The 57,671-nt window shown below is 63.5% G+C and carries 47 protein-coding genes, 1 tRNA gene and 1 pseudogene (1 of these 49 running past the window's edge); 24 read left to right on the top strand and 25 right to left on the bottom strand.

What is annotated here, in order from left to right; genetic code table 11:
- The 3 genes from AC629_RS18345 to AC629_RS18355 form a co-directional block, all read right to left on the bottom strand.
- On the bottom strand, positions 1-369 hold a 369-nt coding region (locus AC629_RS18345; RefSeq protein ID WP_143199230.1), incomplete at its 3' end, for an ATP-binding cassette domain-containing protein.
- Between the two features lie 4 nt (positions 370-373).
- Positions 374-1,216 carry an ABC transporter permease gene (locus AC629_RS18350; protein WP_084806444.1) on the bottom strand — a complete coding sequence of 281 codons (843 nt, stop codon included), beginning with the start codon at positions 1,214-1,216 and terminating at the stop codon, positions 374-376.
- Positions 1,217-1,461: 245 nt separating this feature from the next.
- Positions 1,462-2,433: an aliphatic sulfonate ABC transporter substrate-binding protein gene (locus AC629_RS18355; protein WP_084806445.1), complete on the bottom strand. Its 972-nt coding sequence runs from the start codon at positions 2,431-2,433 to the stop codon at positions 1,462-1,464.
- Positions 2,434-2,621: 188 nt separating this feature from the next.
- Between AC629_RS18355 and AC629_RS18360 the strand changes: the two genes are divergently transcribed.
- On the top strand, positions 2,622-5,411 hold the full coding sequence (locus AC629_RS18360; protein WP_084806446.1) for a [protein-PII] uridylyltransferase: 2,790 nt from the start codon (positions 2,622-2,624) through the stop codon (positions 5,409-5,411).
- Between the two features lie 138 nt (positions 5,412-5,549).
- On the opposite strand, the gene AC629_RS18365 is transcribed toward AC629_RS18360, so the two are convergent.
- Positions 5,550-6,080, bottom strand: a complete 531-nt coding sequence (locus AC629_RS18365; protein WP_084806447.1) for a methylated-DNA--[protein]-cysteine S-methyltransferase — start codon at positions 6,078-6,080, stop codon at positions 5,550-5,552.
- 98 nt (positions 6,081-6,178) lie between these two features.
- On the opposite strand from AC629_RS18365, the gene AC629_RS18370 reads away from it, so the two are divergent.
- The 3 genes from AC629_RS18370 (at position 6,179) to AC629_RS18380 (ending at position 9,328) form a co-directional block, all read left to right on the top strand.
- The gene (locus AC629_RS18370; protein ID WP_210419065.1) at positions 6,179-6,535 is read left to right on the top strand and encodes a DUF1304 domain-containing protein; all 357 of its coding nucleotides are present in this window, start codon (positions 6,179-6,181) and stop codon (positions 6,533-6,535) included.
- 162 nt (positions 6,536-6,697) lie between these two features.
- Positions 6,698-7,924, top strand: coding sequence for an ABC transporter substrate-binding protein (locus AC629_RS18375; RefSeq protein ID WP_084806492.1), 1,227 nt, complete (start codon positions 6,698-6,700; stop codon positions 7,922-7,924).
- Positions 7,925-8,101: 177 nt separating this feature from the next.
- Positions 8,102-9,328, top strand: coding sequence for an ABC transporter substrate-binding protein (locus AC629_RS18380; protein ID WP_084806448.1), 1,227 nt, complete (start codon positions 8,102-8,104; stop codon positions 9,326-9,328).
- 275 nt (positions 9,329-9,603) lie between these two features.
- Here the strand turns inward: AC629_RS18380 and AC629_RS18385 are convergent, their stop codons facing one another.
- Positions 9,604-10,029, bottom strand: coding sequence for a DUF1330 domain-containing protein (locus AC629_RS18385; protein ID WP_084806449.1), 426 nt, complete (start codon positions 10,027-10,029; stop codon positions 9,604-9,606).
- A gap of 180 nt (positions 10,030-10,209) precedes the next feature.
- On the opposite strand from AC629_RS18385, the gene AC629_RS18390 reads away from it, so the two are divergent.
- On the top strand, positions 10,210-12,417 hold the full coding sequence (locus AC629_RS18390; RefSeq protein ID WP_084806450.1) for a transglycosylase domain-containing protein: 2,208 nt from the start codon (positions 10,210-10,212) through the stop codon (positions 12,415-12,417).
- Between the two features lie 363 nt (positions 12,418-12,780).
- Here the strand turns inward: AC629_RS18390 and AC629_RS18395 are convergent, their stop codons facing one another.
- The 4 genes from AC629_RS18395 to AC629_RS18410 all read right to left on the bottom strand — a co-directional run bounded on the left by AC629_RS18395 (position 12,781) and on the right by AC629_RS18410 (position 17,255).
- Positions 12,781-13,620, bottom strand: coding sequence for a M48 family metallopeptidase (locus AC629_RS18395; RefSeq protein WP_084806451.1), 840 nt, complete (start codon positions 13,618-13,620; stop codon positions 12,781-12,783).
- Between the two features lie 321 nt (positions 13,621-13,941).
- Positions 13,942-15,270, bottom strand: a complete 1,329-nt coding sequence (locus AC629_RS18400) for a polyhydroxyalkanoate depolymerase (RefSeq protein ID WP_084806452.1) — start codon at positions 15,268-15,270, stop codon at positions 13,942-13,944.
- Between the two features lie 121 nt (positions 15,271-15,391).
- Positions 15,392-16,210: an ABC transporter permease gene (locus AC629_RS18405; RefSeq protein WP_084806453.1), complete on the bottom strand. Its 819-nt coding sequence runs from the start codon at positions 16,208-16,210 to the stop codon at positions 15,392-15,394.
- Positions 16,211-16,448: 238 nt separating this feature from the next.
- Entirely contained in the window at positions 16,449-17,255 is an 807-nt protein-coding gene (locus AC629_RS18410; RefSeq protein ID WP_084806454.1) for an ABC transporter ATP-binding protein, read from the bottom strand.
- A 99-nt stretch (positions 17,256-17,354) separates the two neighbouring features.
- On the opposite strand from AC629_RS18410, the gene AC629_RS18415 reads away from it, so the two are divergent.
- A complete protein-coding gene (locus AC629_RS18415) occupies positions 17,355-18,686 on the top strand; it encodes an ActS/PrrB/RegB family redox-sensitive histidine kinase (RefSeq protein ID WP_084806455.1) in 1,332 nt (443 codons plus the stop codon).
- A 103-nt stretch (positions 18,687-18,789) separates the two neighbouring features.
- On the top strand, positions 18,790-19,344 hold the full coding sequence (locus tag AC629_RS18420; protein WP_074122131.1) for an ActR/PrrA/RegA family redox response regulator transcription factor: 555 nt from the start codon (positions 18,790-18,792) through the stop codon (positions 19,342-19,344).
- A 260-nt stretch (positions 19,345-19,604) separates the two neighbouring features.
- Here AC629_RS18420 and AC629_RS18425 read toward each other — a convergent pair whose 3' ends face one another.
- Together AC629_RS18425 and AC629_RS18430 are read right to left on the bottom strand one after the other, a co-directional pair.
- Positions 19,605-20,096, bottom strand: coding sequence for an MmcB family DNA repair protein (locus AC629_RS18425; protein ID WP_084806456.1), 492 nt, complete (start codon positions 20,094-20,096; stop codon positions 19,605-19,607).
- 188 nt (positions 20,097-20,284) lie between these two features.
- Positions 20,285-21,886: an alpha-amylase family glycosyl hydrolase gene (locus tag AC629_RS18430; protein ID WP_084806457.1), complete on the bottom strand. Its 1,602-nt coding sequence runs from the start codon at positions 21,884-21,886 to the stop codon at positions 20,285-20,287.
- A 172-nt stretch (positions 21,887-22,058) separates the two neighbouring features.
- On the opposite strand from AC629_RS18430, the gene AC629_RS18435 reads away from it, so the two are divergent.
- Positions 22,059-22,739 (top strand): MBL fold metallo-hydrolase, encoded by a 681-nt coding sequence (locus AC629_RS18435; protein ID WP_084806458.1) that lies wholly within the window; start codon positions 22,059-22,061, stop codon positions 22,737-22,739.
- Between the two features lie 89 nt (positions 22,740-22,828).
- Here the strand turns inward: AC629_RS18435 and AC629_RS18440 are convergent, their stop codons facing one another.
- Positions 22,829-23,197: a winged helix-turn-helix transcriptional regulator gene (locus AC629_RS18440; protein WP_074122094.1), complete on the bottom strand. Its 369-nt coding sequence runs from the start codon at positions 23,195-23,197 to the stop codon at positions 22,829-22,831.
- Positions 23,198-23,270: 73 nt separating this feature from the next.
- On the opposite strand from AC629_RS18440, the gene AC629_RS18445 reads away from it, so the two are divergent.
- On the top strand, positions 23,271-23,630 hold the full coding sequence (locus AC629_RS18445; RefSeq protein WP_245331911.1) for a hypothetical protein: 360 nt from the start codon (positions 23,271-23,273) through the stop codon (positions 23,628-23,630).
- A gap of 87 nt (positions 23,631-23,717) precedes the next feature.
- Here AC629_RS18445 and AC629_RS18450 read toward each other — a convergent pair whose 3' ends face one another.
- The gene (locus AC629_RS18450; RefSeq protein ID WP_084806493.1) at positions 23,718-24,890 is read right to left on the bottom strand and encodes an extracellular catalytic domain type 1 short-chain-length polyhydroxyalkanoate depolymerase; all 1,173 of its coding nucleotides are present in this window, start codon (positions 24,888-24,890) and stop codon (positions 23,718-23,720) included.
- 140 nt (positions 24,891-25,030) lie between these two features.
- Positions 25,031-26,443, bottom strand: a complete 1,413-nt coding sequence (locus tag AC629_RS18455) for an MFS transporter (RefSeq protein WP_084806459.1) — start codon at positions 26,441-26,443, stop codon at positions 25,031-25,033.
- 235 nt (positions 26,444-26,678) lie between these two features.
- On the opposite strand from AC629_RS18455, the gene AC629_RS18460 reads away from it, so the two are divergent.
- Positions 26,679-27,917, top strand: coding sequence for an LLM class flavin-dependent oxidoreductase (locus tag AC629_RS18460; protein ID WP_084806460.1), 1,239 nt, complete (start codon positions 26,679-26,681; stop codon positions 27,915-27,917).
- A gap of 93 nt (positions 27,918-28,010) precedes the next feature.
- Complete coding sequence (locus AC629_RS18465; RefSeq protein WP_084806461.1) at positions 28,011-29,387, top strand: cytochrome P450; 1,377 nt, start codon at positions 28,011-28,013, stop codon at positions 29,385-29,387.
- A gap of 298 nt (positions 29,388-29,685) precedes the next feature.
- On the opposite strand, the gene AC629_RS18470 is transcribed toward AC629_RS18465, so the two are convergent.
- A complete protein-coding gene (locus AC629_RS18470; protein WP_084806462.1) occupies positions 29,686-30,525 on the bottom strand; it encodes an SDR family NAD(P)-dependent oxidoreductase in 840 nt (279 codons plus the stop codon).
- A 179-nt stretch (positions 30,526-30,704) separates the two neighbouring features.
- Between AC629_RS18470 and AC629_RS18475 the strand changes: the two genes are divergently transcribed.
- From AC629_RS18475 to AC629_RS18525, 10 genes are all read left to right on the top strand, one after another.
- The gene (locus tag AC629_RS18475; RefSeq protein ID WP_084806463.1) at positions 30,705-31,670 is read left to right on the top strand and encodes a sensor histidine kinase; all 966 of its coding nucleotides are present in this window, start codon (positions 30,705-30,707) and stop codon (positions 31,668-31,670) included.
- A 237-nt stretch (positions 31,671-31,907) separates the two neighbouring features.
- On the top strand, positions 31,908-33,653 hold the full coding sequence (locus AC629_RS18480; protein ID WP_084806464.1) for a putative bifunctional diguanylate cyclase/phosphodiesterase: 1,746 nt from the start codon (positions 31,908-31,910) through the stop codon (positions 33,651-33,653).
- Positions 33,654-33,947: 294 nt separating this feature from the next.
- Complete coding sequence (locus AC629_RS18485; RefSeq protein ID WP_084806465.1) at positions 33,948-35,390, top strand: sigma-54 interaction domain-containing protein; 1,443 nt, start codon at positions 33,948-33,950, stop codon at positions 35,388-35,390.
- 386 nt (positions 35,391-35,776) lie between these two features.
- Entirely contained in the window at positions 35,777-36,961 is a 1,185-nt protein-coding gene (locus AC629_RS18490; protein WP_084806494.1) for a substrate-binding domain-containing protein, read from the top strand.
- Positions 36,962-37,025: 64 nt separating this feature from the next.
- Entirely contained in the window at positions 37,026-37,790 is a 765-nt protein-coding gene (locus AC629_RS18495) for an ABC transporter ATP-binding protein (RefSeq protein WP_084806466.1), read from the top strand.
- Positions 37,787-38,509: an ABC transporter ATP-binding protein gene (locus AC629_RS18500; RefSeq protein WP_084806467.1), complete on the top strand. Its 723-nt coding sequence runs from the start codon at positions 37,787-37,789 to the stop codon at positions 38,507-38,509. Before AC629_RS18495 ends, AC629_RS18500 begins: the two co-directional genes overlap by 4 nt.
- Entirely contained in the window at positions 38,506-39,516 is a 1,011-nt protein-coding gene (locus AC629_RS18505; RefSeq protein WP_084806468.1) for a branched-chain amino acid ABC transporter permease, read from the top strand. Before AC629_RS18500 ends, AC629_RS18505 begins: the two co-directional genes overlap by 4 nt.
- Complete coding sequence (locus tag AC629_RS18510) at positions 39,513-40,598, top strand: branched-chain amino acid ABC transporter permease (RefSeq protein WP_210419063.1); 1,086 nt, start codon at positions 39,513-39,515, stop codon at positions 40,596-40,598. The genes AC629_RS18505 and AC629_RS18510 overlap by 4 nt, the downstream gene beginning before the upstream one ends.
- 215 nt (positions 40,599-40,813) lie before the next feature.
- On the top strand, positions 40,814-43,891 hold the full coding sequence (locus AC629_RS18515) for a bifunctional diguanylate cyclase/phosphodiesterase (protein ID WP_168195521.1): 3,078 nt from the start codon (positions 40,814-40,816) through the stop codon (positions 43,889-43,891).
- A gap of 349 nt (positions 43,892-44,240) precedes the next feature.
- Positions 44,241-44,317 (top strand) — tRNA-Arg (locus tag AC629_RS18525).
- 32 nt (positions 44,318-44,349) lie between these two features.
- On the opposite strand, the gene AC629_RS18530 is transcribed toward AC629_RS18525, so the two are convergent.
- Positions 44,350-45,258 carry a LysR family transcriptional regulator gene (locus tag AC629_RS18530; RefSeq protein ID WP_084806471.1) on the bottom strand — a complete coding sequence of 303 codons (909 nt, stop codon included), beginning with the start codon at positions 45,256-45,258 and terminating at the stop codon, positions 44,350-44,352.
- Positions 45,259-45,485: 227 nt separating this feature from the next.
- Here AC629_RS18530 and ampC point away from each other — a divergent pair.
- Positions 45,486-46,626: pseudogene (gene ampC / locus AC629_RS18535) on the top strand (class C beta-lactamase).
- 200 nt (positions 46,627-46,826) lie between these two features.
- Here the strand turns inward: ampC and AC629_RS18540 are convergent.
- From AC629_RS18540 to AC629_RS18575, 8 genes are all read right to left on the bottom strand, one after another.
- Entirely contained in the window at positions 46,827-47,543 is a 717-nt protein-coding gene (locus AC629_RS18540) for a glycosyltransferase family 2 protein (RefSeq protein ID WP_084806472.1), read from the bottom strand.
- The gene (locus tag AC629_RS18545) at positions 47,540-48,619 is read right to left on the bottom strand and encodes a radical SAM/SPASM domain-containing protein (RefSeq protein WP_084806473.1); all 1,080 of its coding nucleotides are present in this window, start codon (positions 48,617-48,619) and stop codon (positions 47,540-47,542) included. The genes AC629_RS18540 and AC629_RS18545 overlap by 4 nt, the downstream gene beginning before the upstream one ends.
- Positions 48,616-49,977, bottom strand: coding sequence for an MptA/MptB family glycosyltransferase (locus tag AC629_RS18550; protein ID WP_502693028.1), 1,362 nt, complete (start codon positions 49,975-49,977; stop codon positions 48,616-48,618). The genes AC629_RS18545 and AC629_RS18550 overlap by 4 nt, the downstream gene beginning before the upstream one ends.
- 4 nt (positions 49,978-49,981) lie before the next feature.
- Positions 49,982-50,686: a TIGR04282 family arsenosugar biosynthesis glycosyltransferase gene (locus AC629_RS18555; RefSeq protein WP_168195522.1), complete on the bottom strand. Its 705-nt coding sequence runs from the start codon at positions 50,684-50,686 to the stop codon at positions 49,982-49,984.
- Positions 50,683-51,492: a nucleoside phosphorylase gene (locus tag AC629_RS18560; RefSeq protein ID WP_084806476.1), complete on the bottom strand. Its 810-nt coding sequence runs from the start codon at positions 51,490-51,492 to the stop codon at positions 50,683-50,685. Before AC629_RS18560 ends, AC629_RS18555 begins: the two co-directional genes overlap by 4 nt.
- A gap of 276 nt (positions 51,493-51,768) precedes the next feature.
- Complete coding sequence (locus AC629_RS18565) at positions 51,769-52,425, bottom strand: hypothetical protein (protein WP_084806477.1); 657 nt, start codon at positions 52,423-52,425, stop codon at positions 51,769-51,771.
- 140 nt (positions 52,426-52,565) lie between these two features.
- On the bottom strand, positions 52,566-53,324 hold the full coding sequence (locus AC629_RS18570) for a hypothetical protein (RefSeq protein ID WP_210419064.1): 759 nt from the start codon (positions 53,322-53,324) through the stop codon (positions 52,566-52,568).
- Positions 53,325-55,072: 1,748 nt separating this feature from the next.
- The gene (locus AC629_RS18575) at positions 55,073-55,258 is read right to left on the bottom strand and encodes a hypothetical protein (protein WP_084806479.1); all 186 of its coding nucleotides are present in this window, start codon (positions 55,256-55,258) and stop codon (positions 55,073-55,075) included.
- 338 nt (positions 55,259-55,596) lie between these two features.
- On the opposite strand from AC629_RS18575, the gene AC629_RS18580 reads away from it, so the two are divergent.
- The gene (locus AC629_RS18580) at positions 55,597-55,977 is read left to right on the top strand and encodes a hypothetical protein (protein WP_143199235.1); all 381 of its coding nucleotides are present in this window, start codon (positions 55,597-55,599) and stop codon (positions 55,975-55,977) included.
- On the opposite strand, the gene AC629_RS18585 is transcribed toward AC629_RS18580, so the two are convergent.
- On the bottom strand, positions 55,964-57,181 hold the full coding sequence (locus AC629_RS18585) for a benzoate/H(+) symporter BenE family transporter (protein WP_084806481.1): 1,218 nt from the start codon (positions 57,179-57,181) through the stop codon (positions 55,964-55,966). The two genes, AC629_RS18580 and AC629_RS18585, sit on opposite strands and share 14 nt — an antisense overlap.
- A 112-nt stretch (positions 57,182-57,293) precedes the next feature.
- Here AC629_RS18585 and pdxR point away from each other — a divergent pair, with 112 nt between their 5' ends.
- Positions 57,294-57,671, top strand: the beginning of a protein-coding gene (pdxR, locus tag AC629_RS18590; protein ID WP_084806482.1) for a MocR-like pyridoxine biosynthesis transcription factor PdxR. It continues 1,113 nt past the right edge of the window; only the first 378 of its 1,491 coding nucleotides appear in the window; it begins with the start codon at positions 57,294-57,296; its stop codon lies beyond the right edge, outside the window.

Genomic DNA, 57,671 nt, shown 5'->3' on the forward strand with positions numbered 1-57,671 from the left:
GGCCTGTGCCTTGTCGGCGAGCCCGACGCGCTCGAGCGCGCGCGCAACCTTCTCGCGCCGCTCAGTCGCAGGCAAATCGGCAAGGCCGAAGCCGATATTGTCGGCGACGCTGAGCCAGGGCAGCAGCCGCGGCTCCTGGAAGATGATGCCGATCTTGGCGTGCGGCGAGGCGATCGCCTCGCTGTCGAGCGTCACGGTGCCCGAGCTGGCGCGATCGAGGCCGGCGATGGCGCGCAGCAGCGTGGACTTGCCGCAGCCGGAGCCGCCGATGATGGCGATAATCTCGCCCTGCCTGATCTCTGCGGAGAAGCGCGCCAGCGCCTGCACGCCGTTGGGATAGGTCTTGCTGACCCGGTCGAGTGCGAGCATCGCGCTATGCTCCCTTCGCGCGCCCGAAGGCGTCCTGCCAGCGCAGGAAGGGCGCAGCCGCGACCTCGATCAGCCAGTCCGTGAGCTTGCCGAGGATGGCGAAGATCACGATCGCGGCAAGGATCTGCGCGGGCTTGCCGAGCTGCTGGCCGTCGAGCAGGAGATAGCCGAGGCCTTCGGAGGCGCCGATCAGCTCGGCCGCGACCACGAACATCCAGCCAAGGCCGAGACCAACACGCAAGGACACGACATAGGCCGGCAGCACCGCGGGCAGCAGGATGCGGCGGATCATGGCGACCCCGGAGAGGCGGAAGACGCGACCGACTTCGACGACCTTGCGGTCCACCGAGAGGATCGCGCCCATCACGCCGAGATAGACCGGGAAGAACACGCCGACCGCGATCAGCGCGATCTTCGAGGTCTCGAAGATGCCGAGCCAGAGGATGAACAGCGGCACCCAGGCGAGCGAGGGGATCGCGCGCAGCGCCTGCACGGTTGGATCGAGCAGCCGGCGCGCCAGCGACCAATAGCCGGAGATCGCGCCTAACAGCGTGCCCGCGATGACGCCGAACGCGAAGCCGAGGCCGACCCGCCACAGCGTCGCGGCGATGTGGCGGACCAGCTCGCCGGAACGGGCGAGCTCGGTGATGGTGGCAAAGACGCGCGAGGGCGGCGGCACCAACCGGCCGTTGGACCAGCCGAGCCAGACCACGAGCTCCCAGCCCAGCGCGAGCGTGACCGGCAGCAACAGCCCCAGCGTCGGCCCCGCATAACGGGACAGCCGCGAGGGCGCCACGCTTTCGGCCGGTTCCGAGGATTGTTGCAAGGCGGGCGCGTCGGAGATCATGGCTTTAGCAAGCGCGTCTGGCGAGGGAATGCAACACTACTATTGCTGCGCGCTCGGCTGTCGTCCCGGACAAGCGAGCGGAGCGAGCGCAGATCCGGACCCATAACCACAGGGAGACATGGTTACGGGGACTCGGAGTTACCGCCTTCGTGCCAAACCACTCCCTGTGTCTATGGGTCCCGGGCTCGCTTCGCGCCCCGGGACGACGGCGGAGTTTGCTGCGGCGGCGTGCGACCACCACCCCATCAATTCGTCGGCAGCGGGACCTGGTCGTCGATCAGGGCGTCGAGCGTCGCCTTCACGTCGACCTTGGCGTCGACGACGCCGGCCTGCTGCAGGGCGAGACCCGCGGCGAGGATCGACTCGCGCTGGGGCGCGCCGATGCGGCTGTGGGTGAGCTCGGTCCGCTCCTTGAGCTGCTTGTCGACGACGGCTTCAGGCAGCTTGGTCACGGCAATGAAGGTCTTCTTCAGCTCGTCGTAGTTCGCCAGCGAATATTTGCGCGCCTCTTCATACACCGCGAGCACGCGGCGGGCGGCGTCCGGATAGTCCTTCAAAAACTGCTCGCGCACATTGAGGACACCCCAGGTGTTGGCGTCGGCTTTGCGGTAGAACAGTTTCGCGCCTTCCTCGACCTCAGCCTGCGCCATCATCGGATCGAGGCCGGCCCAGGCATCGACGTCGCCGCGGATCAGCGCGGTCTTGCCGTCGGCATGCTGGAGCAGCACCGGCGTTATGTCCTTTTCGGTCAGGCCGGCGCTGAGCAACGCGCGCACCAGGAAGATGTGCGGATCGGTGCCACGTGTCACCGCGACGCGCTTGCCCTTGAGATCCGCAACGCTCGCAATCTTGGAGTCCTTGCCCGTCACCAGCGCGGTCCATTCCGGACGCGAATAGACATAGATCGACTTGATCGGGTTGCCGTTGATGCGGGCGACCAGCGCCGCCGAGCCCGCGGTCGAACCGAAATCAATCGAGCCGGCGTTGAGGAATTCGAGCGCCTTGTTGGAGCCGGCTGACTGCACCCAGGTGATGCTGATGCCGTCCTTGGCAAACTCCTTCTCAAGAAGCCCCTTCTGCTTCAGGACCATCGACACCGGATTGTAGGTCGCCCAGTCGATGCGGATTTCCTTGAGCGGATCCGCCGCCTGTGCCGCGGGGGTTATCGCGAGCGCCACCGCTCCCGCCAGCAGAATGCGTCGTGTAATCCTGATCATGCCCAGCCCCTTTAAAAATTTCATTGTTTTTCAATGAGTTATATCTAGAGGTCAACAAGAAAATCCGACCCTTGAAAGCGCTCCGGCTGAGAACAAACTTGCCCGAAACCGCCCCTTTCCAGCATGGAACGACTATTGCCTGAGAATGGCGGGTGACAGGGCCTGTCACCTCTTATATCCGGTGGGACATGGACAGCGTCGCGACTGAGCACAAGGCCGAGGTAGACGATCGCTTCGACACCGCGCGGATTACCGCCGCGATCGACGCGCTTGCCGAGAAGCATGAGGGACGCGAGGACACGTTCCGCACGGCCGTGGCGCAGTTGCTCAAGGCCGAGCTGATCGCGGCCCGCGCCGCGGCACAGGCGATCTTGCTGAAGGACCGCCACGGCCGCCGTTGCGCCGAGCGGCTGTGCCATGTCCAGGACGAGATCATCCGCATCCTGTACTCGGCGGCCACCCGTCATCTCTACCGGTCGCCGATCCCGAGCGGCGCCGAGCGCATGGCGGTGGTGGCGACCGGCGGCTATGGCCGCGGCCTGATGGCCCCCGAGTCCGACATCGATCTCTTGTTCATCCTGCCCTACAAGCAGACTGCCTGGGGCGAGCAGGTCGCCGAAGCGATCCTCTACTGCCTCTGGGACATGGGACTGAAGGTCGGTCACGCCACGCGCTCGGTCGACGAATCGATCCGGCAGGCGCGCGGCGACATGACGATCCGCACCGCGATCCTGGAGACGCGCTTCCTCACCGGCGACCAGCCGCTCTATGACGAGCTGGTCGCACGCTTCGACAAGGAAGTCGTGCAGGGCACCGCGTCCGAATTCGTCACCGCGAAGCTCGCCGAGCGCGAGGAGCGGCACCGCCGCGGCGGCCAGTCGCGCTATCTGGTCGAGCCCAACGTCAAGGACGGCAAGGGCGGCCTCCGCGACCTTCACACGCTGTTCTGGATCGCCAAATACGTCTACCGCGTGCGCGACACCAACGAGCTGGTCGAGCGCGGCGTGTTCGATGCGCAAGAATACCGCACCTTCCGCCGCTGCGCCGATTTCCTCTGGTCGGTGCGCTGCAATCTGCATTTCTACTCTGGCCGCGCCGAGGAGCGCCTCTCCTTCGACCTCCAGCGCGAGATCGCGGTCCGGCTCGGCTACACCTCGCATCCCGGCATGCAGGACGTCGAGCGCTTCATGAAGCACTACTTCCTGGTCGCCAAGGAAGTCGGCAACCTCACCGCCATCCTCTGCGCCAAGCTCGAGGACCAGCAGGCCAAGCCCGCGCCGGTCTTGAGCCGGATGATGGCGCGGCTGCGCCCCACGCCCGTGAAGCGGCGCGTCCCTGACAGCGACGACTTCATCGTCGACAACAACCGCATCAACATCGCCGCGCCGGACGTGTTCAAGCGCGATCCGGTCAACCTGATCCGCATCTTCCGCCTGGCGCAGAAGAACAACCTCGCCTTCCATCCGGACGCGATGCGCGACGTGACGCGTTCGCTCGGCCTGATCAACGCGCAGCTTCGCGAGAACCCCGAAGCCAACCGGCTGTTCATGGAGATCCTGACGTCCGACAACGCGGAGATCGTGCTGCGGCGGATGAACGAGACCGGCGTCCTCGGCCAGTTCATCCGCGCCTTCGGCAAGATCGTCTCGATGATGCAGTTCAACATGTATCATCACTACACCGTCGACGAGCACCTGATCCGCTGCATCGGCTTCCTCCAGGACATCGAACGCGGCGGCATCGAGGAGTTCGCGCTCGCCAGCGACCTCATGCGCAAGACCCGGCCCGAGCACCGCGCGGTGATCTACATCGCGACGTTGTTGCACGATGTCGCCAAGGGCCGGCCCGAGGACCACTCGATCGCGGGCGCCAAGGTCGCGCGCCGGCTCTGTCCGCGGTTCGGCTTCAGCCCGGCCGATACCGAGCTCGTGGCGTGGCTGATCGAGGAACACCTGACCATGTCGACGGTCGCGCAGTCGCGCGACCTCTCCGACCGCAAGACCATCGAGAATTTTGCTGCCGTCGTGCAGTCGGTCGAGCAGATGAAGCTGCTTACGATCCTGACCACCGCCGACATCCGCGGCGTCGGCCCGGGCGTGTGGAACGGCTGGAAGGCGCAGCTGCTGCGCTCTCTCTATTATGAGACCGAGCCGGTGCTGACCGGCGGCTTCTCGGAAGTCGACCGCGGCAAGCGGCTTGCGGCTGCTTATGCCGAATTCCGCATGGCCTTCGCCGAATGGCCGAAGGACGAGCTCGACGCCTATATTGGCCGGCACTATCCGGCCTACTGGCTCAAGGTCGAGCTGCCGCGAAAGATCCGCCACGCCCGCTTCGTCCGCTCCAGCGAGCAGGCCGGCCACAAGCTTGCGATCAATGTCGGCTTCGACGAGGTGCGCGGCGTCACCGAGCTCACGATCTTCGCCGCCGACCATCCCTGGCTGCTCTCGATCATCGCGGGCGCCTGTGCCTCGGCCGGCGCCAACATCGTCGATGCCCAGATCTACACCACGACCGACGGCCGCGCGCTCGACACGATCTCGATCTCGCGGGAATACGACCGCGACGAGGACGAGGGCCGGCGCGCCACGCGCATCGGCGAGATGATCGAGGACGTGCTCGAAGGCAAGCTGCGCCTGCCGGAAGTAGTGGCGCGGCGCACCGTGCGCAGCAAGGCGCGGCCCTTCGTGGTCGAGCCGGAAGTGACCATCAACAACCAATGGTCCGACCGTCACACCGTGATCGAGGTCTCCGGCCTCGATCGCCCCGGCCTGCTCTACGAGCTGACCACGGCGATCTCGAAGCTCAACCTCAACATCGCCTCGGCCCATGTCGCGACCTTCGGCGAGCGCGCGCGCGACGTGTTCTACGTCACCGACCTCCTCGGTGCGCAGATCACCGCCCCGACCCGTCAGTCCGCGATCAAGCGCGCGCTGACCCATGTGATGGCCAGCGACAAGGCGGTTCAGCCGGCGGCGTAAGCGCCGCTCTCTCCCTTCGTCATTCCGGGGCGCGCGGAGCGCGAGCCCGGAATCCATTCATCCACATCGTCGGTGACGCCCGATAGATTCCGGGCTCGCCGCTTGCGCGGCGCCCCGGAATGACGGCGGGAGAGAGGCCTAAACCTCCACCCCCTCATGCCACAGCAGCCAGCGCTTGCGCTCGAGCCCGCCGCCGTACTTCACCAGCGAGCCGTTCGCACCGATCAGGCGGTGGCACGGCAGCACCACGCTGATCGGGTTGGAGCCGTTGGCATGGCCGACGGCGCGCACGGCTTTGGGCATCTCAATCCTTGCGGCGAACGCGCCATAACTCATCGTCGTGCCGGCGGGGATTTTCGCGAGCGCGGTCCAGACCTTTTGCTGGAATGGCGTGCCGGCGATCCGCCATGCGATGGCCGTGAGCTGATCGAGATCGCCTTCGAAATATGCTGACAACGCCGCCCGCATTCCCGCGGGCGCAGGCTGATCACTGAGATCCACCGTGCCGTAATGCAGGCGCAGCAACTCGCGCATGCGGTGCTCGTAGTCTTCCCAGTCGAGCGCGCGCAACGCGCCCTCGGCATCGGTAACGAGCAGGGCGATCCCGATCGGCGTCGCGAGGCGATCGAGGCCGAAGCGTTCGGGCGTATTGGTTGATCGGCTGGCCATTGCGACACCATTGCATCGAGACACGGATCGCTCTTGCCACGCCTGCCGTGCTAACGTCCACCCGAAAGCTGACGCTTTGGGGGGAGCTCAACTTGATCGTGATCGCCAATGTCCTGGTGGCGCTGGTCGCGGCGCTGCACGCCTATTTTCTGGTCCTGGAGATGTTCCTGTGGGACAAGCCGCTGGGCTTGAAGGTCTTTCGCAATACGCCGGAGAAGGCCGAGATCACGAAGGTGCTGGCCGGCAATCAGGGCCTCTATAACGGCTTCCTCGCCGCCGGCCTGATCTGGGGTCTCGTCCACGGCACCCCGGCCTTCGCGTTCCAGATCAAGGCATTCTTCCTGCTCTGCGTGATCGTGGCCGGCGCCTACGGGGCGGCGACCGTCAGCACGCGCATCCTGATCGTCCAGGCCCTGCCGGCGGCGATCGCACTGGTTGCATTGTTCCTGACCTAAGACCCGGACCTAAGACTCCTGGCCTGAGAAGCTACGGTGCAGCGCCGCGATCCTTGCGCGGCGCCTGCCGTTCCTCCACAATCTTCGACAGCGATGGCGACCGTTGCAAACAACGGGAAAAAGACCGTCGACCGAAAATTCCAACAGGAGGAACAACCCAACATGAGCAATCGCAGAGCCTTCATAGCTGCCACGGCGGCGCTCGTCTTCGCGTTCTCCGCCGGTCAAGCCCTCGCCCAGAAGAAATACGACACCGGTGCAAGCGACACCGAAATCAAGATCGGCCAGACCGTTCCATTCTCCGGCGCCTACTCCGTCTACGCCAATATCGGCAAGACCCAAGCCGCTTACTTCAAGATGATCAACGATCAGGGCGGCATCAACGGCCGCAAGATCAATCTGATCCAGTATGATGACGCCTATTCGCCGCCGAAGACCGTCGAGCAGGTGCGCAAGCTCGTCGAAGGCGACGAAGTGCTTTTCACCTTCCAGCTCATCGGCACCGCGGCCAATGCGGCCGTGCAAAAATATCTCAACGGCAAGAAGGTGCCGCAGCTGCTGGCCTCGACCGGCGCGGCGCGTTTCAACGATCCGCAGAACTATCCCTGGACCATCGCCTATAATCCCAACTACGTGTCCGAGGGGCGCATCTACGCCAAATACATTCTCGCCAATCACCCCACCGCCAAGATCGGCGTGCTCTACCAGAACGACGACATGGGCCGCGACTATCTCGCTGGGCTCAAGAACGGCCTCGGCGACAAGGCCGCCAGCATGATCGTCGGCGAGGTGTCCTACGAGGTCACCGATCCGACGGTTGACTCGCAGGTGGTCAAGCTGAAGTCGATGGGCGTCGACCTGTTCTACGATGCCTCGACGCCGAAATTCGCGGCACAGGCGATCAAGAAGCTCGCCGACCTCGGCTGGTCGCCGGTGCACATTCTCGACATCAATGCGAGCCCGATCTCGGCCACGCTGAAGCCGGCCGGCCTCGACATCTCCAAGGGCATCATCTCGACCCAGTATGGCAAGGAGCCCGGCGATCCGCAGTGGAAGGACGATCCCGGCGTTAAGGCATTCTTCGCGTTCATGGACAAGTATTTCCCCGAGGGCGACAAGCTCAACACGGTCAACACCTACGCCTATTCGGTGGCCGAGCTCCTGGTCCAGGTGTTGAAGCAATGCGGTGACGATCTGACGCGCGAGAACGTCATGAGGCAGGTCGCCAACATCAAGGACTTCACCCCGAGCTTCGCGCTGCCCGGCATCAAGATCAACACCGGACCCAACGACTATCGCGTCAACAAGCAGATGCAGATGATGAAGTTCAACGGCGAACGCTGGGAGCTGTTCGGGCCGATCATCGAGGACACAGGATCGTCGGGCTAATCCCACGCACGGAACCAAAGGGTGGGTTACAGAAGCGTAATCCACCCTACGAATTGTGGGCACTTCCCCACCTTGCGTTGCAGCAACGGCTCCTCCACATTCCCGCGCAGCGATGGCGTCGGGCGCGCAACAGCGCGTCCGATAGACCGTCTGCAATAACAACCGAGGAAATTGCGAATGAGGAATGGAATTCTGCATCTGGCCACCGCAACGGCGCTGACCCTGGCGCTGTCGGTCTCTGCGGCCAATGCCCAGAAAAAATATGATCCGGGTGCCAGCGACACCGAGATCAAGGTCGGGCAGACTGTGCCGTTCTCCGGACCGGCATCGGCCTATGCGTCGATCGGCAAGGCCCAGGCCGCCTACTTCAAGATGATCAACGAGCAGGGCGGCATCAACGGCCGCAAGATCAACCTGATCCAGTATGACGACGCCTATTCGCCGCCGAAAGCAGTGGAGCAGGTGCGCAAGCTCGTCGAAAGCGACGAGGTGCTGCTGACCTTCCAGATCATCGGCACGCCCTCGAACGCAGCCGTGCAGAAATATCTCAACTCCAAGAAGGTGCCGCAGCTGTTCGCGGCCACCGGCGCCTCGAGATTCACGGATCCGAAGAACTTCCCGTGGACCATGGGCTACAACCCGAACTACTTCGTCGAGGGCCGCATCTACGGTCAGTACATCCTGAAGGAGCACCCGAACGCGAAGATCGGCGTGCTCTATCAGAACGACGACCTCGGCAAGGACTATCTGAACGGCCTCAAGGCCGGCCTCGGTGACAAGGCCGCCAAGATGATCGTGACCGAAGCGTCCTACGAAGTGTCCGATCCGACCGTCGATTCGCAGATCCTCAAGATCAAGGATGCCGGCGCCGACCTGTTCTTCAGCGCGACCACGCCGAAGCAGGCGGCACAGGCGATCAAGAAGATCGCCGAGCTTGGCTGGCACCCTGTCCAGATCGTCGACATCAACGCCACCTCCGTCGGCGCAGTGATGAAGCCCGCCGGTCTCGAGGCCGCCAAGGGCGTGATCAGTGTCAACTACGGCAAGGATCCGCTCGATCCGACCTGGAAAGACGACGCCGGCATGAAGCGGTATTTCGACTTCATGGCGAAGTACTATCCGGACGGCGACAAGGACTCGAACTTCAACACCTACGGCTACGGCACCGCCCAGCTCCTGGCCCACGTGCTGCAGCAGTGCGGCGACAACCTGACGCGCGAGAACGTCATGAAACACGCCGCCTCGCTGAAGGACGTCGTAGGCGACGTCGGGCTGCCCGGCATCAAGGCCAACACTTCACCAACCGACTACCGCGTCAACAAGCAGCTTCAGATGATGAAGTTCAACGGCGAGCGCTGGGAACTGTTCGGTCCGATCCTGGAAGACGCAAGCCCGGCGGGCTAGGCCTCACAGGCTGATCGTCTCAACGGACAGCACTCGCTCTCTCGCTCCCTCCCCCCTTGCGGGGGAGGGATGGGGAGGGGGGGTGCCACACGACGTGGCCTATCCGTCGCGCCGTGATCGTCGTCTCCTCACATTCGTTGCAACAGCTCGCGTTTTCAAACGCCGACCTCGCCCGAGGCTACCCCCCCTTCCCTAACCCTCCCCCGCAAGGGGGGAGGGAACGCGGTGGAGTGCGTGGCGCGCCGTTACTTCTCGTCAAAACGAGCCTGCTTCTCCTACCCCGGTATCTCCCCAAAATTCTTCCCCACCGGCAGCACGGCGTGGCGGATCAGCCGTGAATCCTCCACGGCCGCCTGCCGGTGCTTCACCGCTTCGCGATAGACGGGATCTCGGATCATCTCGACAAAGGCTGCGACGCTTGGATATTCGGCAATGAAGCAATGGTCCCAGCGCTCCTCTTGCGGGCCGATCAGCATCAGCTCAAACCTGCCCTGCCAGACGATGCGGCCGCCGAGGCGTTCGAACACCGGACCGCTCTCGCGGCCATAGGCCGCATAGGCTTCCGCGCCGCTCGCCTTGCGGCCATCCGGATAGGCCGCCTCTTTGCGCAAGCGCACCAGGTTGAGCATGTGGATCGGACCGGGACGGTCGTTATCCCTGAATTGCGCGAAGATCTCCTTGGTCGGATCGATATGGCCCATGAACGCTCCTTCGTGAGTTCCCTCTTCTTTGTATTCACGATCCTAGCTCCGGCGCCCGATCGGCGGAACTGCGGCAGGCGAATGCCGTATCTCCTAATCGAGCGTTAAGCTTGGGGGTAACCGGGCCTTAAACAGCGACCGCTAGCGTGCGGCGGGACGGGCTGACCGGGCATTTTGCGTATGGCGTGGGGAAAGAAAAAGGGTGGGCGGAAAGAGCCGTTATTCGGCTTGCCCGCGGCGCTCGCCGATCTGCGCCTGACGGCGGCGGATCGCATCCCCAATGCCGAGGACAAGCCGAAAAAGTCCGCGAAATCATCCGCCAAGCGCAAGGCCGACGATTCCGACGACGAGCCGCCGCGCGAGCGGAAGGCACCGGCGAGCCGCAGCGGCGCCAAGCGCCGGTCGAAGTCGCGCGGAGGCTTCAGCCTCGGCCGCCTGCTCTATTGGGGCGCGGTGCTCGGCCTGTGGGGCGTGATCGCCGTGATCGGCGTCGTGATCTACGTCGGCGCCCATCTGCCGCCGATCCAGTCGCTGGAGATTCCAAAGCGGCCGCCGACGATCCAGATCGTCGGCATCGACGGCAGCATGCTGGCGCAGCGCGGCGAGATGGCCGGCGCTAACGTCTCGCTGAAGGACCTGCCGCCCTATCTGCCCAAGGCTTTCATCGCTATCGAGGACCGCCGCTTCTATTCGCATTTCGGCATCGATCCCGTAGGCATCCTGCGCGCGCTCGTCACCAACGTGCTCCATCGCGGCGTGTCGCAGGGCGGCTCGACGCTGTCGCAGCAGCTGGCGAAAAACCTGTTCCTGACCCAGGAGCGCACCATGCAGCGCAAGCTGCAGGAGGCGGAGCTCGCGATCTGGCTGGAGCGCAAGCATTCCAAGAACGAGATCCTGGAGCTCTATCTCAACCGCGTCTATTTCGGCTCCGGCGCTTACGGCGTCGAAGCTGCCGCGCAGAAATATTTCGGCAAGTCGGCCAAGAACGTCACCGTCGCGGAAGCCGCGATGCTGGCCGGTCTCGTCAAATCGCCCTCGCGCCTTGCGCCCAACCGCAACCCCGAAGGCGCGGAAGCGCGCGCGCAGATCGTGCTCGCGGCGATGGCGGATGCAAAGTTCATCACCGAAGGGCAGGCGCAGGCCTCGATCGGCCATCCCTCCTACAATGTGAAGCCGGTCGGCGCCGGCACGGTCAACTACGTCGCCGACTGGATCGGCGAGGTGCTGGATGATCTGGTCGGCCAGATCGACGAGAGCATCAAGGTCGAGACCACAATCGATCCAAAGCTCCAGAGCGTGGCGGAAGCCGCCGTCATCGACGAGCTCGCGGCCAAGAGCGTGAAGTTCAATGTCAGCCAGGGCGCGCTGGTGGCGATGACGCCTGACGGTGCCGTCCGCGCCATGGTCGGGGGACGGAACTATTCCGAGAGCCAGTACAACCGCGCGGTGACCGCCAAGCGCCAGCCGGGCTCCTCGTTCAAGCCGTTCGTGTATCTCACCGCGCTCGAGCAGGGCCTGACGCCGGACACCGTCCGCCAGGACGCCCCGATCGAGGTCAAGGGCTGGAAGCCCGAGAACTACACGCATGAATATTTCGGCCCGGTGACGCTGACACAGGCGCTCGCGATGTCGCTCAACACGGTCGCCATTCGCCTCGGCCTCGAGGTCGGGCCGAAGAACGTGGTGCGCACCGCGCACCGGCTCGGCATCTCCTCCAGGCTCGAGCCCAACGCCTCGATCGCGCTCGGCACCTCCGAGGTCTCGGTCGTCGAGATGGTCGGCGCCTATGCGCCCTTCGCCAATGGCGGCTTCGCGGTGTCGCCGCATGTCGTCACGCGGATCAAGACGCTCGGCGGCAAGCTGCTCTACATGCGTCAGCCCGAGGAGCGCAATCAGGTGATCGACCCGCGCTATGTCGGGATGATGAACGCGATGATGCGAGAGACGCTGATCAACGGCACCGCCAAGAAGGCGGAGATCCCGGGCTGGATGGCGGCCGGCAAGACCGGCACCAGCCAGGATTACCGCGACGCCTGGTTCGTCGGCTACACCGCCAACCTCGTCACCGGCGTCTGGCTCGGCAACGACGACAACTCGCCGACCAAGAAGGCGACCGGCGGCGGCCTGCCGGTGGAGGTGTGGTCGCGCTTCATGCGCGCCGCGCACGAGGGCGTGCCAGTCGCAGCCCTGCCGAATTCGCAAGCCAATTGGGGTCCGTCGAACCTCGCGATAGTGGCCTCGCAAGTTGCGCCGCCGACAGTGCCCCCATCGGCTCCGGTCAATAATGGCGGTTATCGCCCCGCGCCGACGCGCGCCAATGTGCGGCCGGAAGCAGCGCCGGGGCTCGATGGCTGGCTGATGGACCGGCTGTTTGGCGGCAATCGATAGACTCGGCCTGCGGTCCTTGCGAGCTGAAAACAAAAACCGCGAAAACAACCCCATGCACAGTAGCCGGTGACTGCCGGCGTGACGCTGGGTGGATGGTACGAAAGCTTTGATGCGGCGGGGCAAATCAGGCGTGCCGCGCGATCGTCGTTGGGCGAGCGAAAAATCGCGCAAAACGCGCTGACGCCGCCTCATTCTCAACTGTCATTCCCCGCCACCGGGTCTCGCCTTCGGCGAGCCCGATGACAGGCTCCGGCGGGGAATCCAGTACGCCGCGGCTTCTCGGCTTAACAACAACTGCCTCTGGATACTGGGTCGCCCGGTCAAGCGGGGCGACGACAGCGAGTGTTGGGCCGGCAGCGAGGCCTAATCCTCGACCCCGTAGCGGTGCAGATCGTTGCCGTGTGTGTCGAGCCACTTCTTGGCGCGCTCCATCGACGGACAGACCTTCCCGCAGACGCGCCAGAACCGCGCCGAGTGGTTCATCTCGACGAGATGCGCAACCTCGTGCGCGGCGAGGTAGTCGAGCACGAAGGGCGGCGCGAGGATCAGGCGCCAGGAGAACGACAGCGAGCCCGCCGAGGTGCAGGAGCCCCAGCGGCTTGACTGATCGCGGATCGAGAGACGCTTTACCTTGACGCCGAGCTCGGCGGCATAGGCCTCCGCCGAGCGCTGAAGGTCGCGGCGCGCCTCGCGCTTGAGGAAGTCACTGACGCGGCGGTCGACATATTCGACCCCGCCGGCGACGCAGAGAATGCGCTCTCCGGAGTCGCGCACCTCGGTCCACACCGTGCCACGCTGGCCGGCGCGATGAACGATGCGATGGGAAACGCCGCGAAGTGGTATCACTGTGCCAGGTTGAAACGGCGCAGCCTTCGGCAAACGGCCGAGACGTGCCGCGATCCACGCGCCATGACGCTGCGCGAAGTCTTTTGCGTCAACAAGCGTGCCACGCGGCGGCATCGTGAGGATGGCTTCGCGATCGCTCGGATGGATTCTGAGCGTGTAGCGGCGCGCTCGGCGATGTCGGCGCAGGCGAATCGCAAAAAATTGGGATCCGTGGGTGATCAGGAGGGTCCTCGGTTCGTGGGGTCGCCGATAAAGGAGCGCGCGTGTAGCCATGTCTGTCAGTCCGGGGAGCAGGAGTTCGCCCGGATTCTGCCATAACCGCCGCCAGGGAAAGCGCTCGGCGCAAAAACAAATCATTTGCCCAATATACAGGGGTCTGGCGTCCGGGAGACCCTACAGACTGGGGTTGGAACCCCAATTTTTCGCCCCCGCTGGACGCATGCGGGCCCCCCAAGGGGTGACGGGGGACTCACTCCTATAACGCTACCTAAATACCACGAATCCGGCGGGAACCAGGCCCTCCCGGAGCCTCCGGCAGGACCTGAATTTTCGACGGAAAAGCCGAAAATCGCGTCTGGAGCCATTTTCCGTTCCGATGGAATCGGAACGGGGCTCTAGATTCGTGTTTTGGCGCGTTTTCTTTGCGCGAACCGGTCTCCACTTCGCTCGAAAACGCGTCTATTCGGCCGCGAGAGCCTGCAACGAGCTCGGATTCGCTGCCGAGACCATGAAGTCATGAATCCGCGGCACAATTTCCGACTTGAAACGCGAGCCGTTGAACACGCCGTAATGTCCGACGCCCTTCTGGACGTAATGAACGCGGCGATGATCGGGGATCGAACTGCACAATGTGTGCGTTGCTTCGGTCTGGCCGAGCCCGGAGATGTCGTCGTTCTCGCCTTCGACCGTCATCAACGCAACGCGCGTGACCTTGGAGGGGTCGACGCGAGTTCCACGATGGCTCATCTCGCCCTTCGGCAACGAGTGCTTCACGAACACGGTGTCGACCGTCTGCAGATAATACTCCGCAGGGAGATCCATCACCGCCAGATATTCGTCGTAGAAGTCGCGATGCTTGTCGACGAGGTCGCCGTCGCCCTTCACCAGATTGGCGAAGAGGCGCTTGTGGGCGTCCATGTGCCGGTCGAGGTTCATGCTGATGAACCCGTTGAGCTGCAGGAAGCCCGGATAGACGTCGCGCATCATGCCGGGATGCGGGAACGGCACCTTGGTGATGACCGTGTTGCGGAACCAGTCGATGCCGCGCTCCTGGGCAAGATTGTTCACCGCGGTCGGATTGCGGCGCGTGTCGATCGGGCCGCCCATCAGCGTCATCGAGGTAGGCACGAACGGATCGCGCTTCGCTTCCATGATCGAGACGGCGGCAACGACGGGCACGGAGGGCTGGCACACCGCCATGACGTGGGTGTTGCCGCCGAGAACGTGCAGCATCTCGATGACGTAGTCGATGTAGTCGTCGAGATCGAAGCGGCCGTCGCTGAGCGGCACCATGCGGGCATCGGCCCAGTCGGTGATGTAGACCTCATGCGCCGGCAGGAACGCCTCGACCGTGCCGCGGAGCAGCGTCGCATAGTGGCCGGACATCGGCGCGACGATCAGCACGCGCGGCTGCGGGCTGCGCAGCGGACGGGCGAACTTGCGATCGAAGTAAAGCAGGCGGCAGAACGGCTTTTCCCAGACCGAACGGATCTCGACGGGAACGCGGATGCCGTTGACCTCGGTGTCGTTGAGGCCCCATTCCGGCTTGCCGTAACGGCGCGTGGTGCGCTCGAACAACTCGCAGGCCGCGGCGACCGACTTGCCGACCTCGGTGCGCGCCCACGGATTGAGCGGATTCTGGAACAGCAGCTTGGTCGCGTCGGTGACCGCACGCGCCGGATTGAGAGAGGCGTGCGCCATCTCGTACATCCAGTACATCGGCGTCGTCAGGACCGGACTGCCTTCCGCAGCCAGGGGCGGCGCGCCGCCGAACTCACCAATAGGCATCGTTATATTCCTCTTCGCATCGCAACATACTGCCGAATGCGTAATATTGCGTCAATGCATGGTTCCGTACATCTACGTAGCCGGGACGGCCAAAACAGCCTGAATCCACGGGAAAGTGACGCTATTCGCCGCTGGACAGCAGCGAGCCGTGCTTCCTGGCGCTGCGCAGAAGGGCAAGGAATGCCCAAAAAGATGCAATCAGCAGGCCCGTATTGATCGCCAGCGCATCCAGCATCAGGTCGGTGCGGAAGGTGTTCTCGATCAGCAGCGCGCGCATTCCCTCGAACACGTAGGTCGGCGGCAGCGCCCAGGCGACATATTGCAGCCAGGCCGGCAGCACGCTCACGGGATAGTAGATGCAGGCGAGCGGCATGATCGCGAACATCAGCGTCCAGACGATGCTCTCGGCGCCAAGACCGTTTCGCAACACAAGGCCCGAGACAAAGATCCCGACCGACCAGCTCGTGAAGATCAGGTTGCAGAAGAAGGCGATCAACGGCAGGCCGAGGGCGTAGACGTTGAAGTGGAACAGGAACAGCGCAAGCAGCGTCATCGGGATCACACCGATCGCGAGCCGGATCAGGCTCATGACCATCAGCGACAGCAGAAACTCGATCGGCTTGAGCGGGCTCATCATGAGGTTGCCGAGGTTCCGCGCCCACATCTCCTCCAGGAACGAGATGGAGAAGCCGAGCTGCCCGCGGAACAGGATGTCCCAGAGGATGACGGCACCGATCAGCGTGCCGCCCGCCCGCGCGAAGAAGTTCGCATTCTGGGCAATGTAGAGCTGGAGGAAGCCCCAGGTGATGACCTGCAGCGCCGGCCAGTACAAAAGCTCGAGCAGCCGCGGCCAGGACGACATCAGCAGGTACCAGTAGCGCAGGATCATCGCGCCGATGCGCTGCATGGAGATGCCGCGATGGAGGGACATCTCACTCATGGCTGCACCGAGTAGCCCGGATGGAGCCTGTCATCCCGGGGCGCGACATAGTCGCGAGCTATGATGCGCAATTGCGCATCTGAGGATCCATAACCACAAGATTGAATTTGGCGAAGACTCGGGGTTACCAGTCTCGCCCCACAATCGCTGCCTGTGATTATGGATTCCGGGCTCGCGCTCCGCGCGCCCCGGAATGACGGGGCTCCACGCGGGCTACGGCCGAAACATAAGGGCTCGCTCATCGCGCCGCCTCCTGCCTGACGCCGTTCACCCGGCCGCGTGCGACATCCAGAAACACCTCCTCCAGCGTGGTGCGGTTGTAGCGGGCCATGATGGCCTCCGGCGTGTCGTCGTCCTCGATGCGGCCGCGCTTCATGATGATGACGCGGTCGCAGAGCCGCTCGACCTCGAGCATGTTGTGCGAGGCCAGCAGGATGGTGGCGTTGTTCGCCTTGCGATAGCGCTCCAGATGCGCGCGCACCCAGTCGGCGGTATCAGGGTCGAGCGATGCGGTCGGCTCGTCCAGCAATAGCAGCTCGGGCTGGTTGATCAGTGCCTTGGCAAGGGCGACGCGGGTCTTCTGCCCGGCGGAGAGCTTGCCGTTGGCGCGATCGATGAAATCGGTGAGGTCGAGATCGTCGGCCAGCTTGGCGATGCGGTCGGACAGGTTCTTCACCGCATAGAGCTTGCCGAACACTGTGAGGTTCTGCCGCACTGTGAGCCGCATCGGCATGTCGACATACGGGCTCTCGAAATTCATCCGCCCCAGCACGGCCGCGCTTTCCTCGGGCATCCGATGCCCGAGCACCCTGACGCGGCCGGAGGTCGGCAGCACCAGGCCCATGATCATCGCGATGGTCGTGGTCTTGCCGGCGCCGTTGCCGCCCAGAAGTCCGGTGATGCTACCGCGCGGAAGCGAAAAGGAGATATCGTCGACGGCGCGGGTCTGCTTGTAGACCTTGACGAGGTGATCGACCTCGATCGCAGCCAGCGAGCTGCGATCCGCGACAGTCGGCCGACTTGAAGCCTTGTCATTCTCGGTCATGCTGGGCCGTTCTTCTGCTATTGCAGCGGGAAGCGCAAGGCTTGTAATCCCTCTTGGTTCCGCGAGCTCAGCGTTTGTGATCGAGAAGGCACCGCCACATTGACAGATAACACCGAAATTGCCGCTTCCGACTTTCGCCCTGCGCAGCGGCATATCCGGCTGGATACGATCCTGCGTCTGCGCTGGCTCGCGGTGCTGGGCCAGCTCGCCGCGATCTTCATCGTGGCGCAAGGGCTGGAGTTCGACGTCGAGATCGTCCCCTGCGTCAGCATCATCGCCCTGTCGGCGGCACTCAATCTGGGGCTCCAGACCCTGTCCAATCCGCTGCAGCGGCTGGAGCCGATGCAGGCCGCCGGACTGCTTGCGCTCAACATCGTTGAACTGGCCGGGCTGCTGTTCTTCACCGGCGGACTGCAGAACCCGTTCTCGTTCCTGTTCCTCGCGCCCGTGCTGATCTCGGCCACCGCGCTGCCGGCCCGCTTCACCTTCGGCCTCGGCCTGCTGGCGGTGGCGTGCGCCTCGATCCTGTTCTTCTTCCATCTGCCGCTGCCCTGGGATTCCGACGATCCCCTGGTGCTGCCGCCGATCTATCTCGTCGGCGTCTGGCTCTCGATCGTGCTCGCGATCGGCGTCACCAGCCTCTACTCGTTTCAGGTGACCGAGGAGGCGCGCAAGCTGGCGGACGCGCTGGCTGCGACCGAGCTGGTGCTGACACGCGAGCAGCATCTGACCCAACTCGACGGGCTTGCCGCAGCGGCCGCGCACGAGCTCGGCACGCCGCTCGCCACCATCTTCCTGATCTCGCGCGAGCTCGAAAAGACGGTGAAGGATCCGGGCTTTGCCGCCGACCTGAAAACCCTGCGCGAGCAGACGCAGCGCTGCCGCGACATCCTAAGCAAGATCACCCAGCTCTCCTCCACCGGCGCGCCGTTCGACCGCATGAAGCTGTCGGAGCTGATCGAGGAGGTGGTGGCGCCGCACCGCGATTTCGGCGTCGATATCAAGGTGCGGATCGCGGTGGCCGTCGTCGCCGAGCCGGTTGGCTCACGCAACCCGGCGATCCTCTACGGCGTCGGCAACATCGTCGAGAACGCAGTCGACTTCGCCCGCACCACCGTCGAGGTGAATGCCTGGTGGAACAAGGACACGATCGAGCTTGTGATCTCCGACGACGGTCCCGGCATCCCGCCCGATATCCTTAACCGGATCGGCGAGCCCTACCTGTCGCGGCGGCGCAAGCTGGATGAAGGTGGCGGCGAACGACGCGGCCTCGGGCTTGGCGTGTTCATCGCGCGCACGTTGCTCGAACGCACCGGCGCGAAGGTCTCGTTTACCAATCGGACCTTTCCGGAACACGGTGCAGTGGTACAGATCACCTGGCTGAGAGAGCGTTTTGAGGCTATCGAGACCTTCGAAGAAACAATAGGATAGACCGCGACCTTGCGTCGCACAGAACGCCCGGTCGACCATTTGCGGCCTTGGCACCGCCCGATTGCGACGCCATATGTAGAAGCGCTGGAGAGAGGACAACACCTTGAACGCCATCGCGGAATTGAACGAACAGACCGACCGCTCGCTTCTCATCGTGGAGGACGACAAGCCGTTTCTGGAGCGGCTGTCCCGCGCGATGGAGACCCGTGGTTTTGCGGTGACATCGTGCGACACCGTCTCGGACGGACTGGCGCAGATCGGCAAGGCTGCGCCCGCATTCGCGGTGGTCGATTTGCGGCTTGGCGACGGCAACGGCCTCGACGTCGTCTCGGCGCTGAAGAAGAAGCGCCCTGAAGCACGCGCGATCGTGCTGACCGGCTACGGCAATATCGCCACCGCCGTGACCGCGGTGAAGATGGGCGCGATCGATTATCTCTCGAAGCCTGCGGACGCCGACGACGTCGTCGCCGCACTGCTGTCGACGAGCGCGGAGAAGTCCGAGCTGCCGACGAACCCGATGTCGGCCGACCGCGTACGCTGGGAGCACATCCAGCGCATCTACGAGATGTGCAACCGCAACGTCTCGGAAACGGCACGCCGCCTCAACATGCACCGGCGCACATTGCAGCGGATTTTGGCGAAACGCGCCCCGCGGTAATTGCCTGCGATCGATCTCTCACCGTCACCCTGAGGTGGCCGCGAAGCGGCCCTCGAAGGGCGACGGCCCGGCTGCATCGGGGCCGCCCATCCTTCGAGGCTCCTCCCACCGCGCGTTGCGCGGCGTGGCTCGCACCTCAGGATGACGGGGCAAGTAGATTGCGCGGCTTTGTAGGGTGGGTAGAGCGAAGCGAAACCCACCGTCTTCGCACCTCGCACCGAAAGTGATGGGTTTCGCTTCGCTCTACCCATCCTACGGATTCATTCCCAGAAATCCGCGTGCCCTTGTGGATCGACCAGGCGGTTGATCCGAAGCGCTGCCGCCATCGCGAAGCGCACCGTCATCTGCTTGCGCGTCGGCGCGGGCAGCCTGTGCTCGGGCGCCTCGCAATGCAGGTGCGCGCCATAGGCATCCGCGATGATCAGGCCGGTGTCTTGCGGAAAGATCTCGCAAGGCAGGTCCTGCGTGAAGGCGAAGAACAGCCGATCGCAATGGGCGCGGTATTCGTGCCATTTCTGGTCGGCGCGCAGATCCTCGACCGATGACTTGATCTCGACGATCCAGATCTCACCGCGCTCGTTCAAGGCCACGAGATCGGCGCGCCGGCCCGACGGCAGCGGCAATTCGCTGACGCAGGAGAAGCCGAGCGAGCGGAGCAGCCGCGCGGTGCCGCGCGCGATCGCCAGCGCCGTCTCCGACTGGCGGCGATCCGGCGGCGGAACGAGGGCGATGTTGCGGGCGATATTGTCCATGGGGCGAGTTTAGCCGATTCCGTTGTCGTGCACACTGTCCGTCATTCCGGGGCGCGCAAAGCGCGAGCCGGAATCCATAACCACAGGGTGTAGTTGCGGCTCAGGACCGACACCAAAAGTCATCGTCAAACCCAATCCTGTGGTTATGGGTCCCGGGCTCGCGACTGCGTCGCGCCCCGGAACGACAGCTAGGTTGGCGGCCCGACCACCACGCCCTCATTGCCGCGCAAATCCAGCACGCCCTCGAGCCGCTCGCCCTCGCGATCCAGAAACGTCGACAGCAGGACCTCGCTGCCGAAACGTATCGCGGTGGAGGTTACGGCTATCGGGTCGGGGCCGAGATTGAGGACGACGATCACCGCCCTGCCCTCGGCCGCGCGGCGATAGATCAGTAGATCGCCCTGCGCCGCGATCGGATGGTAGTCGCCTGAGACCAGCGGCGGGCAGGCCTTCCGCAAGGCGATCAGGCGCTTGTAGAGAGTGAGGATCGAGCGCTCGTCGGCTTCGAGATTCACGACGTTCTCATGAATATGATCCTCGGGCAGCGGCAGCCACGGCTTGACGTCCGAGAAGCCGGAGAAAACTGAGGAGTCCCACTGCATCGGCGTGCGGCAGCCGTCGCGCCCGACGCCGATGCCGGGCACGTTCTTCTCGAAGGGATCGCGGATATCTTCGGGCGCGATCGTGAGCTGATGCATGCCGATCTCGTCGCCATAATTGAGCGTCGGCGTGCCGCGCAGCGTCAGCAGCAGCATCGCGGCGACGCGGGCCTGCTCCGCCCCGACACGGCTCGCAACGCGTGGGCGGTCGTGATTGCCCAGCACCCAGTTCGGCCAGGCGCCATTCGGCAGCGCCTTCTCATAGTCCTCGATGATCTTCTCGATGGAGCGCGCGCTCCAGAAGGTCGAGAGCAGCGCGAAGTTGAACGGCATCTGCGCGCCAGTGAGGTCGTTGCCGTAGTAGGCCATGAGGCGGTGCAGTGGCAGATAGATCTCGCCGATCAGCACGCGGGCGCGATACGCATCGGTGACGCGCCGCATCTCGGAGATGACGTCATGCACCTCCGGCTGGTCGGTAGAGTATTGCGTCAGGATCTTTTCGTTTGGCGGCCGGCCCTCGACGTAATGCGGGTTCGGCGGGTTGTCGCGGAATTCGGCGTCCTTGATCAGGTGCCAGATCACGTCGACGCGAAAGCCGTCGACGCCTTTGTCCAGCCAGAACCGCATCACGGCGTAGATCGCCGCACGGACGTCCGGGTTGCGCCAGTTGAGGTCGGGCTGCTGGGCGAGGAAGGCATGGTAGTAATATTGACCTGTCGTCTCGTCGAGTTGCCACGCGCTGCCGCCGAATTCGGACAGCCAGTTGTTGGGCAAGCCGCCATCGGGGGCCGGATCGCGCCAGACGTACCAGTCATGTTTGGGATTGTCGCGCGAGGACCGGCTCTCGATGAACCAGGGATGCTGGTCCGAGGTGTGGTTCGGCACGAGGTCGAGGATCAGCTTCAGGCCGTTGTCATGCGCGGCCGCGAGCAGCGCATCGAAGCCCGCCATCGTGCCGAACAGCGGCTCGATGCCGGTATAGTCGGAAATGTCGTAGCCGAAATCTGCCATCGGCGAGGGGAAGATCGGCGACAGCCAGATCGCGTCGACGCCGAGCGATTTCACGTAAGGCAGCCGCCTCAGGATGCCCGCGAGATCACCGACGCCGTCACCGTCGCTGTCCTGAAAGGAGCGCGGATAGATCTGATAGAAGATGCCGTCGCGCCACCAGTTTTCGTCGCTCTGGGCCATGCGGGAAATACCCCAAGAAATGTGCTTCTCGCGCGATAGAGCGCTGAAGGAACGCCCCCGGTTCAAATCAGCAAGCGAAATGGGACGCCCGTGTGACGACCGGGGCGGCTGCTCCCCGGGCCGACACGAATCTTTTGCTTGGCGGCATGGCAAAAATCGGCATTGTGAGGCCATGACCGACCAAAATGACACCCAAGAATCCCAGCAAGCCAAGGCTGGCGCGATCATCGTTCCCGTGACGCTGTTCGAGCAGAACTGCACCATCATCTGGGACGAGCCCGGCAAAAAGGCCGTGGTGATCGACCCCGGCGGCGACGTGCCGAAGATCCTGGAGGCGATCAAGCAGACCGGCGTCACCGTGGAGAAAATCTGGCTGACCCACGGCCATATCGACCATGTCGGCGGCGCGGCCGAATTGCGCGATGCGCTGAAGGTGCCGATCGAGGGCCCGCATGTCGCGGACAAGTACCTGCTCGACAACGTGGTCGAAAGCCGCGCGCGCTTCGGCATGACCGGCGGCCGCAACTTCGCGCCGGACCGCTGGCTCGACGAAGGCGACACCGTGTCGATCGGCGGTTTGCAGTTCGACATTTTTCACTGCCCCGGCCACTCGCCCGGCAGCGTGGTGTTCTTCAACAAGGAGCTGCGCTTCGCCCATGTCGGCGACGTCCTGTTCGCGGGCTCGGTCGGGCGCACCGACCTGCCCGGCGGCAGTCATGCGATGCTGATCAATTCGATCAAGACCAAGCTGCTGCCGCTCGGCGACGATGTCGGCTTCATCTGCGGCCACGGCGCAGGCTCGAGCATCGGCCAGGAGCGGATGACCAATCCGTTCATCACCGGAGAGATGTAAGCCAAAGCGCGATGAGTTCATCGCGCTTTGGCTTTTGTTTTGAGCATGATCTATTCGGAAAACCGCTCTACACTTTTCCGGATCATGCTCTACTCGGCGGCGTCCGCCAGCGCCGCCGTCTCACCGAGATTGCGCTCGCCCCATTCGCGGATCGCGGCGACGACGGGCACAAAGCTCTTGCCCTTGCGGGTCAAGCGATACTCGACCTTCGGCGGCACCTCGCCAAAGTCCTTGCGGTCGATGAGGCCGCTTTGCGTCAACGCCTTCAATTCGCGGCTGAGCACGCGCGGGGTGATCTCGGCGCTGCCGCTGGCGCCGCGCAGCAGGCCGCTGCGGATCTCGCCATAGCGGCGCGGGCCGTCCTTGAGATCCCAGACGATGCGCAGCTTGTACTTGCCGCTGATCATCTTCTGAAACGCCGCGACCGGGCAGGCGCGTGCAGGGGAAGCCTTTGCCATGACGTGCCCTCCATGTGCAACTTGATGATAGGAGTGACGCCGAAAAAGTCCATACTATCAATTTTGTCCATACTTGCGGGATCGCTCGCAGGCCGCAGATGATGACGCACACGACCAACAGGGAGCGTCACATGAAGCACTTCATGATCAGGTACCAGTTCAAGCGACGGACGCCTGGCACCAGGAGATCCGCCGCTTCATCAAGGCAATCGACGACGATCCGGAGCTCAAGGGGCGGATCGGCTATCGCTGCATCAAGAACCGCGACGATGGCAGTTATTTCCATCTCGCCAGCGTCACGGATGATGCCGCGCAAAAGACGCTGCAATCGCGCGACTTCTTCAAGCACTATTCGGAGATGACACGGAAGGTCGCGGGCGGCGAGGTGACGGTGACGCCGATCGAGATAATCGATCAGACTGCTTCGTCTTGACGGGACCGACACAACGGCGTGACCACAAATTCCGCTGCCGTCCCGGACAAGCGTAAGCGCAGATCCGGGACGACAGCGGAGCTGGAGCTACTTCATCAGGCCCGCGGCGGTCAGCGCCCGCGTAATGATCTGGCCGAGATCGAAGCCGCGCGCCTCCTCGTGCTTCGGCTCGGTCGGCTGCTCGCCAACCGCGGCGCGGATCGAGCGGGCAAGATGCGGCGCGGGCGTCAGTGCCGGCTTCGACGACTTCGCATCCGCTTTCTTCTGGGCCGCGTCCGGAATCCATCCGGTCAGGCCAAAGAACTTTGCGATATGATAGGATGAGGAGATGCCGGCCTCGATCAGGAACGCGCCTTCCACGCCATAGCGCTGATCGTTGGCGGCAAGGCCGAGCGGCGTGCCATGCGCCATGCCGGTGATGGCATAGGACTCGACCAGCGTCTCGCCGTCCTTGTTCCACCAGGCCTGGCGCGGATAACCGTCGACATTGGTCTCCGCCATCGGCGTGGCCGGCAGATCGTGCAGGTCGAGCCACTGCTTGACGATCTCGTCGGCATTGCCGGGATTGACGGTGCGGTCGGCGCTGCCGTGCCACACGGAGATCTTCGGCCAGGGCCCGCGATGGTGCGAGGCGTTGCGCACGAGATCGCCGAGTTCGCGCGCTGACCGGGCCGGCGAATGGAACATGCTGTCCAGCGCTTCGCGCAGGTTCGAGGCGATGCCATAGGGCAATCCGGCGATGACCGCGCCGGCCGCAAATACTTCCGGATAGGTCGCGAGCATCACCGACGTCATGCCGCCGCCGGCGGACAGGCCGGTGATGAAGATGCGCCTGGGATCGATGCGGTGCGCTTCCACCATGTGCGCGATCATCTCGCGGATCGAACACGCCTCACCGCTGTCCCGCGCAGTGTCCTCCGGATTGAACCAGTTGAAGCAGGTGTTGCCGTTGTTGATGCGCCGCTGCTCGGGCATCAGCAGCGCGAAGCCATAGTGCTGCGCGAGCGTCGACCAACCCGCGCCGAGATCGTAGCTTGCTGCGGTCTGGCCGCAGCCGTGCAGCACGACGACGAGCGCGCGTGGCTTCTGCAATTGCGCCGGCACGAACGCGAACATGCGCAGACTTCCGGGATTGTCGCCGAAGCCCGTGACCTCTTCCAACGGACTGGACGCATCCGCGCTGCGGCCGAACTCGGCAACGCGCAGACCATCCGCCTTTGGCAGACGCCTCAAGCGATCGACATTTCTAGCAAGCGACACGGCAACTCCTGGCAGGGGACGTTCAACGTTCACCCAAACCAAATAGTTGCTGCAGCGCAAAATAAAAAGGCTGTGTGCTGTCAATCTCGCGGGAATCGCGCGAAAACCCGTAGGATTCCGCACGTAATAACCGCAGTGCCTCAACTTCGTGCAGATGCGCGCCGCATCCACGTCAGGAATGCGACGCAGATCGTGATCAATGCGGCAAACAGTGCGAGCGAAGTGAGGAAACCCGCGCGCGCTGATTGCAGCGCTTCGACCGCGAAGAACACCGCGCCGATTGCGGCCACTCCGGCCGCATTTCCGATCTGCGCCATGGTGCCGTACATGCCGGAGGCTGAACCCGCCGCGGCGGGCTTCACGGTCGAGAGCACCGCGCCGGAGAGCGGCGCCATCACCAATCCCTGACCGTAGCCGAAGATGATCATGGTGAGCGCAAGCAGGATTGGAGTCGGCGCATCGGAATAGCCGGCAACAAGGGCGAGCACCGCAAGGCCCGCGAGCTGCAACATGCAGCCTTCGATCAACTCCTTGGTTCCACGATGCCGTGCCCGCGCGCCGCTGTGGCGCGACGCCGCGACGAAGGCAAGCGCGAGCGGAATGAAGGCCAGACCCGCTGCGAGCGGCGGGATCTTGAGGCCTCGCTGCATGAACAGCGTCATGACCAGATAGAACGAGAGATTGGCGACGAAGAAAAAGAACGCCGCGCCAAGGCCGCGCAGAAAAGTGGCATCCGCCAGCAGCGTCAGATCGATCAGCGGCATGCCGCCGGTGCGCGCCACCGCATGTTCAAGCTTCAGGAATGCGGCGAGGATCACGCCGCCGATCACCATCACGGCCCATAGCCACGGTGCCCAGCCGAAATCGTGACCGAACAGCAGCGGCCCGATCAGGCACAAAAGCCCGGCAAACAGGACCACGCTGCCCTTGATGTCGAGCCGGGTGCCGGCCCGGCGCGGCACCGACGGCATGATGCGCCACGCCGCGCCTGCGATGACGAGGCCGCAGGGAACGTTGACGAAGAACACCGAACGCCAGCCGGTGCCCGCGAGATCGATCGTGATCAGGAGACCGCCGAGCAGGAAGCCTGCGGCACCCGCAAGCCCGAGCACGATGCCGTAGATGCCGAAGGCGCGGTTGCGCGAGTCGTCGGTGAAGAGCAGATGCAGCGTCGCCAAGACTTGCGGCACCATCAGCGCCGCGGTCGCGCCCTGCGCCAGCCGCGCGATGATCAGCTCCGCGCCGGATTGCGCCAGCCCGCACCACAGTGACGTCAGGGTGAAGCCAAGCACGCCGGTCAGGAACACGTTCTTCGTGCCGTGAATGTCCCCGAGCCGGCCGCCAGTGACGACCAGCGTGGCATAGGCGATCAGGTAGATCGCGATGACGGATTCGATCTGCGCCGGGGTCGCGTGCAGATCGACGGCAATGGTGGGAATGGCGACATTGACCACGAAGGCGTCGACGCCGAACATGAATTGGGCGGCCACGACGATCGCCAGCACCCACCAGCGGCGCGACGAATCGATCTGCTTTGTGACGATTTGATGCATCGGCGCGCGGACCTCCGGAACGTCTTTCGCGCTTCAAACTCTCAGATCGGCGGCATTCGCGCGATTACCTCTGAGGTAGGAGCGCAGATGCGATTGCCCTGCCGCAGGCGGGGAGAGGGAGAGGAACACGCATGCCTGAATTCCGCCGCGCGGGACATCTCGCGATTGCGTTCGCTCTTCCCGGCACGTAGCTTCACGTCACCAACAAACAGAAAATCAAGCCGGAGAGAACGCCATGGCGCGCCTGAAGTTCGGAGCCTTCCTTGCCCCGCATCACCCGATCGGGGAGCATCCGATGCTGCAGTTCCGGCGCGACCTCGACCTCGTCGAGCAGCTCGATGCGCTCGGCTATGACGAGTTCTGGTGCGGCGAACATCACTCCTCCGGCTGGGAGATGATCGCCTCGCCAGAGATGTTCCTGGCGGCGGCCGGCGAGCGCACCAAGCGCATCAAGCTCGGCACCGGCGTGGTGTCGCTGCCCTATCATCATCCCTTCAACGTCGCCCAGCGCATGGTGCAGCTCGACCACATGACCGGCGGCCGCGCCATCTTCGGCTCCGGTCCCGGCGCGCTTGCCTCGGACGCACACACGCTCGGCATCGACCCGATGACCCAGCGCGACCGCCAGGACGAGGCGATCGGTGTGATCCGCCGGCTCTTCAACGGCGAGCGCGTCACGGCGAAAAGCGACTGGTTCACCATGAACGACGCCGCACTGCAGATCCTGCCGCTGCAGGAGGAGATGCCGTTCGTGGTGGCCTCGCAGATCTCGCCCTCCGGCATGACGCTCGCCGGCAAATACGGCATCGGCATCATCTCGCTGGGCTCGATGACGACGCAGGGGCTGATGTCGCTGCAGCAGCAATGGCAGTTCGCCGAGGACGCTGCCAAGAAGCACGGCACCAAGGTCAATCGTGCCGATTGGCGCGTGCTGCTGACCTTTCACATCGCCGAGACCCGCGAGCAGGCGCGGAAAGAGGCCGGCGCCGGGCTGATGCGCTGGCACAACGAATACAATGTCGGCACGCTGCAGCGGCCGGGCCTCGCCGCATTCTCCTCGCCCGACGAGGCGGTGGACAAGACCGCCTTCGTCGAGGGCGCCGCGTCAACCATTGGCACGCCCGACGATCTCGTCAAAACCATCAAGAACGTGATGCAGGTGTCCGGCGGCGTCGGCGCCGTCATCGGCTTCGTGCACGACTGGGCCAATCCGGAAGCCACGCGCCGGAGCTGGGACATGGTGGCGCGTTACGTCGTGCCGGAGATCAACGGCTATATCGACGGCCTGCGCAGGTCGCAAAAATTCGTGATTGAGAACCGCGCGATCTTCGAGCGGGCAGGGCAAGCCGTGATGGCCAAGATCATGGAGAATGAGAAGGCCGCCGAGGCGCTGAAGGTGACGGGCCCCGGCCGCGTCGCCATTCCCGCCGTCAACGCGCCGGATCTGAATGCGGCAGCGAAACGGCTGCGATAGGCCGACGCGGCTGCGAACACGCAGGGGCACAACGGCACGTTGTTCGGTCCGGACTGTGCTATTCTGCCCTGCGAGTAAATCGGAGCTAGCAGCATGTCGATGCAAAGCGTGGCCTCTCCCGAGATCCCCTTCGCGCCGCCGAGGCGTAACCAGTTGACGCACATTCCCGGCGACGAAGGCTGGCCGATCATCGGCAAGACGTTCCAGGTGCTGGCCGACCCCAAGGGCTTCGTCGAGGCGTGCGCCGCGAAATACGGGCCTGTCTATCGTACCCACTCCTTCGGCCAAACCAACGTCGTGCTGCTCGGACCCGAGGCCAACGAGCTCGTGCTCTTCGACCAGCAAAAGCTGTTCTCTTCGACCCATGGCTGGAACCATGTGCTCGAATTGTTGTTCCCGCGCGGCCTGATGCTGCTCGATTTCGACGAGCATCGCCTGCACCGCAAGGCGCTGTCGGTCGCCTTCAAGTCCGGGCCGATGAAGTCCTACCTCGGCGAGCTTGACAAGGGCATTGCGGCGCGGATCGCGCAGTGGAAGGCGAGACCCGGCGTGATGCAGCTTTATCCGGCGATGAAGCAGCTCACACTCGACCTCGCCGCAACGTCATTCCTCGGCGCCGATATCGGCCCTGAGGTCGACGAGATCAACCGGGCCTTTGCCGACATGGTGGCGGCCTCGATCGCTCCGATCCGCCGTCCGTTGCCGGGCACTCAGATGGCGCGCGGCGTGGCCGGACGAAAGCGCGTCGTCGCCTATTTCCGCGAACAGATTCCGCTCCGCCGCGCCAATGACGGCGGCGAGGATCTGTTCTCGCAGCTCTGCCACGCGACCCATGAAGATGGCGCGCTGCTCTCCGAGCAGGACATCATCGACCACATGAGCTTCCTGATGATGGCGGCGCACGACACGCTGACTTCATCGCTCACATCTTTCATCGGCGAACTGGCGTCGCATCCCGATTGGCAGCAGAGACTGCGCCAAGAGGTCCTCGCCCTCGGGCTTGCCGCTGGTGCCCCGACGGGTTTCGACGATCTCGAAAAAATGCAGCTGACCGAAATGGCGTTCAAGGAGGCGCTCCGAATCAGGCCGCCGGTGCCATCGTTACCGCGCTATGCCATGCGCGAGTTCACCTTCAAGGGATATACCATTCCTGCCGGGACCCCGATCGGCATCAATCCGCTCTACACGCATCGCATGAAGGACGTCTGGCCGGAGCCGGATCGCTTCGATCCGCTGCGCTTCACCGAGGAAGCCCAGCGCAACCGTCATCGCTTCGCCTGGGTGCCGTTCGGGGGCGGCGCGCATATGTGCCTCGGCCTGCACTTCGCCTACATGCAGGCGAAATGCTTCGCGCGGCACTTCCTGCAGAACATCGAGGTGTCGCTGGAGCCGGGCTACAAGCCGGACTGGCAGATGTGGCCGATCCCGAAGCCCCGGGACGGGCTGCGGGTGGTGGTGAAGGCGGTGTGAACGTCCCGTGTCCCGGACGCGCGAAGCGCGAGCCGGGACCCAGAATTTTCGCTGAGAAATTGCGTCGGCAATGTAGGCCCCGGCTCTGCAGCGCGGCACTTCGCGCCGCACTGCGTCCGGGGCACGAGATCTCCCGATCCAGCGCTCGCCGCTCGTGTCCCGGACGCGCTGCAGCGCTTGCGCTGCTGCGCAGAGCCGGGACCCAGAATTTTGAGACACGTTCAATTCGGCGATGTGGGCCCCGGCCCTGCAGCGCATCGCTTTGGTGCTGCGCTGCGTCCGGGGCACGAGACCTTCCTTACGCCCCCTGATCGAGCGCCTTGCGCATTGCGACGTAGCCCTGTTGCTGCTGGCTCCAGTTACGGCCGCCGGTGACGGCGCCGTCGATGACGAGATCGTGCCCATTGATGAAGCTCGATTCGTCGCTCGCCAGAAACACTGCAGCATGGGCGATGTCGTCGGGAAGACCTGCGCGCGGGATCGGTTGCGCCGTCTTGAAGACCTCGCGCATCACGGCCGGCGTCGCCTCAGCTGCATCGGTCGACAGCCCCAGCGCCTTGCCGAAAATGCCGGTCGCGATCGCGCCGGGCGAGATCGAGTTGACGCGCACGTTGGACTCGCCGAGCTCCATCGCCACGCATTTGGTGAGATGGATCACCGCCGCCTTGGCCGCGCCATAAACGATGGACGAAGAGAAGCCGGCGAGGCGACCGGCGATGCTGCCATTGTTGATGATGCTGCCCGAGCCCTGCTTCTTCATGTAGGGCGCGGCGTGCTTCATGCCGAGCATGACGCTGCGCACCAGCGTCGCCATCGCTGCGTCAAACCGCTCGACCTCGAGGCCTTCGATGCCCCCGGTCTGCGCCGGGCCGCCGGCATTGTTGAACAGGCAATCGATCCGGCCGAATTTTTCCACCGCAAGTGCGATCAGCCCCTGCATCTGGTCTTCGACCGTCACGTCGGTCTGACGGAAGATGCAGTTGGCCCCGAGCTGCTTCGCCAGCGCCTCGCCCTCCGGCATACGCCGGCCTGCGATCACAATTTTGGCACCTTCGGCAACGAAGACTTCCGCGGTACGCAATCCGATGCCGCTCGTCGCCCCCGTGATCACTGCAACCTTGCCGTCCAGCCTGCCCATTGAATGTTCCTGTTTTCGAACGATTTGACACCAAATAGCGAACACCGGCAGGTGCCGTTGCCGGAAAGGTCACTATCTCTGCCCGCTTGCGCCAAGGCAAGCTATGCTTGTGCGGCCGGCACGCGTAACATTCGCACCTGCCGCTCGATCTTCGAACGCGTATCGCGACTGGGCAGCGCATGGCGAAGCTGATCGACGAATTCCGCAAGGGCTGGCAGGGCGTGGCACCGCCCTCGCTCAGCTTGAGCATTGCCTTTGCGGTGGCCTGTCTGCTGCTCGCGACGCTGGCCCGCTGGGGGCTCGCGCATGTGCGCCCCGACGTCTACTTCACACCCTATTTCCCGGCCGTGTTCTTTGCCGCCGCGTTCGGCGGCCTGCGGGTCGGCGTGGTGACCGCGCTGATCGGCGGCGTGCTCGGTGTGTTGGTGAATTTCGGCGATGCTTATCCCGATCGCGCACGGTTTGCCCTGCTGGCGCTGTATTGGGGCGTCAGCGCGCTGACCATCTGGGGCGTCGAGCATTATCGCACGATGCTGGCGGAGCAGCACCGGATTTCCAAGCGCCTGATCGAGGAGGAAGATTATCGCAAGCTCCTGGTCGCCGAGCTCCAGCACCGGTTGAAGAACAAGCTGTCGACCGTGCACGCCGTGCTGCACCAGGTGCTGCACGACCAACCAGAGGTCTGGGCCCGAATCGATCCGCGGCTGCGGTCGCTGGCCACGGCCGACGACCTGATCTCCCGGATCGACAGGGCAGGCTGCGACATTCGCGATCTGCTGATCGCGGAGCTCGGGCCCTACGGCCACGTCCGATTCACCCTCAATGGCGAGCGGCTGTTTCTGCCGCCGAAGCTTGCGGTCACGCTGTCACTGATGTTCCACGAGCTCGCCACCAACGCCGGCAAATATGGCGCGTTCTCCGCGCCGCGCGGACTGTTGCAGGTGTCATGGACTGTCAACGACGACCGCCTCACCGTCACCTGGGATGAAACCGAGGGTCCGAGCATCGACAAGGTCTCCGAGCCCGGCTTCGGCACCAAGCTGCTGAAGTCGGCACTGTCGGCCTTCGACGGCAAGAGCGAGATCTCGTATCTGAAGACCGGGCTGCATTGCATCATGCAATGTCGCATCCCCAAGAGTGGCTAGGACCAGCGGCTAGCTACAGCGGATAATCCGGCTTGCAAACGAAAGCGGACTGCGCGTTCTACACGCGCTTTCGCAAGCGCTATTGACTCTCTGTTAATGACGATCGGCAGCGCGCGTCGCATCGCCGCAAGTTTCGTACAAAACACCACCGTATTTCTGCGGCCCCCTTAACCAAACCTAAGAGGGAACTGCGCAACATCGCGTCCATTGCAAAGGTGCGCTGAAACAACAAGATTCATGACTTCTAAGAACGACAATGCATATTTCGGCGCGAGCGAAGCCGAACTCGGATTCCTCAAGGAAATCGTTAGAATGCTGCCTGCCGGCCTGACCGTGCAGGACGCCCATGGCAAGCTTCTCCTGGTTAACGATACCGCGGCCGCTCAGCTCGGCATGGACGGCAGCCGTCCCTCGCCCGATCTCGCGCAGCGCCGGGAAGCCTGCCAGCGCGCACTGAGCGCCGGACAACCTGTTGTCGCCGAGGAAGCCCTTCACGACGGCGCCGCACGCCAGGTGCTGCTCACCACCCATCGCCCCGTTCGTCTCGCCGGCCGCGATCTCCTGATCTCGGCCTCCTCCGACATCACCGAACAGAAGAATTTCGAGGACCAGCTGTTCCGCTCGGCCTATTTCGACGAGCTGACCGGACTGCCCTCGCGGCGCGTGATTGAACATCGCGCCAACAGCCTCTTGGCTCGTCCTCGCGCCGGCGATCGTTTCGCGCTCGCCTTTCTCGACGTCGACAATTTCAAGCACATCAACGACTATTACGGCCATGCGGTCGGCGACACGCTGCTGGTCGAGCTGTCGAAGCGGCTCGGGCGCGACTTGCGCGAGACCGACATGCTGTCGCGCATTTCCGGCGACGAATTCCTGCTGCTGCTGTCGCCGATCCAGAGCCAGGAGGAAGTCGCCGAATTCATGAAGTCGACGCTGGAGCGGCTGACGGCGCCGTTCTTCATCGACAATTCGGAAGTCTTCGCCTCCACCTCCGTCGGCGTCAGCCTCTATCCCGATCACGGAAGCAGCTTCGAGACCTTGCGGCAGAACGCGGACATCGCAATGTACCGCATCAAGAACGACGGCAAGGGATCCGCGGCCTTCTTCGATTCCAGCATGGAGCGCGAGGCGCTCGCGCGCATGAAGATCGAGCAGTCGCTGCGGCTTGCCATCCTGGAGAAGCGTTTCTGCTGCGCTTTCCAGTCCAAGGTCGACATCCGCACCCAGGCGGTGAGGGGCATCGAGGCATTGGTACGCCTGCGCGACGACGAGGGCGTGATCCAGGCGCCGGGCTCGTTCATCAACCTCGCCAGTGAGCTCGGGTTGATCGACGAGCTCACCCATCTCGTGCTCGCCGAGATCGTCAAATCGATCGACCTCATCAACGAGACGTTTGGCGCGGACGCGACGATCAGCATCAACGTCGCCGCCAAGCAGGCCGGCAATCCCGAGTTCATGCGCAGCTTTGCGCAGGCGCTGGACGATACCGGCTTTCCCGGGCGCTTCATGATCGAGGTGACGGAAGACGCCTTCGTCGCCAAGAATCACTTCCAGGCCGCGATCCTGCCGATGTTCCGCAAGCTCGGCGTCGGCATCTCCATCGACGATTTCGGCACCGGCTATTCCTCGCTCTCGGCGCTTGCCGACATCACCGCCGACGAGATCAAGATCGACCGCTCCTTCATCACCGACATCCATAAGCGCCCACGCAGCCAGGGCATCCTGCGCGCCATCGAGTCCTTGAGCGAAGCGCTCGGCATGACCGTGATTGCCGAAGGCATCGAATCCTACGAAGAGCTCACCTATCTCCAGGCCGCGACCAAGATCCGCTACGCGCAGGGTTATTACTTCGCCCGCCCGATCTTCCTGGAGGAGCTGAAGCTCGCAACGCCGGCCTCCAGCGAAGCGCGCGCCAGCGTAGCGACCCGCCCGATGCAACAGAACCGGCAGGGCTATTCACGGGCGAGCGGGTATCGGCGGTAGAGGCGCAACGGCGGCGCAACAACAACCGCTGTCGTCCCGGGGCGCGCGACGCGCGAGCCCGGGACCCATAACCACAGGGAGCAGTTGCGGCGCGAAGCTCCCATTCCGAGTCTTCGCCAAACTGCTCCCTGTGGTTCGCGACGAGCGCAAGCGCTCGCGCGGAGGTCCCCGATCTGCGCTCCGCTTCGCTGCGCTTGTCGGGGACGACGACCGAGAGCGGTCCGCCCCCAATTCTCCCCTTTGAAATTACTGCCCTTTTGGTAATAAACAGGGGGTCTCCCCCCGAGATATGTCATGTCCGACTCATCCTCCGACGCCAGTAATCCCGCCTATGTCCGCGCGCGGGCGATGGTGACGCTGTTCGAGCGGCTGGAGCATCTGTGCGAGGGCGCGATCGCGATCGATCGCGGCGGGCGGGTCATCTACGTCAACGAGAAGTACCTGGCGTCGCTCGACCTCAAGCACACCAGTGATGCGATCGGCCGGCCGATCGAGGAGATCATCCCGAACAGCCTGATGCGGAATGTGGCCGAGACCGGCGAGCCGATCCTGCTCGACATCATGGAGCTCGGCGGCGAGCAGCTGGTCGTCACGCGGATGCCGATCGAGGACGAGAACCGACAGGTGATCGGCGCGATCGGGTTCGTGCTCTATGACCATATCGAAAGCCTGAAACCCCTGCTCGCCCGCGTCACCCAGCTCGAGAGCGATTTGCGGCTGGCACGGCGGCAATTGTCGAATGCCCGCGCGGCGCGCTTCACTCTCGCCGATTTCGTCGGAACGACACCGGCGATCGCGCAGGCCAAGGAATTTGCAAAACGCGCCGCGCGGCAGAGCGTGACCGTGCTCCTCACCGGCGAGACTGGCACTGGCAAGGAGCTGCTGGCGCAGGCGATCCACAACGCATCCTCACGCGCGGAGAAGCCGTTCGTCAGCGTCAATGTCGCGGCGATCCCGGAGACGCTGATCGAGTCCGAATTCTTCGGTACCGCGCCCGGCGCCTATACCGGCGCCGATCGCAGGGGACGCGAGGGGAAATTCCGGATCGCCGACGGCGGCACGCTGTTCCTCGACGAGATCGGCGAGATGCCGCTGCAACTGCAGGCCAAGCTCCTGCGCGTATTGCAGGAGCGCGAGATCGAGCCGCTCGGCTCGGACAAGATCACCAAGGTCGACGTGCGCGTCATCGCCGCGACCAATGTCGATCTGCGCAAGCGTGTCAGCGAGGGCGCCTTCCGCGCCGATCTCTACTACCGCCTCAACGTGCTCTCGATCGACCTGCCGCCCTTGCGCAAATGCCAGGGCGATCTGCCCGACATCTGCGCGCGGCTGATCGAGGACATCAGCGCCTCCGGCGACTTCGTCAACGCCAGAATCACGCCGAGCGGACTGGCAGCACTCGCGCGCTACGACTGGCCAGGCAACGTCCGCGAGCTCCGCAACATTCTCGAGCGCGCGCTGATCCTGAGCGATTCCGGGCGCCTGACCGGCGATGATTTCGTTCATATACTGCCGGTCAGTGCGGATGCCGGTTCAGTGCCGGCGCCGCGGATGACCGGGTCGGTCGTCCCCTATGCCGAAGCCGAGGCCGAGTTCGAGAAACAGACGCTCGAACATGCGCTGGCCGCCAGCAACGGCCAGATCTCGGAGGCCGCGCGCATGCTCCGCATCTCGCGCGCGACCTTCTACAAGAAGCTCGCCAAGTTCGGTCTGGCGTCGGGATCGCCGCCTGTCTGAATTTCGAGACGGCGCTTGTTTGAAGTCTCGGACTCCTGACACCTCAATTTCGGCCCTTGCCTCCTGCGTTCGCGGCTAATCTGCCGCATTTTCAGCCATTCCGGCACGAAGCTCCGCATCTGGCGCGGAGCTTGCTCTGGGCCGCACCGAGGAAACGCATGGGCTGATGCAAGACGTGGGATCGCGGCTTCGCCAGTTCGAACGCCGCGGATGATTTCGGGACATCGTTAATGCGAATTGCTCGCGGCTTACGACGATCCGGCTCGCGCACGTTAAGAGACTGTCACATGCGCCTCGTGCAAGCTCCGCCGTAAGGTGGAATTGCAATGTTTGCACCGTTGTGCAAATCGCTGTGGCCAAGGCATTTCATTCAGGGAGGAACCACCGTGCGTCGATCGCTCATTCTCACAGCAGCCATCCTCGGCTTGGCGGCGAGTAGCTCCGCGCGAGCCGACGACCTCAAGGTCGCGCTGATCTACGGCAAGACCGGCCCGCTCGAAGCTTATGCCAAGCAGACCGAAACCGGCCTGCAGATGGGGTTCGAATACGCCACCAAGGGCACCATGACGCTCGACGGCCGCAAGATCGTCATCATCACCAAGGACGACCAGGGTAAGCCGGACCTCGCCAAGGCCGCGCTCGCGGAAGCCTATCAGGACGACAAAGCGGACATCGCGATCGGCACGACTTCGTCGGCCGCGGCACTCGCCATTCTCCCCGTCGCCGAGGAGAACAAGAAGATCCTGATCGTCGAGCCCGCGGTTGCGGACCAGATTACCGGCGAGAAGTGGAATCGCTACATCTTCCGCACCGCGCGCAATTCGTCGCAGGACGCGATCTCCAACGCGGTCGCGATCGGCAAGCAGGGCGTCACCGTGGCGACGCTGGCGCAGGACTACGCCTTCGGCCGCGACGGCGTCGCTGCCTTCAAGGAGGCGCTCGCCAAGACCGGCGCGACGCTCGCCGCCGAGGAATACGCTCCGACCAACACCACCGACTTCACCGCCGTCGGCCAGCGCCTGTTCGACGCGCTGAAGGACAAGCCGGGCCGCAAGGTGATCTGGGTGATCTGGGCCGGCGCCGGCAATCCGCTGGCCAAGCTCCAGGACATGGACCCGAAGCGCTACGGCATCGAGCTCTCGACCGGCGGCAACATCCTCCCGGCCCTGGCCGCTTATAAGAGCCTGCCCGGCATGGAAGGCGCGACCTATTATTACTACGACATCCCGAAGAACCCGGTGAACGACTGGCTCGTCGCCGAGCACCAGAAGCGCTTCAACGCGCCACCGGACTTCTTCACCGCCGGTGGCTTTGCCGCCGCGATGTCCGTCGTCGCCGCCGTCACCAAGGCGAAGTCGACCGACACTGAGAAGCTGATTACCGCGATGGAAGGCCTGGAGTTCGACACGCCGAAGGGCAAGATGGTGTTCCGCAAGGAAGACCATCAGGCGCTCCAGAGCATGTATCACTTCAAGGTCAAGGTCGATCCGAACGTTGCCTGGGCCGTGCTCGAGCCGGTGCGCGAGCTGAAGATCGAGGACATGGACGTTCCCGTCCGCAACAAGCGCTGATATCAGATCACCTCTCCCCGCATGCGCGGGGAGAGGATCCTTCCTTAATTCCAGAGTTACCCTGATGGCCCTGACGTTAGAGACCCGCGAACTCACCATTCGCTTCGGCGGCCATGTCGCGGTCAACAACGTCACCTGCAGCTTTCGCCCGGGCGAGCTCACCGCCATCGTCGGACCGAACGGCGCCGGCAAGACCACCTATTTCAACCTGATCTCGGGCCAGCTGCGCGCATCGAGCGGCAGCATCCTGTTCGACGGTACCGACATCACCCAGCACTCTGCGCCGCTGCGCACCCGCGCCGGCCTGGGGCGCGCGTTCCAGCTCACCAACCTCTTTCCGAATCTCACCGTCGAAGAAAACGTCCGCCTCGCGGTGCAGGCGGCGAACGGCACCCATTACGACATGTTGCGGCCCTGGATGGTCCGCCGCGACCTGATCGCGCGCGCAGATAGCATCCTCGACCAGGTCGCGCTCGGCGGCCGCCGCGGCGTCGCAGCGACCGCGCTGTCGCATGGCGACCAGCGCAAGCTCGAGGTGGCGCTGATGATCGCGCTCGAGCCAAAAGTGTTCATGTTCGACGAGCCGACCGCCGGTATGAGCATCGACGAGGTGCCTGTGGTGCTGAACCTGATCGCGCAGCTTAAGCAGGACCAGAGCAAGATCATTCTCCTCGTCGAGCACAAGATGGACGTGGTGCGATCGCTCGCCGACCGCATCATCGTGCTGCATAACGGCCAGCTCGTCGCCGACGGCCCGCCGGCCGAAGTGATCGCCTCGCCGATCGTGCAGGAAGCCTATCTCGGCGTTGCTCCGAAGAGTGCAGCATGACCGACCTGCTCAAGCTCTCCGGCGTGCACACCCATATCGGCCGCTACCACATCCTCCAGGGCATCGACCTCGCGGTCCCGCAGGGACAGACCACGATGCTGCTCGGCCGCAACGGCGCCGGCAAGACAACGACGCTGCGCACCATCATGGGCCTGTGGCAGGCATCCAGCGGCGAGATCAGCCTCGCCGGCGAGCGTATCGAGAGCCGCGCCACGCCCGATATCGCGCGTCTCGGCGTCGGCTATGTGCCCGAGAGCATGGCGGTGTTTTCCGACCTCACGGTGAAGGAGAACCTCGTGCTGGCGGCCCGCGACGGGCCACTCGACGACACCCAGCTCGACTGGATCTTCGGCTTCTTCCCGGCGCTGCGCCGGTTCTGGCTCTCGCGCGCGGGAAGCCTCTCGGGCGGGCAGAAGCAGATGCTCTCGATTGCGCGCGCGATCATCGAGCCGCGCAAGCTGCTGCTGATCGACGAGCCGACCAAGGGCCTTGCGCCCGCCATCGTGATGGCGCTGATCGAGTGCCTGAAGGAGATCAAGCGCAAGGGCGCGACGATCCTCCTGGTCGAACAGAATTTCTTTGCCGCCCGCGAGCTCGGCGACAGCGTGCTGGTCATGGACAACGGCACCATCGTCCATCGCGGCGAGATGGCGGCGCTGGCCGCCGACGTGCCGCTGCAGGAACGGCTGCTGGGCCTGAGTCTGGAGGCGCATCAGTGACTGAACTCGCCGCAACCGATCCGCTACCGAAGCCGAAGCGCGACATCGCGCCGATCCTGCTGCCGATCGCGCTCGCGCTTCTCGTGATCCCGCTGATCGGCTCGACCAGCTCCTGGCTGACCCTGACCGCCGCGAGCCTCGCCATGGGCATGATGATCTTCATCATGGCCTCCGGCCTGACGCTGGTGTTCGGCCTGATGGACGTGCTCAATTTCGGCCACGGCGCCTTCATCGCCGTCGGCGCCTATGTCGCGACGCTGGTGCTGGCGCCGTTCGCGGCGTCGGTGCAGGCCGATTCGCTGTGGGTGAACCTTGCGGTGCTGGCGCCCGCCGCGCTGCTGTCGATGGCGGTGTCCGGAGCGCTCGGCCTGATCGTCGAGCGCGTGCTGATCCTGCCGGTCTACGGCCAGCACCTGAAGCAGATCCTGATGACCACCGGCGGCCTGATCGTCGCCGAGCAGACGCTCTATGCGCTGTGGGGGCCGCAGATCATCCCGCTGCCGCTGCCCGCATCGCTGCGCGGCTCCTTCATCCTCGGCGACGTCGCGATCGCGAAATACCGCGTGCTGGCAATGCTGGTCGGCCTCGCCGTCTTCATCGCGATCCAGCTCGTGCTCAACCGCACCAAGCTCGGCCTTCTGATCCGCGCCGGCGTCGAGAATCGCGAGATGGTCGAGGCGCTCGGCTACCGCATCCGCCGCCTGTTCCTCGGCGTGTTCATGACGGGATCGGCGCTGGCAGGCCTCGGCGGCGTGATGTGGGCGCTCTACCGCGAGCAGGTCCACGCCTCCATGAGCGACGATCTCACCGTGCTCATCTTCATCGTCGTCATCATCGGCGGCCTCGGCTCGATCGGCGGCTGCTTCATCGGCGCGATCCTGGTGGCAATGGTCGCCAATTACGGCGGCTTCCTGGTGCCGAAGCTCGCCCTCGTCTCCAACATCCTGCTGATGGTCGCCATTCTGATGTGGCGGCCGCGCGGCCTCTATGCGGTGACCAGCCGATGATGATCCTGTCAGGCGATCCGCCGAAGAGCCGCGTCCTCACGCTCGTTCTCGTCCTCATCATCCTGGCGCTGGCGGCGACGCCGTTCCTGTTCCCCGGCGCCAAGGCATTGAACGTTGCGGCCAAGATCTGCGTCTTCGCCGCGCTGGTCGCCTCCTACGATCTCCTGCTCGGCTACACCGGTTCGGTGTCGTTCGCGCACACCATGTTCTACGGCATCGGCAGCTACGCGATCGCGATCGCGCTGTACGGGATGGGTCCGAATTGGGCCGCGGTCGCAACCGGCATCGTGGTCGGCCTGCCGCTCGCGGCACTGCTCGCGCTCGCGATCGGCCTGTTTTCGTTGCGGGTGGCCGCGATCTTCTTTGCCATGATCACGCTCGCGGTCGCCTCCGCCTTCCAGGTGCTGGCCTCGCAGCTCTCCTGGCTGACCGGCGGCGAGGACGGGCGCAGCTTTCAGCTGCCCGAGCTGCTCCGGCCCGGCACCGTGCTGATCTCCAGGAACCTGTTCGGCTTCGAGATCAACGGCCGGATCCTGACTTTCTACCTGGTGTTCGCCATCTCGGCCCTGATGATCCTCGCTCTGTTGCGCGTGGTGAACTCGCCGTTCGGGCGCGTGCTGCAGGCGATCCGCGAGAATCGTTTCCGTGCCGAGGCCCTTGGCTTCCGCACCGTCTTCCACTTGACCTACGCCAACTGCCTCGCCGCACTGGTCGCCGCCAGCGCCGGCATCCTGAATGCGCTGTGGCTGCGCTATGCCGGCCCCGACACCTCGCTCAGCTTCTCCATCATGCTCGACATCCTGCTGATGGTCGTGATCGGCGGCATGGGCACGATCTACGGCGCGATCATCGGCGCCACCATCTTCATCCTCGCCCAGAACTATCTGCAATCGCTGATGGGCGTCGCCTCCAAGGCGGCGTCGGAAGCCGGCCTGCCGCTGCTGCCGGGGCTGTTGCATCCCGACCGCTGGCTGCTCTGGCTCGGTCTGCTCTTCATCGCCAGCGTCTATTTCTTCCCGACCGGCGTGGTCGGACGGCTGCGCAATGGCGGCCGCGACAAGAGCGCGGGCGCCTCGCATTAAGCCGCCATTAACGATACAGCGCAGCGCTTAAGGGCGAGCGCCATGCAACCATGGCGCGAGGCGCTGCGATTCCCGCGTTGCTGGATATCCGTACTAATGCGCAACCGGCTTAAGCCGTAAGTAACCGGCTTTCCTAAGCTTTGGGCCATCTGTCCGTAGTATTTCTGTTCCTTCAGGGAGTGGGAATGCGCCGGGTCTCAGGAATGGCAGATAGGATGTTGCTGGCCGCGAAGAGCGGCTGGGACGCTGCCATGCGGCGCGGACCCGTGCTGTGGCTGACGCTGTCAGGCGCATTGCTGGTGGCCGCCATCTTTGCCGTGACTGCCATGGCTGTCGGCGAGTTCCGCGAACGCACCCTGACAAATCGCGAGCGCGAGCTGGAAAACACCGTGCAGTTGATCGCGCGGCATTTCGATCAGCAGTTCGAGGATTCCGACGTCAACGCTGCCGACCTGATCGGGCGGATGAACCTGCCTCAGATCGCCTCGCCTGCGATGTTCCGTGAGCGGATGTCGGGGTCCGCCGCAAACGAGATGCTGCGGCGCGAGGTCAGCGCCGTGTCCCATCTCGGCGATATCGCGATCTACGATACCGACGGCGAGCTGATCAACTGGTCGCGGTCGCAGCCGCTCCCCAAGATCAACATTTCATCGCGCGCCTATTTCCAGGCCTTCAAATCGAATCCGCTGTCGGAGCCGGTGCAGTTGGAATCCGTGCACAGCTACCTGATCGACAAATGGACCACGGTCGTCGCGCGGCGGCTGAGCCTGCCGGACGGCACCTTTGTCGGCGCGATGGTCCGGCGCATCGATCCCGACAGCTACCAGCGCTATTTCGCTTCCGTCGCGCTCGCGGAAGGCGCGGCGATCTCGCTGTTCGATCGCGAAGGCAAGATGCTGGCCCGCTACCCGCATGTCGAAGGCCTGATAGGAAGGAGCTACAAGAACGCGCCCTTGATGCAGAAAGTGCTGAGCCGCGGCGGCCAGCACACGCTTCGCGTCATGAGCCCCGTCGACGGCGAAGAGCGGCTGGGCTCGGCTGCGTCGCTGACGCATTTCCCGCTGGTCATCGTTGCGACCAACACCATGTCGGCCGCGCTCGCGGACTGGCGGCAGCAGACCGGCTTCATGGTGACCACGGCGGCACTTTCGGCCGCGGTCATCGCGCTCACTCTCTTTCTCATCATTCGCCAGATCCGCCGGCAGAACCGCGACGCCCAGAAGCGGCTGGAAGCGGAGCGGCTGCGGCTCGACACCGCCCTGAACAACATGTCGCAGGGATTGATCCTGTACGACTCCGCTGGATACATCGTCACGTGTAACCGCCGCTATGCCGACATGTTCGGCCTGTCCACGGACGTCATCAAGCCCGGCTCCCACATCCGAGACGCCATGCACCACCGCAAGGAACGCGGAGTACTCAATGGCGACGTCGAGGTGCTTTGCGCCGATGTCATGCGAATCGTCGGCGAGGGCAAGGTCTCCACCAGGATCCGTGAACTGCCCAACGGGCGTGCCTTCCAGGTCATCAACACCCCGCTCCCGCAGGGCGGCTGGGTCGCCACGATCGAGGAAATCACTGAGCGGCGCAATCTGGAGCAGGAGCGGGATCGCAACTACACGTTCCTCCGTGAGATCATCGATCACATCCCCTCCCAGATCACTGTGAAGGACGCCCAGACGCGGCGATATCTGCTGGTCAACCGGATTGCCGAGGAGACGTTCGATAAATCGGGGGAGACGATCGTCGGCAAGACCGCGGCCGATATCCTGCCGGAATCGCAGGCCGACATCGTCACGCGCGATGATGACGCCCTGCTGCAGTCGCCCGATCGGCTGTTGCTGAACGAACAGTCCTGGAAGACGAGGAGCGATGGCCAGCGGCATACTATTTCGAAGCGCATCGGCGTCCGCGACAGGGCCGGCGAGCCGCGCTACATCATTAACGTGATCGAGGACGTCACAGAACAGAGAAGAACCGACGAAAAGATCGAACACATGGCGCATTACGATGCGCTGACCGACCTGCCGAACCGGACGCTGTTCCGGGAACAGATCGAACGCGAGCTGGCCAAGGTCGCCGGCGGCGGAAAGTTCGCGCTGCTCTATATCGACGTCGACGAGTTCAAGGGCATCAACGATTCGCTCGGCCATCACGTCGGCGACGAGCTCTTGAAGGCAATTGCCGGGCGCCTCCGCGGCTGCCTCAGGAAGAGCGACCTGATCGCGCGGCTCGGCGGCGACGAGTTCGCGGTGATCCAGACCGGGATCGACGCCGCCGCCGACGTGTTGTCATTCGTGACGCGCATCTATGAGGCGATCCGCCGGCCCTATCACTGCCTCGGCCATCAGCTCTCCACCGACGCGAGCATCGGGATCGCGCTGGCGCCGCAGGACGGCACCGATATCGACCAGCTCATCAAGAACGCCGACCTCGCAATGTACGGCGCCAAGGCGGAAGGTCGCCGCACCCACCGCTTCTTCGAACCGGCCATGGACGCGAGCGCCAAGGCGCGCCTGACCATGGAGCAGGATCTGCGTCAAGCCCTGGTATATGGCGGCTTCGAGATTCACTACCAGCCGCTGGTCGATCTGCGCTCGAACGAGGTCTCAGGCTGCGAGGCCCTGCTGCGCTGGCGCCATCCCGAGCGCGGCATGGTGTCGCCGGCGGAGTTCATTCCGATTGCCGAGGATACCGGCCTGATCAACGAGCTCGGCGACTGGGTGCTGCGCACGGCCTGCAACGAGGCCGCAACGTGGCCGGCGCATGTGCATGTTGCCGTCAACGTCTCGCCGGTGCAGCTCAAATGCGACACCCTCGCGCTCCGAATCGCCGGCGCGCTCGCCGCCTCCGGGCTCGATCCGCGCCGCCTCGAGCTAGAGATCACCGAGGCCGTTCTGATCCGCGACGACGAGGCCGCGCTCTCGATCCTGCACCAGCTCCGCGCAATCGGCGTGCGCATCGCGCTCGACGATTTCGGCACCGGCTACTCCTCGCTGAGCTATCTGAAGCGCTTCCCGTTCGACAAGATCAAGATTGACCGCTGCTTCGTTGCCGACATAGCAGAGACGAGCGGGGCGCCCGTCATCGTTCAGGCGGTGGTGAACATCGCCGCCGCCAGCAACATGACCACGGTCGCCGAGGGCGTCGAGACCGCGGCACAGCGCGAGATATTGCGCGCGCTCGGCTGCACGGAGATGCAGGGCTATCTGTTCAGCGCGCCGAAGCCGGCCGCCGAGGTACGAAAACTGTTCGGTCCGGGCGACGCCGCGGCGGTGGCGGCGGTGGCCTGAGATGGCGAAGCCGGCCAAAGCCGTCGACGTTGCGGATACGGCGCGGACGGTGCCAGCGAACACGTCACCCTCAGCGTCGGCGTCGCCAGCCGGATTCCCGGCGATGCCGACGGCGGCCCCGACCGGCTGCTTGGATCGGCCGACCAGGCGCTCTAAGCGGCCAAACGGCTCGGCCGCAACCGCGTCATCTGCACCGAACGGGTGCTTGCCGAGTTCGCCGGCCTCGCCCGGGACGGCATACAGGCGAACGTTCCAGGTCCTGGCGGCCCCACCGCCCGCAAATCGGCCTGACCGACACGGCGAGAAGCGGTTGCCCGCCCCTCGCCAATCGGCTAAATGGGACCTCGCTGCACCCGTAGCTCAGCTGGATAGAGCGTTGCCCTCCGAAGGCAAAGGTCACACGTTCGAATCGTGTCGGGTGCGCCAATCGTTGCAGACTGACCACTGCAAGAGTTTTCTCATCGCTCAAGCGCTTGATCAGGTGCTTGCGCTGCATTGCTCATGCCAGCCGCCGCTACGATCCACCGACGAAACGCGCGCATCGCATCTGTCTCCGCCTTCGACTTCAGCGAGGTGAGCCAGTAGTCTCCCATCGCAACCGTCACATCGAACGGCTGGACCAGGCGGCCCAGTGACAATTCCCGTTCGAACATCGCGACGGGCACGAGAGCGACGCCAGCGCCCTGGGCTGCCGCTTCCGCCATCGTGATCGATGAGTCGAACATCGCTCCCTTGATCGGCGGGCACACAATTCCAGCAGCCGCAAACCAGCGCGGCCACTCGTCGGTGCGGTACGAGCGCAGCAGCGCCTCCTCGGCGAGATCCCGCGGCTGACTGACACGCTCAGCAATATGCGGCGCGCAGACGGCCGATAGTGGCGCCCGAAGCAGGTGCACTGCATCGCTGCTGCGCCACGAGCCGTCGCCATACCGAACAGCAAAATCGAGACCTTCGCCGGCGAGATCGACGCGATTGTTGTTGGTTTGAATGCGCACGTCGACAAACGGATGCAACTCCTGAAACGCAGGCAGTCGCGAAATCAGCCACCCTGTGGCGAAGGTCCCGACGACGCCCACACTCACGATGCCGCGGAAGTGGCCGCGCTCGAACTGTTCCAGCGTCATCCGCATCCGGCCGAACGATTCCGCGATGGTCGGCAGAAGCGCCTGTCCCTCGTCGGTGAGCGCGAGACCGCGCGGCAGCCGCCGGAACAATTGGACGCCCAACCGTTCTTCCAGCCCCTTCACCTGATGGCTGACGGCAGCCTGGCCGACACGCAACTCCATCCCGGCCCTGGTGAAGCTGAGATGCCGCGCCGAGGCCTCGAAGGCGCGCAAGGCGTTGAGCGGCAGGTAGGACTTGGTCATGACGAGACGAGACCCAAATTTTTGTAGGGCCAACTCTTACGATTTGTCGCCTGTGAAGCCTAGACCCATTGAATTAGTAGGAGCTCCCTGGCTGGCGGTGTCGAACGGGACCGCGGCCAGCCGAAAAATGCCAGAACAAAAGGAGCTGACCTGTGAGGCTTGTTGGACTGCTATCCCCTGTGACGCGCCGCGCTGCGCTCCGATTGTCGATCGGCAGTACCGCCCTGATGGCGTTTGTCCTGCTCTCACTGATCCCCGCTGTAGTCAGGGCCGGCGATAGCCCCGGGAACATCACGGCCGCCGTGGATCGCAGCTTTCGCCCGCTCCTCGAAGAGCATGACGTGCCGGGGATAGCCGTAGCCGTGACAATCGGCGGTCAGCATTACTTCTTCAATTACGGGGTGACGTCGAAGGACAGCAACGCGCCCGTGACGGAGGCCACGCTGTTCGAGATCGGCTCAGTGAGCAAGGCCTTCACGGCGACGTTGGTCGCCTATGCGCAAGCGCTCGGCAAGATTTCGCTCGACGATCATCCGGGGAAATACATGCCGGAGTTGCGCCACAGCGCCATCGATGAGGCCAGCCTCCTCAATCTCGGCACATATACCGCCGGCGGGCTGCCACTGCAGTTCCCGGACGCCGTCACGAACGATGCCGGGATGGTGGAACTATTTCCAGCACTGGCAGCCATCCGCCGCGCCCGGCGCCTCGCGGCAATACTCGAGCCCCAGCATCGGCCTGCTCGGACATATTGCCGGCCTCGCCGCGAACGCCGATTTCGCCGATCTTGTCGAAGCCCAGCTTCTTCCCAAGCTCGGCCTCAGCCATAGCTACATTCGAGTCCCCGAATTGGAGATGCACAATTACGCGTGGGGCTACAACAAGGATAACCAGCCGGTGCGCGCCAGTCGCGGTGTCCTTTCTGCAGCCTACGGCGGCATCAAATCCACGTCGGCCGACCTGATTCGTTTCGTCGAGGCCAACATTGCGCCGGAAAAGTTTGAGGCACCCATGCAGCGCGCCATCGAAGGCACTCACGTTGGGTATTATGGGGTCGGCGACATGGTGCAAGGACTCGGTTGGGAGCAATACCCTTACCCGGTCACATTGCGCCAGCTCTTGGCCGGCAACTCCAGCACGATGGCGATGGAGGCCCAGGCCACGACGCTGTTGGCCCCACCGCGGATCCCTTCGCAGCCCACGCTGTTCAACAAGACAGGCTCGGCGACCGGGTTCGGTGCCTACGTTGCCTTCGTGCCTGAGAAGAAGATCGGAATCGTGATGCTGGCCAACAAGACCCTTCCGATTCCGGCGCGCATCAAGGCAACGTATGCGGTGCTCGAGCAGCTTTCCTTGGACGCCCGCTAGCCGGCCTCCCCTTTTTCCTTTCTGTCGTTCGCGCACGGCGGCAGTCGAAAGGCTGCCGCAGCCCCGGCAGTTCCCGGCCAAGGCCGTTGTCGATAGGGGTCAATCGGCAAAAGGAAGCCCTGCGGGCACCCGTAGCTCAGCTGGATAGAGCATTGTCCTCCGAGATCACACCGACAGGCGCTGACAACGGCTCCTGATAGCTATTGTCTGCGAGAAGCTCGCAGCTCAAACGCGAGGCGAACGAAGGTCGCGGAAATGGACCAGGCCGCCTTGACCCCAGCGATGACGTTGCCAGAGACCTTCGATACACCTCCGATCCGGCGGCGCTGTCCAACGGCAATCTCCAGTGCCGGCAGCCGAGCGGCCGCAACCCGCATCAGCATTTCGAGATTCCAGCCATAGGTCTCCTCCTTCATCCCGAGATGCGCGAGTTCAGCCCGGCGGATGGCGCGAAATGGCGATAGATCCGTGAAGCTAGCACCATAGACGAGCCGCAAGAGCAGCCCGCCGACATGGGCCGCGATGAGCTGCTGTGGCGCCAGGCTGCCGGGCTCGCGTGAACCGCGAACGCGTGAACCGAGGACGAAGACAGCCTGGCCCGCAACGATCGGCGCCACCAGCTCAGAGACGAATTCGGCGGGATCACTGCCGTCGCCGTCGAGAAAGACGACAATATCGGCGTCGTCTCGCAGTTTGGCGATACCCGCCTGGATCGCGCGGCCGTAGCCGTGTCGCGGCTCGACAATCACACGAGCTCCGGCGGCCTCTGCGCGCGCGACGGTACCGTCCCTTGAGCCCCCGTCGACAACGACGATCTCGCTCACATTCTGCGTCAGCACCGCGGTCACGACCTGGCCAATCGCCGCTTCCTCGTCGATACACGGAATGATCGCCGAGACGACTGGCACCTCGCTCACAGGCTCCAACGCAGGCCGCAATTGGCGCAAGCCTTCGGCGGCTTGTCGGAAAGCAGCGCCGCCCGAAAGTTTCGATATGCGCGCCCGTTCCAGATCTCCCGCAAGGATTCCTGCCTTGCATTGCCGAGCGTATAGTTGTCATAGCCATGCTGCGAAAACGGCGCGATGCAGCACGGCAGGGCGCGGCCACTGGCCGTGAAATACATCAGAGACCATGGCCGCCGACACAGCGACCACGGCGAATCCTCGCCGCTACCCTTCAGACTTAGTCCCGGCTCGCTCGCCGCGCCGGACGCGCTGAAGGTCACGCCAAGGGAACGCGCCAGCTCTTCGGCCTGTTTCAGATAGGTCGCTTCTCCCTCGGTCAGGCGCTCGAACAGGGCCTGATCCGGCTGGGCTTTGCCAATTGCCGCTTCATCGAAAAACACCAGCCGTTGCAGATAGACCTCCTTCACGCCGATCTCGGCTGCAACCGTCACGAATGCCGGGAGTTCCGCGACGGTCTCCTTGAGACCTGTGAGCCAGATCGAAACCTGCGGCTTCATGTGTCCTTCCCGCTCCTGCAGCTCGCGAAACGCGCGCACATTGCGGGTGATGCGGCTGAAATAGTCCCTTCCGCGGATCGCCTTGAAACTCCCGCGGTTTGAGGCATCGAGCGACACACGCAATTCGTCAAGCCCGGCGTCAATCAGCGCACGGCCGTTGCGTTCGCTGAGGACCGTCCCATTGGTGTTGAACAGGACGTGGACGCTGCGGTCCTTCAGGTATCTGACCATCCGAGGCAGGTTCGCGACCAGCATTGGCTCGCCGACGCCATGCAGAACCGCCCGCGCAAGACCGGGAGCCTGATCGACGATCGACGTGAACAGGTCCCAGCTCATGTCTGCCGGCGGCTCGAGCTCCTCATAGGTACGAGGACAGGTGGTGCACAAAAGATTGCAGCGGTTGGTCACTTCCAGATAGAGGCAGACTGGCGGACGCGCAGCGATATCGGTGCGCTCGCCCGCGACCTGCTCGTGATAACGGCGCGGATCGAATGGCTTCCCGGCGCCTGACACTTCGGCGGAATCGCTCATGCTGATTCCCCCTTATCTGCGGTTCGCTGCATGCGAGTCCAGGCCATGGCAGCCCAAGCGAGCAAAAGGCCTCCGAACAGGACCGACTTGGTCACCATTCTTGGAATGTAGAAATCCCAGTCGAGCTGCTCCGACAGCAACAGCGCTCCGATCGACACGATCCAGGTTGGCGCAGAGCCGCACAGGGCGACAAACGGCATGATAACAAGAAAATACCAAGGATAGTTTGGCGACAACAACAGGAGGGTAACGAGTAACAGCATGTTGATGTGAGCGAGCCGGGACGCGACGGCGTGATCGGCGCTGCGGGCCACGGAGAGCCCCAAGAACAAGAGAAGCAGCGCTGCCAATATGACGTAGGCGATGACATCACCTTGATGCTCGCCAAACACAAGCCGCCAGACTGACAACAGCCAGAGATCGTTGCCGGCCCTGATGCCTTCTTCCGTCAGATAGCCGTTGGCCAGGAAGCCAAGAACTCCCCACCCGACCGACAGATAGGGAAGATAGCAAAGCGCCACGACAGCGATCACGACGAGCGGCATTTTGAGGTCCCACGGGCGCCAGATCCCGGCCAGCACGGGCGCAACATAAGGTTTCACCAGCACTGAACATGCGATCGCGACGGCGCCGCGGAGTGCATGACCGGCCAGCGCGATCCACAGGCCGAGCAGCATCAACGCCACCATCAGCGCGTCTACATGGCCGCTGTTGGCAATCTCCCACACGGGAAGCGGATGCCAGAGATAGGCGGTCACACGCGTCATCGGGCGGTTCATGCGCCGCAGCAAGAGCACGATCAGCAAAACGGTGATGGACTCGGCCCCCAGCAGCGCGATGCGCATCACGGTCACATTTTCACCGATCCGCGTGACGACGAGAAAGAAGAATTGCGCGACCGGAGGATAGATTGTGACGGCGGTATCGGCCCGATTGATGTTCGGAAAAATCGCGCCGTCGCGCAAGAACGCCAGCGCCTCGTCAGCAGGGGCGAAGCGATACGGGTTAATGCCGTTCGCCTGAACCCTGCCATCCCAGACATAGCGATAGATGTCGCTGGACAGCAGCGGATCGAACCACAGCGCATAGACTCTCAGAACGATCGCAACGCCGAAGATGAACCACAGAACGCGCCCATCTTGCCTGCGCTCGGCGAGCCGCGTCGCCACGATCGCAAGCAGCCCCACGGGAATAGTCGCGGCCATGAAGGCATTGTCGCCGAGAGCCTCGAAGGCGAACGGTGTGATGAGCGTCAGACCGACAACGACAATACCGATGCCTGCCAGCAGATGAAGCGGAGACGCGCTGTCGGCGACACGCGCCATTCGACCGAATTGATGGGCAACAGCTCCTGACATTGGCTCACAGATCTAACTGCGGCACGGTGCCGAGAAAGGCCCGGCTCGCCGCAGCAAGCCCGCCTCCCCGAAACCGGGTCGAGCGCCCAGCCAGTTCGTCCTGCAGCCAACGCAACGTTTGGATGTCGTCGACGTCGTACCATTCCGAAAGCAGCGTTGTGGCAAGCCCGATTTCGGCGGCGCGCTCGCAGGTACTGCGGGCAACTGTTTCCGTTCCCCATGCAATCTGCGTGAACAATTGCCGATGCGGGTGTTTCAAGCCGATGAGATAATAGCCGCCGTCGGAGGCCGGCCCAAGCACCATCCGGTCGCCCGCCTCGCGCAGGGCTTCAACAGCCTGCACCAGCAGGCGGGTTGGCAGGGTCGGGCTGTCGCCATTGACGAGCAGGACGCAGTCATGTCCGGCCTCCAGGAGCGCGCGCGTCGCGCCAAGCAGCACATGGCCGAGATCGTCGCCGGTCTGGAGCAACAGTCCGAACGTCGCCGGAAGCAGCTGCCGCATGATGTGTTCGGTGCCCGCCGGCGCATAGACTCCGTAGCCTCGTCTGCCGAGCGGCTCAGGGACCGCCTCGATGGCCGCGGCAACGTCCCGGAGAAAGCAGGCGGACAGCTCGGAAGCGGCGACCTCGCCAACGGCTGTCGCAAGCCGTGTTTTTGAGCGGCCGGGCTGCGGCGTCTTGCCGATGATCCCGATCGCCGCGACGCTCACGGCAATCGTGACCGCAGGCGATCGGCAGCGATCGCGATCAATTGCAGCGCATCATGGCTACCGTCCGCCTCACCTTTTTCAAAGTCACCATCGACGCGTCCCATCTGATTTGTCACATGGGCAAAGCACAGTACTGGCTTTTGTCGGACCTGTGCGAACGCGTAGAGCGCGGCTGCTTCCATTTCAACGGCCATCAGATTCCTCTTGGCCATTGCATCGATTGCCAACTGGGTTTCGCGAAATGGCGCATCCGTCGTCCAGGTCGCGCCGGTGAGAACAGGCACGGTAAAGCCGTGGAACGCGCCATCGAGTTCCGCGATCAATCCGGCATCAGCATGCGCGTAGTCGGACGCGGCCATATAGTGATAGCTGGTACCTTCGTCGCGCAGCGCGCGATCGATTGTGATAAAATAAGGCGGCGGGCGTATCGGCAAGATCTGACCCGAGGAGGTAACGCTGATCAGTAGCTTGCAGCCTGACGCAAACATTTCCTCGGCGATCAATACCGCGAACGAGGCGCCGACGGCGCAGCCGACAATTCCGAAATCAATCCCGCCGCGCCTGAAAGTGTAGAGCTGCGTGTGGTAGCAGGCCCATCCGGGTTCGAGCCGGGCTTCGCCTCGGGCAATCAGGCTGCGCACAATGTCGCCGTCAGGGTCGAGCACGCAGACGGCAGGAACGCTCGTGTCTGCAATCCGCTTTTGCCTGCGCGCTTCGCGCAGCAGATTTTCCGGCGTGAAGGCGGACGGCGCTGTGTAATGTTTTTGGGCGAGAATCGGCGGGACCCTGCAATCATCGACCGTCATTGTCAGACAGACCTCCAGCTCGCTGGGTCATTGGTAGCGTTCTCATCGATAGCCGGCAAGCGCCGCCCGATGGCTACGACCGCAGGCGGCCGAAGAGCTCACCAAGCGGGGAAAAAATTTCGAGGGATGTAACAAGATAGCTTTGATTGACGTAACTCCGGTGGCCTCTATTCGGTGCGGGAATGGCAAGGCATTGCTATCCCCGCAGCAGCCGGTCGTGTCGATCCCATGCTGCATGTCTCGCTGAACGTGCGCATCTTTCACAAGAAACGATGGCTAGCCTGCCATGTTGAAGAACCAGCCGACAAAGCCCTTTCCGTCGCGAACGGCAGGGACATCGCGGTGCAACCAGGCATCAAATCCGAGGCTGCGGCCAGCGGCCTCGATCACGAACAGGAACATCAGCAGGGCAAGGAACATGTACGTCCACGGCCACTCCGACGAGTTGTCATAGAGGCCGAGCCAGAGTTGCAGCGTATAGGTGATGGCAAGCACGCCCACGAACCGCACCGCGAGCCCCAAGATCATCGATCCTGCGAATGTGAGTTCGGCAAGAAAGACGATCGGCCCAAATATCGTCATGTGGGGCAACACGACATCCTTCAGGAAGGTGCGGTGAAACTCGAACGCCGCACTGGTCGTTTCCTGCTCGGTCCAGTATTGGAGGCCGTCGGATACCGGCAGCGGCAGCTTCCACAACATGCCCTGGAACCACATGATGCCGACCAACACCCGCACCAGCCAGATTCCGAGATGCCGCCCTGTCCGTTGCGACGGGTCCGCCTGCCAATTCCGCAACGCCATTGCAATGCTGGCAAGCAGAAGCACCCAGAACAGCGCCAGGATCGGCCAGCGCCAACCTCCCTGGTGCAGGTAATCATTCGTCGCCGCGGTCAGGAAATGCCAAATGTCGGTGAAGGGATTGGTCGGCATGGGCGCGGGCTCCCGGTATCGGACAATCACTCTACGTATGGGTTGATGCGATCGTTACTTCACTGCCGTCGGCCGACAAGGCGCGCCGCCGTCCAAACGATCGGGCGGCACGCCTCGCCCCTCATATCCGCCTGCGTGGCTCAGTGCGCGTCAATCCACTTGTCGGATCCTGCAAGCTTCAGCGACACATCCGTCAGCGTGATCCGGAAGTCTTTTCCATCCACGATTCCGGGGTGATCCGTTGAGATCAGTAAGGGCCCAGCTTTCTTGTAGGCCGCATAGGTTGCGCTCACGAGGTGGGGCGGGTTGGGGGCACCCCGGTGGTAGGTGATTGCCACGATCCGCTCGTCGGGGCCGACGTAGAGGTCCCAGGTGTCGCCAGGCTGGTAGCCACCTTCCGATGGATATTTCATCGCGACCTTCCGAGCGGTCCCATCACCGATCGGTAGCTTCTGCTGGCCCTCGTCGGTTGCCGACGCGCCATCCCACAGAAGGTGGAAAGGGAGCAGCGTCCAATACTGGTCGTTGGCGAATGCCGGATCGACTTCCTTCTTGACGACATCGCTCTGGCCGTCGAGCTGCGAGCGCTGATAGGTCACCTTGACCGGATTGCCTTGCTTGTCTTTCCCCTCGTAGGAGACAGTGCCGGTTTTCGGGACCCATTCCCATTTGTTGGAGACTTTGTGACCGCCGGGAAATTCCGCGTTCCAAGTATAGCGGATGGCCTCAACTTGCCCGAACGAATCGAGGCCGTAGACCTTGGCGATCTGTTCGGCGACCGGAGGGCTCTGCTGCGCCCTGGAAACGGCGGGGAAGATCAGCAGCATGCTGAGGGCAAGGAAGAAGATCAGATCGAGACGGCTCATCTTGCAGCGCACGAGAGGTAGACTCCTGGTCATGTCGAGCTCCTTTCGGTTTGGGGGCGAACGCGTTGTCCGAGCCAAGGCCCGACTGTCGTGGGATTTCAGCCCGGTTGAGGTGAGAAGGAAGCTTGCGTCGGGCAGCGGGCACCTTTTCCTCGTTGTGCACGAACGGCCGTTTGACACTTGTCTTGCGCCTGAAGGCTACGCTCACATTGGCGCAACCGCGTGGAAATTGCCTGTTAGGTTGTGTTAGCTGCCGTTAACCGTTGCGAAATTGGAAGCCCGATACCTGACGGCTACTGAAGTCGTGCCGTCCCTTGGCAGACCTCCTTTCGCATCATGTCTGTTGTGGGCAAACTGGCCGTTCTAAGCCGCTGCGTTGCAGTAAGCCCTCTCATGGAGAGGGTTGATGTAATTATAAGCTAATGGTGCGCCGGTGAAATCAGGATATGCACGTCACTGACGAGCTGCTTCCACTTGTCGGATTCGGCCTTAGTGAAGGTCAGTCAGTCGCACCGCAGCAGGCGATGGTTGACATCCAGGTCGCGCGCTACTTTTTAAGGGAGTGTTTTGTGGGCGCCGTTTGTGGTGTTACGACTGTACCCTTCTGCTGCGCCACTATCGGGTTCACTTGCGGCCGAGGTCCGCCTACTGAAGAGAGCCGCCTGGATGGACCGCCGACAGAAGGCTGCGCAACTGCCGGTTCGATCAGCAGCGTGTTCGTGGCGATCAGAAGTAGCCAGAACGCTCTTTTCATCTGTCGGCCTCGTCTACACTTGCTGCAAGGTAGCAAAAACATTGAGTTTGGGGCGCTTGTCTTGATCGACCGTAGCCCTCGGAATCTTTGCCGAGGCGTAGATAATCATTACCGGATTGGCAGCAAAGACCTATTTTCGAAAGTAAGGCCACGTCGGTTCGCGGCTCCTTGTTCTTAGGAGGTTGCGGATACAAACCCGAAAGACGATCGGCCGCTCTCCAAAACTAAGCCGCATCCAATCCCGTGGCAGGATGTATCCCTTACGGAAAGCTGGCTCGACTCCATATACGGCGACCGCACAAGGCTAGGCGGCGTGCCGCGGTTGGTGATCAAAGGTCCACACGCACCTCCTCCAGGCAGTTGGCGGTGTGTACACCGCCAAGCGCCATAAAGGCCCTAGCGGATTTCCTTCAGCGGGTGCATGCTGCCGTCGGTGGGGCTGCGAGGAGGCTTGGTCATGCGTCACCCATCCAGACCACTACTCGACAAGGGGATGGCTTACAGAGCCGGCGGGATCGGTCTCGGGTTGCTTCCCATAGCGATGGCGTTCGCTGCGGTCCTTATACCGTGATCGGTGGCTCCGCGTCTGACCCGCGAGCGCGACGTCGCAAGGCTTTTCACACCCACGACCAGCGGTGGGGCTTACGCTGCGCCGGCCCCCCAGGAATCGATAATTTGCGAGCTACTTTAGACGCCGCTTTCGTGTCCTAATCCGCCTTCGCCGGAATCCCTCGAATACAACGATGGCGCCGAATATCAATTCCATCGTGCATCGCCAACGCCAAGCCGGACATGAGAATTAGAGATAAACGACTAGTCTCAAAGAACTAGCCGCTCATCGCAGGCGCCCGGCATTACAAAGCAGCGAACCCGCGCGGCGAAGGATGAGCGCCCGCCAGCGCAAACCGGCGCGCCGGCGCCTCGCCGTTCCTCAGTCGGGCGGCGCGAGCAACTTCGCGAAACTATGGCGAGTTGCTCGCCGAACAGGCTTCGGTTGCCTGGCTGGCTCAATCGACCAAGCCTTCACTCAAGCGGCGGCCCCAAACCCTGGCAGCCCCTGCGCCTCTACGTCGACCAACTCATTCAAGTCGGCCTCCAAGTCCGACACGATGTCGAGAAGCAGAGCCGCCGCCACTGGGTCAGTCGTTTCCCGCGCCATCAATCGAAAGCGCTCGACCTCGTGCCAGCGCTCCTTCCACTCGCTGTCAGTCATGGCTCCCCCATGCGCTGATCCCCCAGCGGGCACGGGTATTGGTTCCTCAAACTGTGAAGTTTTTGCGGCGCGATGGGGCATAGTTCCTGTCCCATCTCCGACCGGCGGGGCAAAGTGAGCGCGGGAAAAGTTTGAACACCGGTCTGTCGAAAGGCGCGTGAACGAAAAGCAATCCAAGCTGAAGATATCGCTCAGCTCGTTCGCAAACAAAATGCAACGCGACACGGCTATTGGGCTCGCCAACGTGAACCTGAGGTCGTCCAAGCGTTGAACCGGATTGACGCGCCGGCCGACCAATTATTTGGTTTCCAGCGGACCACCTTCGAATGAGGTGCCCGATGTCAAAGGCAAAAGAGCTTGCCGACCGAGCCCGGGCGTTTGAAAAACGCGCTGCGGAGGCGATCGATCTTTTGTCACGAGAACACTATCGTGAGATGGCCGCTCACTACCGCGCGCTTTCCATCGAGCATCGCGAAGCCGAACAATTGCAAAAGCTTTCCCAAGCTGGATTTGAACAGCTGGCAAAGAGGAGTAGCACCCCCTCATTTCAAAATGCTGATAGGCCAACCTTTCAGCGCGCCATGGCGGTGGGCATAGCGCTCTGCGTCGCTTTTGTCGCGATCAGCTTCTCACTGCGGCCGCAGCCTGCTGACGATCGCGTACTGGTAAAGGCGGATCGCCTGACGCGGACCGCGGGCGATCCACTCAAGGCGAGATAGTCTGCCCCAATAACTCTCGGCGCCGCAGGCAGCCGTTCAGAACGACGTAGGCGACAAGGCCGATCAGCAGCCCCCAGAATGCCCCGCCGATGCCGAGCAGCTTGATGTTCGCGGCGGAGGCCAGAAAGGTAATCAACGCCGCCTCACGGGAGGTCGGATCGGCCATCGCTCCTGCGAGGCTGCCGCCGATCGTGCCGAGCAGCGCGAGACCGGCCAGCGTCGTGATGAAAGTTGCAGGGAATGCCATGAACACGGCGGCGAGCGTCACGCCGAACGCCCCGACGAGGACGTAGAAGACGCCCGCCGCGATGCCGGCAATCCACCGCTTCGACGGGTCTTCATGGGCTTCTCTGCCGGTGGCAATGGCCGCCGTGATGGCCGCGATGTTGAAGGCGTGCGAGCCGAACGGTGCCATGAGGAGCGAGCCGAGGCCCGTCACGGTCACGATGGGATTGGCGCTGGTCTTGAAGCCGTCGTTCCGCAGCACGAGCATTCCCGGCATGTATTGGCCGGTCAGCGTAATCAGGAACAGCGGCAGCGCGACGCCCAGGAGCGCATTCAGCGAGAATTCCGGCATAGTGAACACTGGAATTGCGAACTGAAGCTGCAGCCCCGACAGCTCGACGCGGCCTTGCGTCAGCAGGAACGCGAGCCCAAGAACGAGGATGCCGACCACGGCATAGCGGGCGGAGAAACGCTTCAGCACGACATAAGCGACGATCAGCAACCCGACCAGCAACGGATCGACGCTCGCGCCGCCGAATGCGCCGATACCGAATTGCAGCAGGATGCCGGCGAGCAGGCCCGAGGCGATGCCGGGCGGGATCAGCCGGATGACCTTCTCGAAACAGCCTGATACGCCGAGAGCGACGAATGCCGCCGCCGAGATCATGTAAGCTCCGATCGCCTCCGCATAGGGTGTCGTTGCAAGCGCGGTGACGAGGAAAGCCGCTGCCGGAGTGGACCAGGCTGTGATGATCGGCTCGTGATAGCGCCAGCTCAGGAAAAGTCCTGTCAGCCCCACGCCGATGGAAACGGACCAGACCCAGGATGCCGTCAGTTCCGGGCTCAGGCCCGCGACCTTGGCGGCCTGAAAGACGAGAATGAACGTGCCGCCATAGTTGACGAGGACGGAGATCAGCCCCGCGACGACAGGGTGCGTCAGATCGCTCAAGCGAATGGATGATGATGAACCAGACGACATAGTCTTGACGAGACTCCAGAGGGCTTCGATGCAGCGGCGATGAGCTGGCTTGACATCTAGTCGGTCAATGGTCTGTTGAACCCATCCACTTCATTCGAGAGACCCAGACCATTTGTTTAGGCATTCCCAACTCGAGTCCGTGAAGGCCTGGCTTGCCCATCCCGCCCATGCGGCGATGCCGCTTCACGCGCGGATTCAGCGGGCGATCAGGCAGTTGATTCTCGATGGCGCGCTCGGACCGGGGAAACCGCTGCCAGCCTCGCGCGCGCTCGCCAAATCCCTCGGTGTGTCGCGCGACACGATCGAGGCAGCCTATGCCCAGCTTCACGCCGAAGGTTTCATCGACCGGCGAATAGGCAGCGGCAGCTTCGTGACGGAGATGACGGAGTTCACGCCGGGGCGCAGACTGTCCCAGCGGGACGCGCTGTTGCGCAACCAGGCTCCAAATATCAGCAAGCGCGGCAACGCCATGTTTCGCAGCGGCGGCGTG

It is taken from the genome of Bradyrhizobium sp. NAS80.1 (genome assembly GCF_001908205.1).
Classification (GTDB): Bacteria; Pseudomonadota; Alphaproteobacteria; order Rhizobiales; family Xanthobacteraceae; genus Bradyrhizobium.

Bases quoted from the DNA above. Each gene is read 5' to 3' on its own strand.
- AC629_RS18350 (WP_084806444.1), bottom strand. From the start codon at position 1,216: ATGATCTCCGACGCGCCCGCCTTGCAACAATCCTCGGAACCGGCCGAA.
- AC629_RS18355 (WP_084806445.1), bottom strand. From the start codon at position 2,433: ATGATCAGGATTACACGACGCATTCTGCTGGCGGGAGCGGTGGCGCTC.
- AC629_RS18360 (WP_084806446.1), top strand. From the start codon at position 2,622: ATGGACAGCGTCGCGACTGAGCACAAGGCCGAGGTAGACGATCGCTTC.
- AC629_RS18365 (WP_084806447.1), bottom strand. From the start codon at position 6,080: ATGGCCAGCCGATCAACCAATACGCCCGAACGCTTCGGCCTCGATCGC.
- AC629_RS18375 (WP_084806492.1), top strand. From the start codon at position 6,698: ATGAGCAATCGCAGAGCCTTCATAGCTGCCACGGCGGCGCTCGTCTTC.
- AC629_RS18380 (WP_084806448.1), top strand. From the start codon at position 8,102: ATGAGGAATGGAATTCTGCATCTGGCCACCGCAACGGCGCTGACCCTG.
- AC629_RS18385 (WP_084806449.1), bottom strand. From the start codon at position 10,029: ATGGGCCATATCGATCCGACCAAGGAGATCTTCGCGCAATTCAGGGAT.
- AC629_RS18390 (WP_084806450.1), top strand. From the start codon at position 10,210: ATGGCGTGGGGAAAGAAAAAGGGTGGGCGGAAAGAGCCGTTATTCGGC.
- AC629_RS18395 (WP_084806451.1), bottom strand. From the start codon at position 13,620: ATGATTTGTTTTTGCGCCGAGCGCTTTCCCTGGCGGCGGTTATGGCAG.
- AC629_RS18400 (WP_084806452.1), bottom strand. From the start codon at position 15,270: ATGCCTATTGGTGAGTTCGGCGGCGCGCCGCCCCTGGCTGCGGAAGGC.
- AC629_RS18405 (WP_084806453.1), bottom strand. From the start codon at position 16,210: ATGAGTGAGATGTCCCTCCATCGCGGCATCTCCATGCAGCGCATCGGC.
- AC629_RS18410 (WP_084806454.1), bottom strand. From the start codon at position 17,255: ATGACCGAGAATGACAAGGCTTCAAGTCGGCCGACTGTCGCGGATCGC.
- AC629_RS18425 (WP_084806456.1), bottom strand. From the start codon at position 20,096: ATGGACAATATCGCCCGCAACATCGCCCTCGTTCCGCCGCCGGATCGC.
- AC629_RS18430 (WP_084806457.1), bottom strand. From the start codon at position 21,886: ATGGCCCAGAGCGACGAAAACTGGTGGCGCGACGGCATCTTCTATCAG.
- AC629_RS18435 (WP_084806458.1), top strand. From the start codon at position 22,059: ATGACCGACCAAAATGACACCCAAGAATCCCAGCAAGCCAAGGCTGGC.
- AC629_RS18440 (WP_074122094.1), bottom strand. From the start codon at position 23,197: ATGGCAAAGGCTTCCCCTGCACGCGCCTGCCCGGTCGCGGCGTTTCAG.
- AC629_RS18455 (WP_084806459.1), bottom strand. From the start codon at position 26,443: ATGCATCAAATCGTCACAAAGCAGATCGATTCGTCGCGCCGCTGGTGG.
- AC629_RS18460 (WP_084806460.1), top strand. From the start codon at position 26,679: ATGGCGCGCCTGAAGTTCGGAGCCTTCCTTGCCCCGCATCACCCGATC.
- AC629_RS18465 (WP_084806461.1), top strand. From the start codon at position 28,011: ATGTCGATGCAAAGCGTGGCCTCTCCCGAGATCCCCTTCGCGCCGCCG.
- AC629_RS18470 (WP_084806462.1), bottom strand. From the start codon at position 30,525: ATGGGCAGGCTGGACGGCAAGGTTGCAGTGATCACGGGGGCGACGAGC.
- AC629_RS18475 (WP_084806463.1), top strand. From the start codon at position 30,705: ATGGCGAAGCTGATCGACGAATTCCGCAAGGGCTGGCAGGGCGTGGCA.
- AC629_RS18480 (WP_084806464.1), top strand. From the start codon at position 31,908: ATGACTTCTAAGAACGACAATGCATATTTCGGCGCGAGCGAAGCCGAA.
- AC629_RS18485 (WP_084806465.1), top strand. From the start codon at position 33,948: ATGTCCGACTCATCCTCCGACGCCAGTAATCCCGCCTATGTCCGCGCG.
- AC629_RS18495 (WP_084806466.1), top strand. From the start codon at position 37,026: ATGGCCCTGACGTTAGAGACCCGCGAACTCACCATTCGCTTCGGCGGC.
- AC629_RS18500 (WP_084806467.1), top strand. From the start codon at position 37,787: ATGACCGACCTGCTCAAGCTCTCCGGCGTGCACACCCATATCGGCCGC.
- AC629_RS18510 (WP_210419063.1), top strand. From the start codon at position 39,513: ATGATGATCCTGTCAGGCGATCCGCCGAAGAGCCGCGTCCTCACGCTC.
- AC629_RS18515 (WP_168195521.1), top strand. From the start codon at position 40,814: ATGTTGCTGGCCGCGAAGAGCGGCTGGGACGCTGCCATGCGGCGCGGA.
- AC629_RS18530 (WP_084806471.1), bottom strand. From the start codon at position 45,258: ATGACCAAGTCCTACCTGCCGCTCAACGCCTTGCGCGCCTTCGAGGCC.
- AC629_RS18545 (WP_084806473.1), bottom strand. From the start codon at position 48,619: ATGAGCGATTCCGCCGAAGTGTCAGGCGCCGGGAAGCCATTCGATCCG.
- AC629_RS18550 (WP_502693028.1), bottom strand. From the start codon at position 49,977: ATGTCAGGAGCTGTTGCCCATCAATTCGGTCGAATGGCGCGTGTCGCC.
- AC629_RS18560 (WP_084806476.1), bottom strand. From the start codon at position 51,492: ATGACGGTCGATGATTGCAGGGTCCCGCCGATTCTCGCCCAAAAACAT.
- AC629_RS18565 (WP_084806477.1), bottom strand. From the start codon at position 52,425: ATGCCGACCAATCCCTTCACCGACATTTGGCATTTCCTGACCGCGGCG.
- AC629_RS18570 (WP_210419064.1), bottom strand. From the start codon at position 53,324: ATGACCAGGAGTCTACCTCTCGTGCGCTGCAAGATGAGCCGTCTCGAT.
- AC629_RS18575 (WP_084806479.1), bottom strand. From the start codon at position 55,258: ATGACTGACAGCGAGTGGAAGGAGCGCTGGCACGAGGTCGAGCGCTTT.
- AC629_RS18580 (WP_143199235.1), top strand. From the start codon at position 55,597: ATGTCAAAGGCAAAAGAGCTTGCCGACCGAGCCCGGGCGTTTGAAAAA.
- AC629_RS18585 (WP_084806481.1), bottom strand. From the start codon at position 57,181: ATGTCGTCTGGTTCATCATCATCCATTCGCTTGAGCGATCTGACGCAC.